Below are 44,989 nucleotides of genomic sequence, written 5' to 3'. Positions count from 1 at the left end.
TTTACACAAAGTCATGCAGTTGCCTGTGGACGAAGAGAAAGAAAGAAGTTATACTATTTTAGAAGAAATGGAATAGTATTTTTAACCGAATCAAGTAAGTCCCCTGCGGAGATTGCGAAAAGCAATAAGAGTGGGTGTGGACTTGCTATCATACAGTCAGGAGGAAAAGGTTATGGGGAAAAAAGTTTCTGATTTTTTAAAAAGCGAGATTTTATCATCGGTTTTTTATCTGGCATTTGGTCTGTGTCTGCTCCTGGTTCCGGACCAGACCGTAAACATTATCTGCAAGATTGTATTCGGACTGGTAATGATCGCTTCCGGTATTTATCATATTGTTATTTATACAGCTGAGAAGGAAAAGGCAACGATTCTTGATTTGTTTACAGGTGTGATCGTCATGGTGCTTGGAATTTTTCTTTTCTTTACACCGCAAATTGTGATCAAAATCCTGCCATATTTACTGGGAGCCTTGGTACTGGTTGACAGTATCTGGAAGATAAAGGGAAGTTACAGACTGAAAAAAGCCCAGAGAGGACACTGGAAGATTATTCTTATTGGCTGTCTGGTATTTATTGTGCTGGGTGTTTCCATGTTGCTCTATTCTTTTTTGAGTGTAACCCGGATGATCCTGTTTTCCGGAATTATTCTGACTGCTGATGGAGTGGCAGACATTGTATTTTTGATCATGATTCGTTTTGGAATGAAAAAATCCGAAAAACTCTGTGTTGAAAAAGAACAGGAAGAGAATGGCAAAGAGAAACCATGGGATGACCCGGAAGATGCAGGTCTGGACGAAAAAGTGCAGGATAAATCTTTAAATGAAGATGAAACAGAATGGAAGCAAGATACAGATTCTCAGGTTCGGGAAGCGGAGATGGAAATAGAAACCGGGAAGACTGCAGATGCAGCAGATGCAGACGCCATTCTGGATGCAGAGATGCAGACTCCGGATGAAGGCGTGGAAAGTCCCGGCAGAGAAATCCGGGAAATGCTGAAAAATCATGATGAACCGCTGGAAGAATGGAAGGACTGAGTGAAATATGCAGGAACAGAATCCCATTGTACTGATGAATTTCTCCGGAATTTACAGAGAAGAAGAATTCTGGAAAAACAGACAGGTATCCTGGATTGAGCTTCAGGATGTCTGTGGGACAAACTGCTATTGTGATGAGGAAGCAATCGCAGAGATTAATAAACGAACAGAAAATTATCCAACTGCTGGAATCCATTTTATTGATTCCGGCAATTATCACTATATGACAAGACTTTGGCTGACAAGAATGGATCAACCGTTCTGCCTGCTGGTATACGATAATCATACAGATATGCAGCCTCCGGCTTTTGGTGGGATTTTGTCGTGTGGAGGATGGATCGCGGCAGCGTTGGAGGAACTGGAGAATCTGAAATATGTGATCCTTGTGGGACCGGATGAAGCAGCCTATGAGCAAGTAGATGAGAATCTGAAGGACAGAGTGATATTTCTCTCCAGAGAGAAACTTCAGGTGATGAATGATGAAGAGAGAAACTGGTTTCTCAGGGAAACAGTCAGTGAAGTATGTAATTGGAGAAAATCGGAAGGTTTACAGGAAGATGCTGAAAAATTCCTTCCATTATATATATCTGTTGATAAAGATGTGCTTTGTACAGAGGATGCACAGACGACATGGAGCCAGGGGGATATGAGGCTGACAACTTTGGTGTCCGGTGTACAGACTGTATTGGAATGTGCAAAAGAAAGCAGTGGGAAGATTGCCGGTGTGGATATCTGCGGAGAAGCAGATGCGGAAGCGGTACATGAGAATGAGGCCAATGATTATGCAAATGAAAAATTGCTGGAGGTTTTTGAAGGTTTATTTGGGAAATCCGACTGTGAATAATAAATAAAATGAGAGAGTGACAGGAAGTATTTTAAGATTTGAGAGGATTTGAGACATGCATAATGAATTGTTACATATAGGACCGTTGACGGTATATGGTTATGGATTTATGATCGCCATGGGAGTATTGGCTGCCTGGTTTGTGGCTGAGCAGAGAGCGCGTAAACTGAAACTTGCATGTGAACATATTTTTTATCTGGTAGTGTGGTGCGCCATTGGTGGATTTACATCTGCGAAGATTTTGTTCTGGATCACCAACTGGAGGGAATTTCTGCAGAATCCAAGGCAGATCATAGGATCAGATGGATTTGTGGTATATGGAGGGATCATCGGAGGAATTCTGGTGGGCTGGCTGTACTGCAGGATAAAGAAGTTGAAATTTCTGGAGTATTTTGATCTGATGATGCCATCCATTGCACTGGCACAGGGATTTGGCAGGATTGGATGCTTTCTGGCAGGCTGCTGTTATGGGAAAGAAACTTCAGGGCCTCTGGCGGTTACGTTTACAAATTCAGATTTTGCACCCAACAATGTTGCTCTGATCCCGACACAGATTTATTCCGGTTTTTTGGATTTTGCCCATTTTCTGCTGCTGCTTTATGTGGCAAAGCATAAGAAAGCAGATGGACAGGTGGCTGCCTGCTATCTTATTTTCTACAGTATAGGAAGATTTGTGATCGAATTTTTCAGAGGAGATATTGAAAGAGGAAGCGTAGGAGTATTGTCGACTTCGCAGTTTATCAGTATTTTTACAACTGTGGCTGGAATTATATTATTACTGACTGTTGTGAAGAAACAAAAGCAGGAAGCGAATATCAGTCTGAACAGTAAAGGTTAGAATTGTCATAAAGATCATATATTGAGCATATCATGTATAAAAAATCCAGGGAGGACAGTAATGTTCAGACCTGACGATTTTGAAGTGCAGATACAGCAGGAAAACCCCCCGGGCATTCATGCTGAGCCGTCAATACCGCCGGCACAGGATGAAGAGTACGGGGATTTTATTGTAAAACATGGACAGAATATGGGTGGAAAATTTCTTCCTGTGAATGAATTGTTTGGAATTCTATATATTCCGCTGAATGAGATTGGTCCGCTGGAAATTAATTCCTATACGTATGCATCTTTGCCGAAGTGTTATACATTTATGGATGCGGACGCATTAAATTCATCCGGGATTACGCGGTTACATAATCATCCCTATCTGAAACTTCAGGGAGAGGGCACAGTGATCGCAGTGATTGATTCCGGGATTGATTATCTGAATCCAATCTTTCGAAACGGAGATGTAAGCCGTATTGCATATATCTGGGATCAGACAATTCCGGGAAATGAGGATGAACAGGTTCCTTATGGAAAGGTTTTTACCGGAGAGGAAATTAATCAGGCATTGCTGTCGGAGAATCCACAGGAGATTGTACCCTCATTGGATGAGAACGGACATGGTACAGCTATGGCAGGGCTGGCAGCAGGCAATTTTGTACCCACAGAAAATTTCTCAGGAGCAGCTCCGAAAGCAACGATCATTGTGGTGAAATTAAAGAAAGCAAAATCCTATCTGAGAAAATTTTACCAGTATCCGCCACAAGCACCGGTATTTCAGGAAGACGACATTATGCTGGGGATTTCTTTTGCAGTGAAGATGGCACAAGAGATGGGAATGCCGGTTTCCGTTTGTCTGGGACTTGGCACCAATCAGAGCGCACATGTTGGTGACAGTGAGCTGAGTCGATATGTAGATTATATTAATGAAGATTCTCAGGTATCAGTATCTGTGGCAGCAGGAAATGAGGGTGCAGCACAGCATCATTATACAGCAGAGTTGGACTATGTGAAAAATCAGGATACTGTTGAACTTCGTATTGCGGATAAAGAAGAAGGATTTTCCATGGAATTTTGGGGAGATCCGCCGGATGACTATGGGATATCGTTACAGTCACCGGCAGGAGAAAAGCTGTATGTGAGCAGTTCTCTTGGTGCAGGTACTCAGGAATTAAGTTTCATTTTTGTGGAGACGAAAGTGCTGGTCAATTACGTAAAGATGGAGAGGATGACCGGGAAACAGCTGATTTATTTTCGCTTCTTTCATCCGGCAGCAGGTATCTGGAAGGTAAATGTCAGTAAAAAAGGAATATCGGGAAGCAGGTTTCACATGTGGCTTCCGGTGCAAGGGCTGATTTCGCCGGATACTTATTTTCTGGAGTCTACACCTTATATAACTGTTACTGCACCTGGGGATTCAACCAGAGGTATTACGGCAACAGCTTATCAGTATCTGGATAACAGTCTGTATTTTCAGGCTGGGCGAGGGTTTACTCCAAATAACCAGGTGACACCTGATCTGGCAGCACCGGGAGTAGATCTGCTCATTCCATTGCCGGGAGGGGCGTTTGGAAAGGCTTCGGGGAGCAGTCTTTCTTCGGCTGTTGTTGCAGGAGCAGCAGCATTGGTGCAGGAATGGGCGATCGTGAGAGGAAATATTCCTTATGCATCGGGAAATACGGTGAAGTTTTATCTGCAGAAAGGGGCAGTGAGAGAAGAACAGATGGAATACCCCAATCCGGGATGGGGATATGGAAGACTGGATCTGTATCGGACATTTGAGATTATAAACTGAAAGGTTTATGAAATACTGGAAAATACATATAAAAGATAAAATAATAACCAAATTTTAAGAGTAAATATTGTATAGTTTTAGACCAAAAATAATTAGGCTGTCTAATTGTTTTTTTGGACAAAAAATGTTACAATCGTACAAAAGAAATTGGGAGGCAATTATGAAGAGAGGCAGTATTTTTGAAACTGACGGAATCCCCCGCATGAGTGAGGCTTTACCCCTTGCCATGCAGCATGTCGTAGCTATGATCGTTGGCTGTGTCACACCGGCGATCATCGTTTCCGGAGCAGTTCCAGGCGGACTCTCCAGAGAAGACCAGGTTATCCTGATCCAGTCGGCACTGGTCATTGCAGCATTGTCAACTTTGCTTCAGCTGTTTCCGATTGGCGGAAAGGCGAAATTTGCAATTGGCTCAGGCCTGCCTATTATCATGGGTGTCAGCTTTGCTTACGTGCCAAGTATGCAGGCGATAGCGGAATCGTATGGAATAGCAGCAATCATGGGTGCGGAGATTGTTGGTGGTATCGTAGCAGTTGTTATGGGTTTGCTGGTCAAGAAGATTCGGGTATTTTTCCCGCCGCTAATCACAGGAACAGTCGTATTTACCATCGGTCTTTCCCTGTATCCGACTGCCATTAATTATATGGCAGGCGGTACCAGCAGTCCGAATTACGGATCATGGCAGAACTGGGCAATTGCATTTTTCACGCTGATCGTTGTTACAGCTCTGAATCATTTTGGAAAGGGAATCTGGAAACTGGCATCTATTCTGATCGGTATTATAGTGGGATATCTGGTTTCTATTCCGTTTGGAATGGTAGATTTCTCAAGCATAGGGGAAGCAGGTGTCTGTCAGCTTCCATCTCTGATGCATTTTGGAGTACAGTTTGAGCCGTCTTCCTGTGTTGCACTGGGAATTTTATTTGCTATCAACTCTATTCAGGCAATCGGTGATTATTCAGCGACTACGATCGGAGCTATGGACAGAACACCTAAGGATGATGAACTGCAGCGCGGAATCGTTGGTTATGGTCTTTCTAACGTTGTAGGCGCATTGCTCGGCGGACTTCCCACAGCAACATACAGCCAGAACGTTGGTATTGTTACAACTACAAAGGTTATCAACCGTTGGGTACTGGGACTTGCAGCTGCAATTCTCGGTATAGCAGGTCTGGTTCCGAAATTCTCAGCTATCCTGACAACGATTCCTCAGTGTGTACTGGGTGGTGCAACTGTGTCTGTATTTGCATCGATCGCAATGACAGGTATGAAGCTGGTTGCTTCTGCTGAGATGGATTACCGTAATTCATCTATCGTAGGACTTGCAGCTGCACTGGGAATGGGTGTATCTCAGGCAACAGCTGCACTTGCAAGCTTTCCCACATGGGTAACAACAATTTTCGGTAAATCACCGGTTGTCCTTGCAACTATTATTGCAGTAATGCTTAATGTGATCCTTCCGAAAACACGGGATGAGCAGAAAGAAGAGGCAAAAAAAAAGATTAAAATAGAACAGAAACTGGAAGAAGACCACAGGGAATTCGGGGAATAAAAACAGAAACTGAATATGGGAAATATAAGGTGTGCTTTCACAGGGGGATGTGTGAACACACCTTTTTATTGAATTGCTATGGAAGGCAGTTGTATGATATAATGAAAAGCAATCACATTAAATCAAACGATACAGGAGGTTTCTTATGTCCAGAAAGAATCTGATCGTCGGTCAGTCCGGCGGTCCTACCGCAGTAATTAACAGCAGCCTTTACGGAGTTGTATCCGAGGGAATGCGTCATCCGGAAGCTATTGAGCATGTTTACGGAATGATAAACGGAATTGAAGGATTTTTAAATGGAACAGTTCTTGACTTTGCCGAAGCACTTCCGGGAGAGAAACTTGACGGTCTGAAAGTCACACCAGGTGCTTATCTTGGTTCCTGCCGCTATAAATTGCCGGAATCACTGGAAGATCCGGTTTATCCAAGACTTTTTAAAAAATTTGAAGAAATGAATATTGGCTGGTTTTTCTATATCGGTGGAAATGATTCCATGGATACGGTGAGCAAACTTTCCCGTTATGCTGCGCAGACAGGCAGTGATATCCGTATCCTCGGAGAACCAAAAACAATCGACAATGATCTGATCCACACAGACCATACTCCGGGATTTGGAAGTGCAGCCAGATATGTAGCTTCTACAGTCCGCGAGATTACCATAGATGCAAATGTTTATGAAAAGAAATCCGTAACTATTATAGAAATTATGGGCCGCCACGCAGGATGGCTCACTGCTGCATCTGCACTTGCCCGCAAATATACAGGAGACAACCCTCTTCTCATCTACCTTCCGGAAACAGCCTTTGACCAGGAAGAATTTCTTAAAGCAGTAGAGAAATCATTTGAGAAAAACTGCAATGTCATTGTCTGCGTATCAGAAGGAATCCATGACGACAAGGGCACATTTATCTGTGAATACGACAATTCCGTAGGCACTGATACCTTTGGACACAAAATGCTGGCAGGCTGTGGTAAATATCTCGAAAACCTTGTCAGAAACCGCCTCGGTGTAAAAGCCCGTTCTGTAGAACTCAACGTCAGCCAGCGTTGCTCTGCATCTATGATGTCCGCCACAGACCAGCAGGAAGCCATCAAAGCCGGAGAATTCGGCGTACAGGCAGCCCTCAACGGCGAAACAGGAAAAATGATCTCATTTATCCGCAAAGAAACCTCTGACGGAACCTATATCATGGAATGTGGTCTTGAAGACGTCAATGCCATCTGCAACGAAGAAAAAACAGTTCCACCAGAGTGGATCACAGAAGACGGATCTGACGTCACTGAAGCCTTCATAAACTACGCCCGCCCTCTAATCCAGGGAACAGTACAGATCCCCTGCGGCGAAGACGGCCTCCCGTCATTCGTATACCGAAAATAGTATAGATTGACGGACGCGCAGGAAAATTAATTGTCTGGCGTGCGGTTTCGGACACTAAGATATTCTAAGGCGATGAAAATCTGCTAAAAGCATGAGCCCGCAGGGTCAAACTCGCTGTCGCTCAGACAGTGACCCTGTGGGCTCATAACGCATATTTTTATCGTCTAAGAATATCTAAGTATCCTGCAAATGCACGCCAGACAATTAATTTTCCTGCGCTGTTATAATATATATCAGTAGATTGCAAATATAAAGATAACTGTTTCGCAGTTTATTATCGGATACTATAAACAAAATCACATATTATAATAAGCCGCATACACTCCATTCATATCCAACAGCTCTTCATGTGTCCCCCTCTCAGCAATCCCATCCTCAGTGATCACAATAATCTCATCCGCATCCCTGATAGTAGAAAGTCTGTGTGCGATAGTAATAGTAGTACGGTTCTGTGAAAGCTCTTCAAGACTTTTCTGGATCCATCGTTCACTCTCATTATCCAGAGCGCTCGTAGCTTCATCAAGGATCAGAATCGGCGGATTCTTCAGGAACACACGTGCAATGGAAATCCTCTGTTTCTGACCGCCCGAAAGTCTTGTTCCGCGTTCTCCGACATAGGTATCATACTGCTGTGGAAGTTCCATAATAAAATCATGAATGCTTGCCCGCTTTGCAGCTGCAATAATCTCTTCATCAGAAGCTCCCGGTTTTCCATATGCAATATTATCCCGGATCGTACCGTCAAACAGATAGACATCCTGCTGTACAGTTCCGATATTATTTCTGAGACTCTTCAGAGTCAGGCTGCGGATATCTTTTCCATCAACAGTGATCCGTCCCTCTGTTACATCATAAAAGCGTGGCAGAAGAGAACAGATAGTAGTTTTCCCGCCACCTGACGGACCCACAAGTGCCACAGACTTTCCGGCAGGGATATCAATAGAGATATCACTGAGAACAGGGGTATTATCGTCACTGTAATGAAAAGATACATGCTCATAGCTTACATGTCCCTTCACATCAGTAAGTTCTCTGGCATCCGGAGCGTCTGTGATCTCTGACTCTGTTTCCATAACATCAAGGAAACGGCGGAAGCCTGAAAGACCCTTTTGCATCATTTCTACCAACTCGACCAGAATCTGGATCGGACTGATAAAGATTCCGATATAAAGTGCATACATGGCAAGATCTGCAGTCTGCATTTCTCCGTTGGCAATAAGATAACCGCCATATACCAGAGTGACCAGATACATCATTCCCTGAAAGAACAGATTAGAACTCATAAAGCTTCCCATACAGCGATAATTATCACGCTTTGAAAGCAGAAAAGCTTCATTGCTCTTTTTGAATTTGGCATGTTCAATATCTTCATTTGCAAAGGACTGTACCACACGGATACCGGAAAGTGTGTCCTGGAGACTTGCATTGACATCCCCGATCTTACGTCTGTTTTCCATAAAAGTTGCCTGCATCCGGGCATTCTGCTTAAAGGAAAACCAAAACATAACAATAACAAGAATGATCAGTGGAAATGCCAGTTTCTTATTGATGAAGAAAAGGAAGACAAAAGCACCGATGATCTTTACCAGAGAGATAAAAAGGTTTTCAGGACCATGGTGTGCAAACTCGGAAATATCAAAAAGGTCACTGACCAGCTTGCTCATCATCTGACCGGAATTATTCTGACTGTAATAGGAAAATGAAAGCTGCTGGTAATGATCAAATAATTCCTGCCGCATATCCCGTTCCATATTTGCTCCCATCATGTGTCCCTGGCAGGTTACATAATATTTGCAGAGACACTGGATCACATACATAAGAAAGAGTCCTCCTGCGATTACAGGCAGTGCCTGAAGAATCCTTGACTGGTCCTGAGTGAACAGTGTCTTTGTCATGGTCCGCAGGATCTGAGGATATGCCAGGTCTATCAGACTGATCACGGCAGCACATATCAGATCAATAAAAAAGACCGTCTTATACGGACCATAGTAGTGGATGAATTTTTTGATGGTATTCATAAAATAAAATCCTTTCATTTGTGATAGAATATATGTGATTTTATAGTAACATAACAGAAAGGAAAGTCAATAGAGGGGCAGGAACAGGACTTTAAAAGGAAGCTTTTTTGTGTTATATTGTGGTTATGGTAATTTCACAGGAGAGGAAGATGATCTGATGCAGGACAGAAAGCTTGAACAGGCTCTGGAGATTTATTTCCGGGAAAATCCGGACAGAGAGTCCGATAAATATCAGGAGACGCAGAAATACCTGAAGCTCAGAATACGTTCTGTAATGGAGCTTCTGATAGAGAATGAGGACACAGAAAGAATGGAGCAGATTGAGAAATGCGGATGGTTTTCCGCAAATGAGCTGGAGAATTTTATAAAATGTGCACAGGAAAAAGCAAAGTTGCGTTCTCTGGTATGGCTGCTTCATCTGAAAGATAAAAAGTATGGATACCAAAAAAAAGACTTTTCACTGTAAAATAACAACAGAGCAGGAACTTACCGGAAAAAAAATCCTGCAAAACTGCAGAAATCAATTGTATTTGGACTTTCCCTATCTGGACGGGGCATTTGCAAGTCTGGAATACAAAGCAGACAGCAGCATTGATACAATTGGGACAGATGGGGAGCTGATTTATTTTAATCCTGTGTTTCTTATGAAAAAATATCTGGAAGATCCGGCAGCAGTAAGAAGAGGATACCTGCATATGCTGCTTCACTGTCTGTACCTTCATATTCTCATGGAACCTGACAGAGATTCCGGTGAATGGGACAGGGAATGCGACTGTTTTGTAGAGCAGCTGATCGACAAGGCTGTCGGAGAAGGCAAAATCAGCCTGAAGAAAAGAAAATCAGATGATACACAGGTGAACACAAATACTTTTGATGATCACATATTCTGGCAGAGAACTGCCGGACAGGCATCAGGAGGCAGGAGAACAAAGGAAAAATGGGAACATATCCTTGCTTATACCTCACAGAATAAGACCGGTATGCAAAGCAGGGCAGGGACTCAGACAAACGATCAGCAGGAAGAACTGGATGAGATCTACCGCAGTAAATATGATTACCGGAAATTTCTGAAGCAGTTCTGCAGACTGCGGGAGGAAGTGGAGCTGGATACGGAGAGCTTTGATTATATTTTTTACAGCTTTGGAATGGAACATTATGGAAATATTCCATTGATAGAACCGTTGGAGTATAAAGAAGTAAACCGTCTGGAGGAGCTGGTGATCGCCATTGACACATCCGGTTCATGTTCAGGAGAAACTGTACAGAGATTTCTGGGTGAAACCTATGGGATTTTAAGTGAAAAAGAGAATTTTTTCAGCAGGATGAAGGTATATATCGTCCAGTGCGACTGTTTTATCCAGAAAGTGGATGTGATCCATTCTGAGGAAGAGTGGAAGGAATACATCCGGAACGTTAAGATCCAGGGCAGGGGAGGTACAGATTTCCGCCCTGTATTTGAATTGATCCGTCAGGAAAAAGAGAGAAAAGAACTGAAGAATCTCAGAGCACTGATCTATTTTACAGATGGTGACGGGATTTATCCGGGACAAAAGCCGGATTATGAGACTGCATTTGTATTTCTGAAACGGACGGACAAGATGAAACTGGTGCCGCCATGGGCGAAATGTCTGATCACAGGAATGGGGCAAACTGCGGAGCAGATGTCAGTTTGAGTAAATAATGTTACTGTTCACTGGTAATATCCCGCGAGGTGTTTTTTGTGAGCGAAGGTCACAGAAAACCCGAGACATACTGCGCGAATTTATGCGATTAGCATAAATTCTGTGCATCGCGAAGCGTGTTGCTGGGAACGGAGTGAACAGTAACTAAATAATTAGCAGGAGTATGATAATAAAATGAACATACAGGAAGCAAAAACAGAAATCTGTAATACACTTCGCGCATATCTGGCGAAGGATGAGAATGGATATTATACTTATCCTCTGATCCGTCAGAGACCGCTGTTGCTGATCGGTCCGCCGGGAATCGGCAAAACTGCCATTATGGAACAGGCGGCAGCAGAGTGCGGTGTGGGACTTGTAGCCTACACCATTACCCATCACACCCGTCAGAGTGCCATCGGTCTTCCGGAGATCGTTAAACGGAATTACGGTGGAAAAGGAATGATGGTGACAGATTACACAATGAGTGAGATCGTGGCATCTGTCTATGATTGTATGGAGAATACAGGCAGGAAAGAGGGAATCCTGTTTATTGATGAGATCAACTGTGTGTCTGAAACCCTGGCACCGGCAATGCTGGCACTTCTCCAGAATAAAACCTTTGGAAGTCATAAGATTCCGGAAGGCTGGATTCTGGTAGCAGCGGGAAATCCACCGGAGTATAATAAATCTGTCAGGGAATTTGATATTGTCACACTCGACCGTGTCCGTAAGCTTACAATTGAGCCTGACTGCGATATCTGGCTGAAATATGCAGGACAGCAGAATGTGCACCAGGCGATCATTTCTTATCTGTCTGTGAAGAAAAACAATTTCTATGCGGTGGAGAATACAGTAGACGGTAAATTCTTTGTGACTGCCAGAGGCTGGGAGGATCTTTCAAGACTTCTGCAAAGCTATGAAAAGCTGGGGATCGGGATCAGTGAGGAACTGGTGGAGGAATTTCTCCAGAAAGAGGAAACAGCCAGAGATTTTGCAGGTTTTTATCAGTTATATACAAAGTATGGGGAAGATTATGAAATCCCGTTGATCCTGTCCGGAAATCTGAGCCGGGAGAATCTGGCGCTGAAGGAGAAGATGGCTGCAGATGGAGCTTTTGAGGAGCGTTTTGCAGTTGTAAATCTGATCCTGGGGGCATTGAGAGAAAAAGCGGAAGAATACGGACAGGCAGATCATCAGCTTGAGGTACTCTATGAGATGCTTCTGCATCTGAGAACTCAGGTGAGAAAGAATGCTGAGGAAGAGAAGCTGGGAATTTCATTGCTTGAAGAATTTGTGCAGGAACAGGAAAACAGTCTGCAGATCAAAGTAAAGATGGAACTGATCTCAGTAAGAGAACAGAAATATCAGGAGACGGCAATCCGCAGGCTGAGGGAATATATTCTGACAGCAAAGAAAGAACATGTGCGGTCAGCTGAAAATGGATTTAAGCGGATCAGTAAATGCTTTGAAAAAGAAGCAGTATGCAGAGAAGATATGATCCAGAAACTCCAGGGAGAACTGCAGAATGCCTTTTTATTTATTAAAGAGAGCTTTGGCGAAAATCAGGAAATGCTGCTTTTCGTGACAGGGATCACAGCGGATAAGTCAATGACTTCGTTTATTGCCGGAAATGGCTGTCCGGCATATTTTGAACACAGCGAGATGCTTTTATATAATAAAGAAGAAAATGAACTGCGAAAAGCGTGTCTGGAGGCAGTGCATGAAAGACTACAGGAAGAAAGCCGTGACCGGGTATAATATCTGTTACAGACAGTATCTGAAAACGGCAGTCAGTATATTATTGATAGAAGCAAATCAGACAGCAGCTGATACATAGCAGCAGAAATACGCTGCGGAAATGGAGGAAGAATGTCAGAAAAACAGCCTGAAAAAAAGAAGACAGCAGGGGATGTTGTGTTGACGGTTGTTCTGATCGCAGCAATCTGTGTATTCTGTTATGCAGGATATAATCTGTTTCATATTTATACAGAATATAAGAAAGGTACGGATGAGTACAATTCGATCACACAGATGGCGGTAACAGAACGAGATCCGGATGGAGAAGCGGCAGGACCGGAAGCCGGCAGTGAGCTGAAAGCGCCTATGGATATTGACTTTGCATCTCTTAAAAGTGTAAATGATGATGTAGTGGGATGGATTTATGTGGAAGCAGTGCCGGATATCAATTATCCCATTGTGCATGGCAAAGACAATGAAACTTATCTTCACAGAACTTATGAGAAGAATTACAATTTTGCAGGTACTATCTTTGTGGACTATGAAAACAAAGGGGATTTCAGTGACTGTAATACGATCGTGTATGGCCATAATATGAAAAATGGTTCCATGTTTGCACAGCTTAAGAAATTTACACAGGATGAGGAGACTTATAAGAAGAGCAAATATTTCTGGATCTTTACACCTGAGAAAAACTACAGGTATGAGATTATCTCCGCGTACACTACAGGTGTGAACAGTGATACCTATACTCTGTTTAAGGGACCGGGTGAGGAATTTGAAAAATATCTGGAGAAGATCAGAGGATATTCCGAGATCCGGACAGATGCAGAAGGAATGAACATAAAGGACAAGATCATTACTCTGTCTACCTGTACAGGAAACGAGGCAACCCGTTATGTTGTCCAGGGAAAACGTGTAGATACACTTGATGTTGAAAAGTAGAAGTTAAGAGGATAAGATCATCCGCTTTGCTACTTGATTCGGTTAAAGAACAGTTGTCTGAATCAGAAGAAAGGTGTATTGCTGTAAAAGCAGATGATAAAATTGCAGTAACAGTGTTTGGAAAAAATAAAGGAGGAATTCTAAATGGCAGGAGAAGTTGAGAGATTACAGGAATTTGTAGACAAATATGACAATATTGTCTTCTTCGGCGGCGCAGGTGTTTCCACAGAGAGCGGAATCCCGGATTTCAGAAGTCAGGACGGACTTTATCATCAGAAATATGACTATCCTCCGGAAACGATCTTAAGCCATACATTCTTTATGAGAAAGCCGGAAGAATTTTTCAAATTCTACAGAGACAAGATGCTTTGTGACACTGCAAAACCAAATGCAGCACATCTGAAGCTGGCAGAACTGGAGCAGGCAGGCAAACTGAAAGCAGTTATTACCCAGAATATCGACAATCTGCATCAGATGGCAGGCAGTAAGAAGGTGTTGGAGCTTCATGGAAGTGTATACCGCAATTACTGCATGAAGTGTCACAGATTTTATGATTTTGCCCACATGAAAGCATCCACAGGTGTTCCGAGATGCGAATGTGGTGGAATTATCAAGCCGGATGTGGTATTGTATGAAGAAGGTCTGGACAATCAGACGATCAATGAAGCAGTGAAGGCAATCTCAGAGGCACAGGTGCTGATTATAGGGGGAACTTCCCTGGCTGTTTACCCGGCAGCAGGACTGATCGATTACTTCCGGGGAGAGCACCTTGTAGTGATCAACAAATCCCCGACTCCGAGAGACAGATATGCAGACCTTCTGATCCAGGAGCCGATCGGACAGGTATTTTCACAGATTCATTGCTAGCGTGTCTGAAAAATCAAGGGTAACTGTTCAGCGGTTCGCTATTTGGCGAAGTACAGGACAGTTACTGTCAAAGTTATATAAGAGGAGTAAGAGATTATGGGACTTCCCTATGAAGTTGGTGATATTGTTACATTAAAGAAAGTCCATCCCTGTGGAAGCAGAGACTGGGAAATCTTAAGGGTAGGTGCTGATTTCCGCCTGAAATGTACAGGATGCGGACATCAGATCATGGTACCGCGCAAGATGGTTGAGAAAAATACTAAAAATTTGATAAAAAAAGAAAAATAGTACTTTACAGACACGAAAAACTATGTTAGAATCAACACTCGTGATATATTTTATATCCTTGCTCTTTGACAGGCAAAGGGCCAACAGACCATAAGGAGGTAAAGCAAGACATGAACAAGTACGAGTTAGCATTAGTTGTTAGTGCAAAAGTTGAAGACGAAGTACGTGATGCAGTTGTTGAGAAAGCAAAAGGATACATCACACGTTACAACGGCACTATCACAGAAGTAGAAGAATGGGGTAAGAAAAAATTAGCTTACGAAATTCAGAAAATGCATGAAGGCTTCTACTATTTCATTCAGTTTGAAGCAGACGCACAGTGCCCGGCGGAAGTTGAAAGACACGTTCGCATCATGGACAATGTATTAAGATACTTAGTCGTAAGAAAAGACGCATAATCTTATACAGGGTGGATTTTAGAAGGCACCATTAATTGATCCGTTCAACCATTCAAAGCAGAAACGAAGAGGTATTTATATGAACAAAGTAATTTTAATGGGACGCTTAACAAGAGATCCTGAGGTGAGATATTCCGCAGGAGAGAATGCATTGGCAATTGCCAGATATACACTGGCAGTAGACAGAAGATTCCGCCGTGACGGTGAAGCAACAGCAGACTTTATCAGTTGTGTATCCTTTGGACGTACAGCCGAGTTTGCTGAGAAGTATTTCCGTCAGGGACTTAAGATCATTGTTTCAGGACGCATTCAGACAGGCAGCTACACCAATCGTGATGGCCAGAAGGTTTATACCACAGAGGTAGTAGTTGAGGAACAGGAGTTTGCTGAGAGCAAGGCGGCCAGCGATAATTACGCAGCTTCCCATCCTCAGACATCATCCCCTGCACCTGCACCATCCATGCCGGCTCCGGGAGCAGCCAGTGCAGACGGTTTCATGAACATTCCGGATGGAATTGATGAAGAACTGCCGTTTATTTAATACAAACTGATAGAATAAAATAGGAGGAAAGCAATCATGGCTTACAATAGAGGCGAAAGACCAGACTCTCCAATGAAGAGAAGAGGCGGCCGCAGAAGAAAAAAAGTTTGTGTATTCTGTGGTAAAGAGAATAACGAGATCGACTACAAGGATGTAGCAAAATTAAGAAAATATGTTTCTGAAAGAGGAAAAATCCTTCCAAGAAGAATCACAGGAAACTGTGCAAAACATCAGAGAGCACTGACAGTTGCTATCAAGAGAGCACGTCATATGTCTATGATGCCATACATCCAGGACTAATTCTGAAGATGATAAATGCTGCTCCGCATTTGGCGGAGCAGCATTTTTGCATTATTTACGAGAATTGCTATAGAACAGAATGAACAGTAACACAATAACCATTATTTTTGTGCGTTCTTCTGTTGCTATGGTAAATTCTGTTCAAATCTGTTATAATATGATTCAAAGGGCGTTTTTCACAGAACCTGCCTATATGCAGCACATTTGCTGTGTACAGGCGAAACAAATAGAATGATGAAGAACGGAAAGAAAGATATGAGTGATAAACTGAAATTAAAAGGGCATATGAAAGCATTCATGCGGTGGCCTCTGATTCTCTCGGCTTTACTGATCGTACTTAATATCTGGGTATATTTTGTCAGCGTGAAGGCTGGTATTATTGTGTCAGGTGGAATCCTGATTTATGTGGGATGTGCAGTAATAATACTCCGATGTCACAGACCGTTCATTGTAAATGAACTGATAGCCTTTGCCAATCAGTATGATTCGCTTGAAAAGAGAATCCTTGAAGAACTGGCATTGCCCTATGCCATTATGGATATGAATGGCAGAATGATCTGGTCCAACAAAGTATTTGCGGAGCTTACAGGTAAAGATCAGTTTTATAAGAAAAATGTCAGCACTGTTTTTCCGGATGTAACAGCTGACAAATTACCGGTTGCAGATAAGAAAGAGACTGCTGAGATCAGTACTCGATTTGGAGAGAAGACTTATCGTATTTCCATGCAGAGGGTGTCTCTTGGTGAAGTGGTTGCCAAAAGTGAGTTTCTGGAGAATCCAAACAGGAATGTCAGCCTGATTGCCATGTATCTGTATGACGATACAGAACTGAAGTCTTACATTAAAAAGAATGAAGACAATAAGCTTGTTGTAGCGTTGGCTTATCTGGATAACTATGAGGAAGCACTTGAGAGTGTAGAGGATGTGAGACGTTCACTTCTGATTGCTCTGATTGACCGGAAGATTACGAAATATTTTTCCAATTTCGATGGTCTTGTAAAGAAACTTGAGAAGGACAAATATTTCCTGATCATGCGCCAGAGTTCGCTTGAGGCTCTGAAAGAACAGAGATTTCATATTCTGGACGAGGTTAAAACAGTTAATATCGGAAATGAGATGGCAATCACTTTGAGTATTGGTGTGGGACTGAATGCCTCCACGTATATTCAAAATTATGAGTATTCACGTATTGCTATAGAGATGGCACTTGGACGTGGCGGTGATCAGGTTGTTATTAAGAATGGAAATAATATTACCTATTACGGCGGAAAGACTCAGCAGATGGAGAAGAATACCCGCGTAAAAGCCAGGGTAAAAGCGCAGGCACTGAAAGAGTTTATGAGTACGAAAGACAGAGTCGTTGTCATGGGACATAAAATCACAGATGTGGATGCGTTGGGAGCAGCAATCGGTATTTTCCGTGCAGGTAAAACACTTGGAAAATCTGTCAGTATTGTAGTGAATGATCCGACAAAATCTATCAGACCGTTGATCGCAGGATATGTGAATAATCCAGACTACGAGCCATCTATGTTTGTGGACAGCGAGCAGGCTAAAGATATGGTAGATAACAATACAGTGGTGGTTGTAGTTGATACTAACAGACCAAGCTATACGGAATGCGAGGAGCTTCTGCACATGACAAAGACAATTGTTGTGCTGGATCATCACAGGCGGGGAAGCGAAGTGATAGAGAATGCGGTGCTTTCCTATGTGGAGCCTTATGCATCCTCAGCCTGTGAGATGGTAGCAGAGATCCTGCAGTATTTCTCGGATGACCTGCGTATCCGCAATATGGAGGCTGACTGTCTCTATGCGGGAATTATGATCGATACAAACAATTTTACTACAAGAGCAGGTGTACGTACCTTTGAGGCTGCTGCATTCTTAAGAAGGAGTGGAGCAGACGTGACCAGAGTACGTAAACTGTTAAGGGATGATCTGAAATCTTATCAGGCACGTGCAGAAGCAGTGAGAACTGCACAGATTTACAGAGAATGCTATGCCATTGCCAGATGTCCAAGTGAAAATCTGGACAGTCCTACAGTTATAGGAGCACAGGCAGCCAATGAGCTTCTGAATATTGCAGGGGTTAAGGCATCCTTTGTACTGACTCAGTACAATAATGAAGTTTATATCAGTGCCAGGGCTATTGACGAAGTCAATGTACAGGTAATGATGGAAAAGATGGGCGGAGGCGGTCATATGAATATTGCCGGTGCCCAGGTCAAGGCTTCTCCGGATGAGGTGGAGAGAATGCTTAAAGACATCATAGATCAGGAATATCAGGAGGAAAACACAAAATGAAAGTAATCTTACTTGAAGACGTAAAAGCACTTGGAAAAAAGGGACAGATCGTAAATGTAAGTGACGGATATGCAAGAAACATGATCCTTCCTAAGAAACTGGGGCTGGAGGCAACTCCTAAGAATTTAAATGATCTGAAACTTCAGAAAGCAAACGAAGAGAAGGTCGCAAAAGAAGTATATGAAGCAGCACAGGCATTTGCAAAGGATCTCGAGACAAAAGAAATCATCCTTACACTGAAAACAGGAGAAGGCGGAAGAACCTTTGGTTCCGTTTCTTCTAAAGAAATCTCTGAAGCAGCAAAGAAACAGTTGAATCTTGACATTGATAAAAAGAAACTGCAGCTTCCTGAGCCAATCCGTACACTTGGTGTTACCCAGGTGCCTGTCAGATTACATCCTAAGGTAACAGGAACTCTTAAAGTATGGGTAAAAGAAGCATAAGTCTTCCGGAGGGATAAAGAATGGAAGAAGCGCTGATTAAAAGAATACTCCCCCACAGTATAGAGGCAGAGCAGTCTGTAATCGGCTCAATGATCCTGGACAGAGATGCGATCCTTGTGGCATCTGAGATACTTACCAGCGATGATTTTTATCAGAAACAATATGGCATCATCTTTGATGCAATGGTGGAATTGTGTAATGAAGGGAAACCGGTAGATCTGGTGACCCTTCAGAATCGTTTAAAGGAGAAAGAACTCCCGCCGGATATCAGCAGTATGGAATATGTAAGAGATCTGATCTCAGCGGTTCCTACTTCTGCAAATGTGAAGTACTACGCAAAGATCGTCAGTGAGAAAGCAGTCCTTCGCAGACTTATCAAGGCAAATGAAGAGATTGCCAACACCTGCTATCTGGAGAAGGAGAATACAGAGATTATTCTGGAAGAAGCGGAAAAAAAACTGTTCAATATTCTCCAGAGACGCAACAATGAAGAATATGTTCCAATCCAGCAGGTAGTTCTGAATGCCATTAATAACATTGAGAAAGCGTCTAAGCTTAAAGGTTCTGTAACAGGTATTCCCACAGGCTTTATGGATCTGGATTATAAAACATCCGGAATGCATCCTTCTGATCTGGTGCTGATCGCAGCCCGTCCTTCCATGGGGAAAACAGCCTTTGTACTGAACATTGCACAGTATATGGCATTCCGAAAGGATGTCACAGTTGCTATATTCAGTCTGGAAATGTCAAAGGAACAGCTGGTGAACCGACTTCTGGCAATGGAATCTCATGTAGATTCCCAGAATATGAGAACAGGTAATCTGAAAGACGAGGACTGGACAAAACTGGTAGAAGGAGCAGATATTATCGGTAAATCTAATCTGATCATTGATGACACGCCGGGTATTTCTATTGCGGAAATGCGCTCCAAATGCAGGAAATATAAGCTGGAACATAATCTCGGGATTATCATGATCGACTATCTGCAGCTGATGAGCGGAAGTGGAAAAAGTGATTCCAGACAGCAGGAAATTTCAGATATTTCCCGTTCTCTGAAAGCTCTTGCCAGAGAGCTGAATGTGCCGGTGATCGCATTGTCTCAGCTCAGCCGTGCGGTGGAACAGCGTCCGGATCACAGACCAATGCTTTCGGATCTTCGAGAATCCGGAGCCATTGAACAGGATGCCGATGTGGTAATGTTTATCTACAGAGATGACTATTATCATAAGGATACAGAGAAGAAGGACATTGCAGAGATCATCATTGCCAAACAGAGAAACGGTCCCATCGGAACAGTAGAACTGGTATGGCTGCCGAGATATACACAGTTTGTGAATATGAAGAAATAATCTATCTCAGAGGAGTTTGATCTTTGACTTGAATAATATTATAGCAATCCTCTAAAATAATGCATCTTAATCCAGTCCATCAGAGTGTGAAATCCTGCTGAATTGTCTTAAATGTATTATTTACGAGGATTGCTATAGAAAAATTTTACAGGGAAACAGTATCAGGGGGAGAATCCGGTACTGTTTCCCTGTTTTTTGTGTCAAAATAAAGTTTTATAGGGAAGTTTGTCAATCGAAACTTCTTGCAATCTCGCTATGGCGTTTTATAATAAATATACATGATATCAGGATTATGACAGCTGTTTTTACAGTGCAGTGGTTCAATGATATCAGGTGATAGATTGAGTTGTTGATATGCATCAGTGGTTTCTGATGAAAAAATGGACTCAAAAGGAGGAGGGGCAGCATGGAGCAGCGGTATACTGTGACTCAGACCGCAGAAATCCTTGGCGTGAGGGCATCGGTCCTCCGGTACTGGGAGGAAGAGCTGGAACTGAGGATATGCAGGAATGAGCAGGGACATCGTTACTATACAGGAAATGATATTACGCTTCTGGCTAATATAAAGGAACTAAAGAAAAGAGGACTTGCCCTGAGAGCAATCAAAGAACTGGTTCCAAGAATTTCAAGGACTGCACCCGGGACTACTGCGAGCAAAGTGAAGCTTCTTGAAGATGAACAGCCTGAGAGGGAAAAAATACTTGAATTTCAGAAAATCATGGAACGTCTGATCGCTCAGGAGCTACATATGAAAAAAGAGGGAGAAGACCAGTGCCGGGATCTGGATGAAACGATCCGTAACAGACAGCTTGCGAGAAAAGAGGCTGCTGCAGCACTGGAAAAAAGAAGCAGGAGGATCAGAAGAAAACATTTGTAAAAGTTATCCATAAAGAAAACAGCTTCGTCTCTGCGGTAAACAGAGATGAAGCTGTTTTGAAATCATGAATTATTCTGCTGGATGAATAGCCTCTGTTGGACATGCATCTGCACATGTTCCGCAGTCTAAGCATGCATCAGCGTCGATTACATAATGCTCATCTCCCTGAGAGATAGCTTCTGCAGGACATTCGCTTTCGCATGTTCCACAGCTTACACATTCGTCTGAAATTACATATGCCATAATTAGAATCCTCCTTATCGTAATAACGTTTTAGGCCCCTTTCGGGGTTCTGCATACATTTTAATATATCTTTGTCTGAATTACAAGTATAAAATCAGATACATTATAAAATAATATTAAGTTAGTATTTGCTTACTTTACCTGCAGATTACAAATAGCTGACGGACATGTGAATGTCTGTCCGAGCAGAGAAATTATCCTGCCAAAATACAGGCATTTGTATGATGGAAAATAGTCTGTTAATATACAAAAAAAATAAGAGTATCAAAAAGAAAGTGCGTTTTTGCTGAATTTATTGACAATTCAGACATAAACGGTTATAGTAAAGATACTTGCAAGGAGGCATAACACAGAAAGTTGTGCCTCTTTTGTTCCGTAGCAGGAATCAGAAAACAAATAGAAAGAATGGAGGAATGAAGAATGAAGAAAGCATTGGCAATTGGACTTGCAGCAGTAATGGCGGTTTCCATGAGTGCACCGGTATTTGCAGAAGATGAAGGCAAAGGGATTGCAAAAGAGGACCTGAAAGTAGGAGTGATCTATATCGGTGATGAGAATGAAGGTTACACAGCAGCTCATATGAAAGGAATTGATGAGATGGAAGAGAAGCTTGGGCTTGACGATTCTCAGATTATTGAGAAAACTCTCATCGGTGAAGATGAAGGATGCTATGATGCGGCAGCAGACCTTGCAGATCAGGGATGTCAGATCATCTTTGCAAACAGCTTTGGACATGAGACTTATATACTGGAAGCGGCAGGGGAATATCCGGAGGTTCAGTTCTGTCATGCAACAGGAACACAGGCTGCATCCAGCGGACTTTCCAACATGCATAACTATTTTACAAATATTTATGAAGCACGTTACGTGTCAGGTGTAGTTGCAGGTCTGAAACTGAATGAAATGATCGAGGACGGCACAGTAAAAGAAGACGCATGCAAGATGGGTTATGTAGGTGCATTCCCATACGCAGAGGTTATCTCCGGTTATACAGCTTTCTATCTTGGCGCGAAGAGCGTATGCCCGTCTGTAACAATGGAAGTAAAATATACAAACAGCTGGGCAAGCTTTGACCTTGAGAAAGAGTGCGCAGATGCTCTGATCTCTGACGGCTGTGTACTGATCAGCCAGCATGCAGATACAACAGGTGCTCCTACAGCATGCGAAGCAGCAGGAGTTCCATGTGTAGGTTATAATATTGATATGACATCTGTTGCTCCGAACACAGCACTTACTTCTGCATCTATGGACTGGGGTGTATATTATACATACGCAGTACAGTGTATGCTTGACGGCACAGCAATTGATACTGACTGGTGTAAAGGATTTGCGGAAGGTGCAGATAAGATCACAGCTCTCAATGACAAAACTGTAGCAGAGGGTACAGAAGAAAAGGTCAAAGAAGTGGAAGATGCGCTCATTGATGGTTCCCTTCATGTATTTGATACATCTGCATTTACAGTAGACGGCAAGGAACTTGATACTTATAAGAAGGGTGATACAGAGTACATTTCTGACGGATACTTCCATGAATCTGAATATGGTTCCGCACCTGCATTTGATATTGCGATTGATGGAATTACCTCTATTACAGAATAAGAAAATTGCTGGAGCTGCAAAGCGCGGAGCAATTTACGACAGCAGGGCTGCCCGGGCGGCAGCTCTGCTGTTTTCATATCGTACGTGCAAAAGAAGTCTTGAAGTCTTCTGACAGAAGGTTTCTTTTGCTGTATTATGGAGTATACAGGAGAGCAATTCCATAATTCAGAAGTAGGATTAAATGATATCGGCAGTCAAAGAGACAGGACTTTTACTGTAGATTGGATATCATTAGATAAAAGGAGGAAACGATAGTGGGAGAAAACTATGCACTTGAACTTAGAGATATTTCCAAGAGTTTTGGTTCGGTCCAGGCGAATGATCATGTAGATCTCACACTGAGAAAATCGGAGATTCTTGCAATTCTGGGGGAAAACGGAAGCGGAAAGACAACTCTGATGAATATGATCTATGGAATTTATTATCCGGATGAGGGACATATTTTTGTAAATGGAAAAGAAGTAACGATCCGTTCACCGAAAGATTCCTATGAACTGGGAATCGGTATGGTACATCAGCATTTTAAACTGGTAGATGTACTGACAGCAGCAGAGAATATTGTTCTGGGACTTCCGGGAAAGGGAAAGCTGGACATGAAGAGAATCACAGAGGATATTCAGAAGCTGGCAGATAAATATGGCTTTGAATTGGATCTGTCACAGAAGATCTACGAAATGTCCGTTTCCCAGAAGCAGACAGTTGAGATCATAAAGATGCTCTACCGCGGTGCAAGGATTCTGATCTTGGATGAGCCGACCGCAGTTCTGACACCACAGGAGTCTGACCGGTTATTCGATATTTTGAGAAATATGAGAAAAGATGGATGTTCCATTATGATCATCACACACAAACTCCAGGAAGTTCTGGCGTTATCAGACCGTGTGGCAATCCTCAGAAAAGGAAAGTATATTGATACAGTAGAAACAGCTCAGGCAAATGCACAGAGTCTGTCAGAGATGATGGTAGGCGGCAGAGTAGATCTCAATATCGACCGTCCTGAACCGGAGAATGTAAAGAAACGATTAGTGGTCAAAGGTCTGAACTGTAAAAACAAAGAAGAGGTAAAAACTCTGGATGATGTTGATCTGACAGTAAATGCAGGAGAGATTCTGGGTATTGCCGGCATTTCCGGAAGCGGCCAGAAAGAATTTCTGGAGGCAATTGCAGGACTCCAGGCAATAGAGAGCGGTTCGATCACCCTGCTTGATGACAATGGAAAAGGAACAGAGCTTGCAGGAATGGATTCTATCTCCATTAATAAAGCAGGGATCAGCCTTGCTTTTGTTCCGGAAGACCGTATTGGTATGGGGCTTGTGGGCGATATGGATATGACCGATAATATGATGCTCAGAAGCTATCGCAATGGCAAAAGTCCATTCCTGGATCGAAAAGGTCCAAAGGCACTGGCATTAAAAATTAAAGAACAGCTTGAAGTCATGACTCCAAGTATTTCCGCACCTGTCCGTCAGATGTCAGGAGGAAATGTGCAGAAGGTTCTGGTAGGACGAGAAATTGCCCAGAATCCGAAAGTGCTTCTGGTAGCTTTCCCAACTCGAGGGGTGGATGTCAATACTTCCCATGTGATTTACCGCCTTCTGAATGAACAGAAGAAAAAAGGGGTTGCAGTAGTCTGTGTTATTGAGGATCTTGATGTAGTTCTTGAACTGTGTGACAGGATTGCAGTGTTCTGCGGAGGTAAAATCAGCGGAATTGAGGATGGAAGAACTGCAACGAAAGAAGGAATCGGGATTCTTATGACGAAGCATGAAAAAGGAGGGACACAGGCATGAAGAAAGAACCTTTCTTACAGGTAAGTAAAAGAAGAAACAAAGCCAGATGGCAGGAACGTCTTCTGATCCGTTTCATTGCATTGATCCTTGCACTGATCGTGTGCGGAGCGGTGATCGTTGCCCTGGTAAAGATGAATCCGGTGGATGTCTATAAGGCAATCTGGGATGGAGCAATGGGTTCGGATCGCCGTCTGTGGCAGACTATACGAGATACAATGGTACTGCTGTGTATTTCCATTGGTCTGGCACCTGCATTTAAAATGAAATTCTGGAACATCGGTGCAGAAGGTCAGATCCTGATCGGTGGTGCCTGCTCTGCTGCCGTCATGATCTATGCAGGAGATAAGATGCCTACAGGGTTACTCCTGATCGTAATGTTTGTGGCAAGTGCACTTGGCGGAATGATCTGGGGAATGATCCCGGCTGTATTTAAAGCAAACTGGAATACAAATGAGACACTGTTTACTCTGATGTTGAATTATGTTGCCATGCAGGTAGTAACTTATTGTATTGTATTCTGGGAAAATCCGAAAGGTTCCAATACAGTCGGTATCATCAATCAGGCTACAAAAGGCGGATGGCTTCCGGAATTGTTCGGACAGAAATATGGCTGGAATGTAGTCATTGTCCTGATTCTGACAGTGGGAATGTTTATTTATCTGAAATACTGTAAGCAGGGCTATGAGATCGCAGTAGTAGGTGAGAGCGAGAATACTGCCAGATATGCCGGTATCCAGGTGAAAAAGGTTATTATCCGTACAATGGCAATTTCCGGTGCAATCTGTGGTATCGCAGGTTTTGTTATTGTCAGCGGAGCCAGCCATACGATTTCCACTGCAACAGCAGGCGGTCGTGGATTTACTGCGATCATTGTCGCATGGCTTTCCAAGTTTAATACATTTATTATGGTTGCAGTTTCCTTTGGCATCGTATTTATGAACCAGGGTGCCGTACAGATCGCAACACAGTATGGACTGAATGAGAATGCTTCCAATGTTCTTCTGGGAATCATTCTGTTTTTCCTGATCGGTGCAGAATTCTTTATCAACTACAGAGTAAAGCGTGCAAAGAAATAGGAGGTAGCGGCAATGAGTGTACTGATAGTTTTTATTCAAAAAGCAATTGTCCAGGGCATCTGTATTCTGTATGGGGCGCTTGGTGAGATTATGACAGAGAAATCCGGTAATCTGAATCTTGGTATTCCGGGAATTATGTATATGGGCGGCATTTCAGGTTTGATGGGAGCTTTCCTCTATGAGAAGGATAATCCTGATCCCAATGCACTTGTGGGTGTACTGATATCGTTTTTGTGTGCATTTGCATGTGCTGCAATCGGTGGTCTGATCTACAGTATCCTGACTATCACACTTCGTGTAAATCAGAATGTAACAGGTCTTGCACTTACCATTTTTGGTACAGGTTTTGGTAACTTCTTTGGCGGTTCTATTTCCAAGCTTGCAGGCGGTGTAGGACAGATTTCCGTAAAAGTAACAGGAAGTGCCTATACGGCAAAAATCCCGGGATTGTCTAAGATTCCGGTTATCGGAGGTATTTTATTTAATTATGGTTTTCTTACATATCTCTGTATTATTATAGCAGTCCTGTTATCGTTTTTTCTGTTCAAGACAAGAGCGGGATTGAATCTCAGGGCAATCGGTGAAAATCCGGGAACTGCAGATGCAGCAGGTATCAATGTTATCAAATATAAATATCTGTCAACCTGTATCGGTGCAGGTCTGGCAGGTCTGGGCGGACTCTATTTCGTAATGGAATATTCAGGAGGAACCTGGACAGACAATGGTTTTGGAGATCGTGGCTGGCTTGCTGTTGCACTGGTAATCTTTGCATTATGGAAACCACTGAATGCAATCTGGGGAGCATTCCTGTTCGGAGCTCTTTATATTCTGTATCTTTATATCCCGGGACTTGGACGAAGCATGCAGGAAGTATTTAAAGCACTGCCTTATGTGGTAACGATTATCGTACTGGTATTCACAAGCTTCCGAAAGAAAAAGGAACACCAGCCGCCTGCTGCGCTGGGACTTCCGTATTTCAGGGAGGAACGATAAAATTAAAAGTTTGCAGTTGATTCCAGAGTAAAATAGTATTATAATATCAGAAGCTATAAAAGCTGAGTAGTATGAAGAAAAATTAAGGAGGAAATATACAATGGCTAAAGTATCAAAAGACATGCTGATCGGTCAGCTTCTTCAGATTGATGCAAATATCGCACCGATTCTTATGAGAGCAGGAATGCATTGCCTTGGATGCCCATCTTCCCAGATGGAATCTCTCGAAGAAGCAGCTATGGTTCATGGACTGGATGTTGATGTACTGGTTAACCAGATCAATGATTTTCTTGGAGAATAATCTTCCTGAAAGGTAATCATATGACGGACTATGACAATTGTTGAATTGTCATAGACTGACATGTAAAAAGGATGTTCTGAATAAGTTCAGGACATCCTTTTTTTAGAAATCTGTAATTTACTATGGTATAAGAAAAGAGCTTTCAGATGAAAACTGAATGCTCTTTTAATTATGAAAATTATTACAGTTGAATCAGCTGCTGAAGGGCAGAATCGGAAATCAGTTCTCCATGTTCTGTCAGATAAGCTTCTCCTGAAAGAGAGAAAGCCTTTCCCTGTCCATATTCCGTAAGAATATTACATACCCTGTTAAAATCCTCCGGAGAAAGTGATGACTGGTGAAGTACCAGTTTGTAAAGCTCATCGGCCGGATCTTTGTACAGGGTGTTTGTACCGGTAAAATAGCCGTTCAGTCCATGGGCGGCCGCAATCACATCGTCCAGTGTGTCGAACTCATAGAGACGGATAAGATTTACATCAGGAACTTGAGTATCGTCATTTTCCTTTGCTCCGGTATTCTGAGCAGATTTGCCATCTTTTGTCTGAGTACTCTTCATCTTTGCTTCGTAAAGCTTCTGGAAGATATCAATAATATTGTCTGCACCGTCAAGCTGAAGAGTATCTGTCTTATCATTCCCTCTGAATGGAGCAAATTTGGAGAAACGGGTATCCAGTTCTTCAGGATCCTCTACTTTGGTAATGATCAGGATGATGCTCTCGGTACTCACCGGGATGGCCTCGATCATTAATGGAATATTATCTGCCTCAAAACCAAACTGTATCTGTGCCTGCTGCATCATATCGCGGAAAAGTTTCTTGGCTTTCTCAGTGCCGTAAGCCAGTTCACTGATACGGATCTGATGGTTCTCCAGGTCTTCTCTTGTCAGTGTGCAGCGTATCTGGTTGTCGTTGATCTTTTCTATCTTCATGTTGTCACATCCTATTCTGAATAACATTGAATTATCTGGCAGCTTCATAATTGCCTGTGAAAATCCATTAAAAGTGTTTCTGATAATGAAAATTTAACTTTTGAAAGCTGCGGACAATTACGGATAAATTAAAAGTTACTATTGTTTTTTGAACAGCAATTTTAAAGGATTGCCATAGATGCGCTGTCTTTGGAAAATTGCTGCAAGTAACTTCAAAAATTCTATTGTCTGACTGTGAATTTATAAAATTTTATACACTATATTATATAACACAGAACTGCAAAATGTAAAGATAAGTAATCAACCAAAATATTAAATTTTTAGAAACAAAACAGAAAAAAATACATAAATGAAGAAAAACACTTGCATCTGTTTACAAGATGGATATAATGAAAACAGAAGAAGCAGTAAACCTGCGGTTCACATAAGCGAAGATCTGAAACATTAACCAAAGTGATCTTTTATTTCTAAACTTCATTGCCGTTTTTCATGCAGCGTTCCTGCTGTGGCAATGTACAGGTAAAATTTCCATGATAATAAGAAGTTGAAACGTTACTGTTCACTCCGTTCACAGTAACGATAAAACAGGTGCAGGGATATTGTTTTTTCAACAGCCGATAAGGTGCTTTCTAAAAAATCTTATGAAAGAAGGGAGGTAAGCTTACGGAAAATATATCACGGGCAACCAAAAAGAGCATGCGTAAACCACTGGAAAAAGAATTGAAGAGTTATCGTGAACAGGGAATTTCTCTGTATCTGAATGGTATACTCAGTAATCCGAAAACAATTGCAAAAGCCTGTCAGATTGCAGAAGGTGGTGGATACATGCGTGATTACGTTGAAGATGAAAAAGGACGGATCGCTCGTGTGGATTTTGATTTCGTCAAAGAAAAATAACAAAAGAGAAAGCTGCCCGAACAGATTCTGAATCAGTCCCCCCGATGTTCATAATGCCTTCGGGCAGCATAAGAATATAATTACGCATATCTTAAAAATTTGTGAAAAATACGATTTTGCAATACAATTGTAATATTTTATGGTATACTTAAGCCAGTATCATCAAGTTACCGATACAGTTGATAATACTGGTACATCATACTCAAAATAACTATATGAAATACCTTTCTGTGAGCTGATGTATCAATAGCGATCGTGTTACTGTCTGCTTTGTTTCCGGTAACACAATATTTACTGAAAGGAAAAATACTATGAATAAAAAGTATAAACCAGTTATCGCAGTTGCCGTTTTGGTCATTCTTGTTGCGATTCTTGGAATTGTCACTCATGTAGTAATGAAGTACATACCATCTTCTGAGAAAATGGATCTGAATGAATATTATGGAGAAATGGCAGATGGGGAGATTGCCCTGGTCATTGGAACTGAGAAACTGGAAGAACGTGGTCTGGTGGACGGAGACAGAGTCTATTTACCACTGGATGTGGTGAATACTTATCTGAACCAGAGATATTACTGGGATTCTGCCAATCAGCAGATACTTTATGCAACACCTTCGGAGCTGACTTCTGCGAGTGCATCATCTGAGGCAGGAGATAAGGTATGGGTGAAAGATGACAAAGTGTATCTGAATCTTACTTATGTGCAGGAATTTACAGATCTTGATGCATACATCACAAAAGATCCATACAGGATTGCCATACAGTATAAATTCAAAAATGTAAAAACAGTCACAGTTAAGAAGAATACAAGCATACGTTACCGCGGTGGAATTAAATCGGCTATTCTTACTTCTGTAAAGAAAGGTACAAAGCTTCGTCTTATTGAAGAAATGGAGAACTGGGATCAGGTAGCTACGGATGACGGATATATTGGTTATATAGATAAGAAGAAAGTGGGAGAAGCAGAGAAGACAAAATTTGAACGAAGCTTTAAGAGGGAACAGTACTCCTATCTTACTATGGACAGCAAGGTCAATATGGTGTGGCATCAGGTGACTTCCACAGATGCCAATGCTTATTTTGCGGATGCGACAGCAAATATGACAGGTGTGAATGTGATCTCGCCTACCTGGTTCTATCTGACAGATACTTCAGGAAACATTGCAAGCATTGCGAGTGCAGATTATGTATCACAGGCTCATGAAAAGGGGCTTCAGGTATGGGGACTGATCGACAACTTTACACAGGAAGTAAGTACAACGGAAACACTTTCCAGCACTGCGGCGAGACAGAATATTATCAGTCAGCTGATCCAGGCAGCCCAAGATGTGGGAATGGATGGCATTAATGTGGATTTTGAATCTCTCAGCGAGGATGTGGGAACTCATTTTCTGGAATTTCTGAGAGAACTTTCCATAGAGTGTCATAAGAATAATCTGGTTCTTTCAGTGGATAACCCGGTTCCTGAGGATTTTACAAGCCATTATGACCGGGCTGAGCAGGGAAGGGTTGTAGATTATGTGATCATCATGGGATATGACGAGCATTATGTAGGATCTGAAGCCGGTTCTGTGGCATCTCTTCCATGGGTGGAACAGGGAATCCAGGATACACTGGATGAGGTTCCGGCTGAACGTGTGATCAATGCCATTCCGTTTTATACCAGACTGTGGAGGACCACAGGGGGAAATGTAACCAGTGAAGCAATCGGTATGGATCAGGCGCAGCAGACAATTGCAGATAATAATGTGGAAACCTACTGGGATAAGACCACTTCCCAGAATTATGGAAAATATGATATAGATAATTCTACCTATCAGATCTGGCTTGAGGATGCTCAGTCAGTTGCAGAGAAAGTGAAGCTGGTATCCAAATATGACCTTGCAGGAGTTTCTGCATGGAAGCTTGGATTTGAAAACAACGGAATCTGGCAGGTAATCTCGGACAATCTGAATAATTAAAAGTTCTGCATCAGCAGGCTATAAAAACATCTTCTGAAACATATATTAATATAGAATTTTATGAAATACTGATTGCATTATTTTATGGAATTGCTATAGCCAGTCTACAGGAACAGTGAATTTTCCCGTAGACTGTAAAAGATGTCTCAGGAGGTGTTTTTAGTTTGAAAAAATATGGACTGGAATTAATGTTAGGGTGTCTGCTTCTTGTCAGTTTTCTCATTCTGTCAAAACAGGCAGCTGAAGTTTCAGAGACTATGAGTTCAACAGAAAATTCAAAAACCATTCTGGTAGATGCAGGACATGGTGGAGCGGATCCGGGAATGATCGGAGTGAACGGACTGGAAGAAAAGGGGATAAATCTTCAGATTGCCGTAAAATTAAAGGATTCTCTGGAAAAACAAGGATTTTCTGTAATCATGACAAGGGAAGAAGATAAGGGCCTTTATGAGGAGGACAGCAGAAATCAGAAAGCACAGGATATGCAGTGCAGGATTGCTATGATAAAGAAATACAGACCTGTGCTGTGCATAAGTGTTCATCAGAACAGCTATCAGGATTCGTCTGTATGCGGTCCCCAGGTGTTTTATTATGAAGATTCTGTCCGGGGAAAGAACCTGGCAGAGTTTATCCAGGAAGAACTGAATCTGGGACTGAAAGTAAAACGCCCTCGTGTGGCAAAAGGTAATAAAACCTATTATCTGTTAAAAAGAAGTGAAAGTGTTTTGAATATTGTAGAGTGTGGTTTTCTTACAAATCCGGAAGAGGCCGGACTTCTCTGCAAAGAAGAATATCAGAATAAAATAGTGGAAGCTATAGTGAAAGGGATTGAACAATATCTGAAGCAACAAAAAATTTAAAATGTTTAATTTATGTGAACTTGCTTTTAATAAGTAAGGATTTTTGTTATACTGATACTTGTTTGCTAAAATCCCCCGGAGGTAGGAGTATCTGCATGGCGGGGAAATGTACAGGGAGAAATTATGCTTGGAATTATTTATCTGCTTCTGGCAGGAATGCTGGGCTGTGAAGCATCGAAAATGCTGACAGGAGAGGGAAGGAGTGTGTCAGGTATTAATCGTATCTGGCTCATGCTTCCGGCTTCTTTTGGAGTCGGAACACTTTTACTGACCTGGACAGTATATATTATTTCCTGGTTTTTCAGTGTTGTGGGAAAAGCTGAAAATCCACTTTTGTATGGAAATATTATCGGGATGACAGGTGCTGCAGTTATTATTATACTGATCAGTGTATGGAAATACAAAAGACAGGGTGGATGCAGGAACTGGAATACTGATAAAATACAGGATAAGCGCAGATTAAAAAAGGAAATATTACTCTTTGGTCTGCTGACTGTATTTATTACATATATGATGTTCTATGTATTCTATATAAAAGACGGAATCCTGTATTCCGGCCTGACTGTGTATGGAGATTATGCACCACATACGGCGATGATGCGTTCTTTTTCTGCAGGAAATAATTTTCCCACACAGTATCCTCATTATGGAGGTGCAGATGTAAAGTATCATTTTATGTTTCAGTTTCTCACAGGAAATCTGGAATATCTTGGAATGCGTATGGATTTTGCCTATAATATCGTAAGTACCTTGTCGCTTGTGGGATTTCTTATGCTGTTATATCAGCTTGCACTTAGGATCACAGGCAAAATGTGCTGCGGTGTACTGGCATTGTTTCTGTTCTTTTTCAGAAGCGGAATGGCTTTTTTCAGATTTGTATGGGAGCATATCCAGGCAGGGAATCTTGTGGAAACCCTGGAAGAAAACACTTCCTTTATCGGATATACTGTCAATGAGAACTGGGGATTGTGGAACTTTAATGTTTATCTTAATCAGAGGCATCTGGCATTTGGACTTCTGATGGTGACTTTGGCACTATATCTGTTTATGGACTGGCTGGAAGCCGGGACGGCACATGAAGAGAAAGGAATACTCTGGATAAAAAACAGGATTTTCTCGAAGGAAGGATGGAAAAGTAGAAATCTGGATCAGGCACTGCTTATGGGAATGTTTCTGGGTCTGTGTGCGTTCTGGAATGGGGCAGCAGTGATCGGTGGTCTGCTGATTTTGTGCGGCTTTGCTATTTTCTCGGATGGAAAAGTGGATTACGCTGTCATGGCGGGGGTATCCATCTTCTTTTCCTGTCTTCAGTCAAAGATTTTTATTGTTGGAAGTGCTATGAGCCCTCAGATTTATCTGGGATTTCTGGCAGAGGATAAGACTGTCCCGGGAGTTGTGAAATATCTGTTCTGGATGAGCGGAGTTTTTTTCCTTGGGCTGGTACTAATGGTATGGTTTATGAGAAGACGGGAGAGAGCAATCCTTGTGAGTTTCCTGTTTCCGGTGATTTTTGCTTTTGTGCTTCTGATGACACCGGATATTAATGTAAACCATAAATATATCATGATATCATATGCGTTTCTGACGATTTTCTGGGCATGGGCAGTATGCAGTCTTTGGAATGGGAGAAATGGGCAGTCCGGGATACAGAAAACTATGGGAAAGATACTGGCAATAGTATTGGTGATATCTCTGAGTGCCACCGGAATCTATGACTTTATTGTAATCGTAAAAGGAAATGGTCCGGGCAGACGTGTGACTGTAAATATGAACAGCGAGCTGACCCAGTGGCTGGAGGAGAATCTGGAGAAAAACGATCTTTTACTTACTCCTGAGTACAGCATGAATGAAGTGACGATGTCCGGAGCTATGCTTTACTGTGGATGGCCATATTACGCATGGTCTGCAGGCTATGATACGAATTACAGGGCTGCACAGGCTGTAACGATATACACCACATCTGACAGTGAAACATTGAAAAAAACAGTACAACAGGAAAAAATAACATATATCCTGTTTGAAGAAGGTTCGGAATTTGAACAGCAGGAATGTCGTGAGGAGACAATTGCTGCAGCATATGAAAAGGTTTATGAGACTCAGGATGGACGGATACGGATCTATAAAACAACAGAATAATCCTCAAATGCATTATTACGGGGATTACTCCGGATTTATGATTATGAGCCGGGTGATCACAGATTTACAGAGATAAGAGAGAATGTGTAAGATTATAGTAACCACAATGATTTTATAAATGATTAAGGAGGACGTACGGATGAAGAAATGGGCACCGAGAGTGCTTCTTGCAGCAGCTCTTGCAGGGCTGTCTGCATTTCTGTTAAAGGGAGATGTATGGACATTCTGGACCTGGTGGCTGTTGGCATTTCTGATGGGAATGGTTGCCATGCCTGTGACAGGGAGACTGTTTGCCGGATTTGAGGACAAAGGCTGGATGTTTTCAAAAGTGCTGGCGATTACTGTGACAGGTTTTCTTACGTGGTTTCTGGTAACTGCGAAGATACTGCCATTTACTGCAGCGACATGTATCGGTGTGTCTGTTGTATGTGCTGTTGGCTGTGGGGTTTTATATCATTTTCAGGGAAAAAATGGAATTGACTGCTTTCCGTCTGGAAAGGGAAAACTGATTTACGGAGAGGAAATTCTGTTCTTTATATTTTTTCTGATATGGACTTATTTTGCAGGATTCCGTCCGCAGGCATACGGAACTGAGAAATTTATGGATTATGGTTTCATGGAAGCAATGATGAGAAGTACGACACTTCCTGCAAGAGATCTGTGGTATTCAGAAGGTACGATCAACTATTATTATGGCGGACAGTATTTTGCAGTATTTCTGACGAAGCTGACTGGCAGTAAAGTAGAACTCACTTACAATCTGATGCGTACTTTTGTGGCTGCATTTGCATTTGTGCTTCCGTTTTCACTGGTTCGTCAGATGTCTGTGGACAGGCTTAAAGGAAGCCTGACAGGAAAGAAACGTTGTGTGCCGGCAGTGGCCGGGATCATAGCAGGACTTTCTGTATCAATTGCGGGAAATATGCATTATGTGGTTTACAGTAAGATCATTCCATGGCTCCAGAAGCTGCAGGGAAAAGAAGCGGACAGCTACTGGTTCCCGGATGCGACCCGTTATATTGGATACAATCCGGATGTGCCGGACAAGACAATCCATGAATTTCCATGTTATTCCTTTGTGCTGGGAGATCTCCATGCCCATGTGGTAAATGTAATGTTTGTGCTGTTTCTGGTGGGACTTCTTTATGCGTGGATGCGAAGTGTGCGGATGAGAGAAGCAGTGATCATGAAGCCGGGCCGGAAACAGTTCTGGAAAAAACAGCTGTTGATTCCGCATATCCTGCTGGCTGCAGTGATGATCGGTATGTTCCGGTTTACGAATTTCTGGGATTTTATTATTTATTTCGTGGTGACCGGTGGAGTGGTGCTGTTTACCAATATCGTTCAGTTTGATGGTAAAGTGAAGAGGATTCTGGCAGTGACTGCGGTTCAGGCAGTGGAGATCATTGTGATCTCATACGTTGTTTCTCTGCCGTTTACTTTGCAGTTTGACAGTATGTTTAAAGGTGTGGGAATTGCGCAGAATCATTCTATGATCCATCAGCTGCTGATTTTGTGGGGACTGCCTGTGGTTCTGACAGTTCTGCTGATTATCTGTATCATCTGGGAGAAGCTTCGTGGTGGTGCGAACAGAAGTCTGTATAAACTGATGAAAGCAATCTCTGTGCCGGATCTGTTTGCGATTGTCATGGGACTCTGTGCAATCGGGCTGATCGTGATTCCGGAGTTGGTTTATGTAAGAGATATTTACGAAAATGGAAACGCCAGGGCGAATACTATGTTTAAGCTGACTTATCAGGCGTATATGCTGTTTGGGATGACCATGGGATATGGTATTTTCCGTATGCTGGTGGCTGCACGTAAGAAAGTGTTTAAGGTTGTGTCAGTGATCGGTCTGGTACTGCTTTGCTGGACCTTTGGTTATTTTGGAAACAGTGTGTATGCGTGGTTTGGAAAGGTATGGGAGCCTTCTGAATATAAAGGATTGAATGCGACATCTTTCCTGTCAAATGATTTCACAGAGGATGTGGCTGGTATTAAATGGCTGAAGAAGAATGTGAAAGGGTCACCGGTTGTGCTTGAGGCGAACGGGGACAGCTATAGTGGTTATGAGCGTGTTTCTGCTATGACCGGGCTTCCGACTGTGCTGGGATGGTATGTGCATGAGTGGCTGTGGAGAGATGATACTGCGGATCTGAATGAGAAGAGTGCGGATATTGAGAGTATTTATATTTCTTTGGATGTGGAGTATGTGAAGGAACTGCTGGAAGAGTATGATGTTTCTTATATTTTTGTCGGATCGAAAGAACGGGAGAAATATGGGGATGCACTGAATGAAGAGGTGCTGAATTCGCTTGGAGAAGTTGTGTTCCAGGATGAGGTGTATAGTACTTATATTCTTAAAGTTAATAAGTAAGAGGGCGAAAAATGGCGGCAGTTTGTGTCGCCATTTTTTGCGTTTTTGTAAAGAATATTGCGGGTAATCTTTGATGATCAAAAGGGACGCGTAAAAAAATATTTCATTTCCTGTGCGGTTTCGGGCTCTAAGATATTCTAAGCCGCCAAAAATCTGCTAAAGGCATGAGCCGCCCTCTCAAACTCGCTCCGTTGCAAACTTCGCTCAGACACGTGAGACGGTCGGCTCATAACACAGATTCTTGCCGGCTAAGAATATCTAAGAACCCTGCAAATGCACAGGAAATGAAATATTTTTTTACGCTGGTTATTGGCTGGAATGGTTGGGAGAGTAATTGTTAGGAGGTAAAGAGAAGAAAAGCAAAATTTACAGATATGGATTACGATTGTATTATGATAATGTATGTGCAATATATATAAGAAAAATATGTTGCTACAGTGGAAAAATGAAAAGATGACACTGTATAAGTAGTAGGAGAAAATGAGGATTGTGAATATTTACATGACAGGAAAGGAGTTTTAAAATGAGGAATCGAATAATTCAGGTTAGACATTATAGCAGGAAAATGATGATTATGATGTTGACAGGAGCAATTTGCTGTAGTTCATGTTTTTGTCAAACAGCTTTTGCGAAAACCAGCAAAGTAAGGGTTTACGATGCGGAAAAAGGAACCACAAGCTTCACATCTTTTACATATTCGGATAATAAAAAGGATGAATCACTGGCACCGTCGGAGGGAACAGGAGCGATTTCATCTGCTTCTCAGAAGGTGGTTATTTTCCATCAGGCAGATGGGTCTACGATAATAAGAAAAGCAGACAGTAATGGAAAAGTGACACTTCCTGCAATAAAGAACGAGACCGGATATACTTTTCTTGGATGGAGCACGAAGCCGGATCAGACTCAGAATCCGCAGTATCAGGCGGGACAGGTGATACAGGTAAGGAAGAAAACCCATTTATATGCAGTTATGTATAACTGGCAACAGGAGCCGGATATTCAGGTCAATAATCTGGCAGCTCAGCTGTCGGAGTATTCCGGAATTATTTTTGTGGGAGATTCCAGAACGTATTTTATGCAGAAAACTCTTCTTCAGGAATATGGAAAGGATGCAGTTGCAAAAGTATCATTTGTGTGTAAGACAGGGGAGGGACTGAGCTGGTTTGAAACAGCAGGAGAGAGAGTAATGAGAAGTGAAATTGCCCGTCTGCAGTCAGATTCAGATAAGCCCGTAGCAGTTATTTTTAATCTTGGTGTGAATGATCTTTCGAGTCATAATTCCGGGAATGGGGTTGATTATAAAGGCGAGGCAAATGCATATCTTGCGCGTATGAACACTCTTGCAGAGGAACTTGAAAGTGACTGCAGATTGTTTTATATGTCTGTGAATCCGGTAAATACAGCAATGAAACCAACTCGAAAAGAAGCGCAGTTACGTTACTTTAATGACAGATTGCAGAGCAGGTTAAATAAGAGATTTCAATGGATAGATACCTATAAATATCTGATGAAGAATGGTTACAGTACATACAATGAGTTTAAGGGAAATATAGATGACGGCGTTCACTATTCTACACGTACCTATAAAAGAATCTATAAATATTGTATGAATGCGATCAGATAATGCTTTTTGATTTATACACAAATTATAATCTTGTTTCAGGTAAGCAGTATAAGCAGAAGTTAAGGCCACAGAACTCACAAAAGAAAGGGTATATGTATTGCTTGATAAATTAAGAGATTGATGTACGAGCTGACAGGAGAAATATTTTCTGTCAGCTTGTTATTTGTTCGGTTGGATAATGGAGAATATCTGTTTGCCAAAGAAGAAACATTTGACGAATTTTTATCTCTGTTGTATCATGAACATACAAAACGAAAATAAAGTAAGAGGAATATTGTTATATAAAATACAGAACAGATAAGAAAGCAGGAATTTAATGAGAGCAGAAGTTGTATCCATGACAGCGGATAATCTTGATATGGAGGCTATCCGGCGTGGTGGAGATATTTTGAAACAGGGTGGTCTGGTTGCATTTCCTACGGAGACTGTGTATGGTCTTGGAGGGGATGCGTTGAATCCGCAGGCTTCTATGAAAATTTATGCGGCGAAAGGAAGACCTTCGGATAATCCGCTGATCGTGCATATTGCAGAGTTTGATAAGCTGGCTCCGATTGTAGCGGAGGTTCCGGAGAAGGCGAAGATCCTGGCAGAGAAGTACTGGCCGGGTCCGCTGACTATGATTCTTCCGAAGTCGGATCTTGTACCACAGGAGACTACGGGTGGTCTGGACAGTGTGGCGGTTCGGTTTCCGAGCGACAGGATTGCACAGGAGCTGATCAAGGCTGCCGGCGGCTATGTGGCAGCACCCAGTGCCAACACTTCAGGCAGACCCAGTCCGACCACTGCACAGCATGTAGAGGAGGATCTTGGTGAAGCGATTGAGATGATCATTGACGGAGGCCAGGTGGGAATCGGTCTTGAGTCTACGATCGTTGATTTTACTGAGGATGTGCCGGTGGTTTTACGTCCGGGTTATATTTCTCTGGAGATGCTTCAGGAGACTCTAGGGGATGTAAGGATGGACAAGGGGCTGATTGCGGCTGACAGCAAAGTGCGTCCGAAAGCACCGGGTATGAAATATCGCCATTATGCACCGAAGGCAGATCTGGCAATTGTTGAGGGACCGGAGGAAGCTGTTGTGAAGAAGATCAATGAGCTGGCTGCGGAGGCGAAAGCACACGGCGAGCAGGTTGGAATTATTGCAACGGACGAGACAAAGGACAGATATCCGGAAGGTCTGGTAGTCAGCATTGGAAGCCGGAAGGAAGAAGAGACGATAGCGCATCATCTGTATGAAGTGTTGCGGGACTTTGACCAGAGTGCAGTCAGGTCTATTTATTCAGAAGCGTTTTATACACCAAGAATGGGACAGGCCATTATGAACCGTCTGCTGAAAGCAGCGGGACATAAGATCATACAGGTGGTATGATATAATCAGGTAGTGAAGCAGATATATGCCTGACTATATAATCTTATCAGCAGTAATGGCCAGATGGATAATGAAGATTCATTTAAATAGTCTGCTGAAGAGGTAAAGAAAATAAATTAATTTCAGGAGGAAGATTAATGATAGCTCTAGGATGTGATCACGGTGGATATGAATTAAAACAGGAGATCAAGAAGTATCTGGATGAGAAAGGAATTGAATATAAAGATTATGGATGTGACAGTCTGGATTCCGTAGATTATCCGATATATGCAAAGAAGGTTGCACATGCAATTCTTGACGGCGAATGTGAGAAGGGAATCCTGATCTGCGGAACAGGTATCGGAATTTCCATTACAGCAAACAAGTTTAAAGGAATCAGAGCTGCAGTCTGCACAGATTGTTTTACAGCAGAGGCTACAAGACTTCACAATGATGCCAATATCCTTGCACTTGGCGGAAGAGTGGTAGGACCTGGGCTGGCATTGAAGATTGTGGATACATTTTTGAATACACCGTTTTCCAATGATGAGAGACATATCAGAAGAATTAATCAGATAGAGACTGAATAAGTCATAAAATAAGAAAAATGATAAAACAGCCAGAGCCTGCATGATTATAGTAATTCTCTCACATGTATGATGAATGGGAATTGCTGTAGAGTAAAGTGTTAAGTTCTGGCTGTGTCAGTTATAAGCAGATAATGGTTACTGTTCGTTCCGTTCACAGTAACAGACAATGTGCTGATTTTATGAAGCGGATGAATGGTGAAGTATGTGAAGGGGAGGTTGGGGAAATGGATGTAAATCATAAACGCACAGATTATTTATCATGGGATGAATATTTTATGGGAGTTGCCATGATGTCAGGGATGCGTTCCAAGGATCCGAATTCTCAGGTAGGTGCCTGTATTGTGAGTGAGGATAATAAAATCCTGTCCATGGGTTATAATGGTTTTCCAAAGGGCTGTTCAGATGATGAATTTCCATGGGCAAGAGAGGGTGACAGTCTTCATACGAAATATTTTTATGTGACCCACAGTGAATTGAATGCGATTCTTAATTACAGAGGAGGAAGTCTGGAAGGTGCAAAGCTTTATGTGTCTCTTTTTCCATGTAATGAATGTGCCAAGGCAATTATTCAGGCAGGTATTAAGACAATTGTCTATGACTGCGATAAATATGCAGACACGCCGGCAGTGATCGCTTCCAAGAGAATGCTGGATGCAGCCGGGGTCCGTTATTATAAATATAACCGGACAGGACGTAAGATTACAATAGAAGTGTGACTTTGGTTACGTTACTGAGAACAGAGTGAATAGTAAACAGATTTTACTCTTGACACATCAATTTATTTCAAATAGAATATAACCAAATGCGAAATATATATATAGCGATGAAGAGAATAGTACATAAGGAGCAATCCCAGAGAAGAGTCCCGGAGGAACAGCTGGTTGGCTGCGAAACAGTGGTGGAAGGATTCTGTGCGTGAATTATGGAACCGGCCTCGGAGCTCCGTACAATTGAAGTACGGCGTTTTTCCTGCGTTATCGGAAGAAGAGCGAGCAATGTGCAGGCATTTGGGCACAGTGCTAATTAGGGTGGTACCGCCGAAGCCTTTCGGTCCCTTGTGAGGGATGCTGGGCTTCTTTTTTTCGTTTTTTATAATATGACAGGTTTTGCAGGATTATAAAAAAGGCAGATTTTTGTACTGTGAAGCAGATAAGGAAATTTATTTATAGAAGAAAAATAAGAAGAATATGCATTCCGCCGCGACTATATCCTGATGCACTGTCAGGATCAACACAATCACATAAAAAGGAGAAGTAATTATGGCAAACAACAAGAAACTGGTAGAAGCCATCACATCCATGGAAGAGGATTTCGCCCAGTGGTATACCGACGTTGTAAAGAAAGCTGAACTCTGCGGTTATACCAGCGTAAAAGGCTGCATGGCAATCAAACCTGCAGGATATGCAATCTGGGAAAATATCCAGCACGAACTGGACAGAAGATTTAAAGAGACTGGCGTACAGAATGTGTACATGCCAATCTTTATTCCAGAATCTCTTCTTCAGAAAGAGAAAGATCATGTAGAAGGATTTGCACCTGAGGTTGCATGGGTAACTCATGGTGGTCTGGATCCGCTTCAGGAGCGTCTGTGCGTACGTCCAACATCAGAGACATTATTCTGTGATTTCTATGCAAAAGAAATCCAGTCCCACAGAGACCTGCCGAAGGTATACAATCAGTGGTGTTCTGTAGTGCGCTGGGAAAAGACAACACGTCCGTTCCTTCGTTCACGTGAGTTCTTATGGCAGGAAGGCCATACAGCTCATGCTACAGCCGAGGAAGCAGAAGAGCGTACTATCCAGATGCTGAACCTGTATGCAGATTTCTGCGAGGAAGTACTTGCAATCCCGGTTATCAAGGGACAGAAAACAGACAAGGAGAAATTCTCCGGTGCAGAAGCTACTTATACAATTGAATCCCTGATGCATGATGGAAAAGCTCTTCAGTCCGGTACAAGCCATAACTTTGGCGATGGATTTGCAAGAGCATTCGGCATCCAGTATACAGATAAAGAAAATAAACTTCAGTATGTACATCAGACATCCTGGGGCATGACAACACGTATGATCGGTGCAATCATCATGGTACATGGTGATAACAGCGGTCTGGTACTGCCTCCGAGAATCGCTCCTGTACAGGCAGTGATCATCCCGATCCAGCAGAGAAAAGAGGGCGTTCTTGAGAAAGCAGATGAGATGTTTGCAGCATTAAAGGCAGCAGGAGTCCGCGTAAAAGTAGACGACACAGACAAGAGCCCGGGATTCAAATTCGCAGAGCAGGAAATGCGTGGTATTCCGATCCGTATCGAGTGCGGCCCGAAGGATATCGAGAATGGTCAGGCTGTGATCTGCCGTCGTGATACAAGAGAGAAATATACTGTTACATTTGATGAGCTTGTGGAGAAAGTACAGGAAATCCTGGAAACAATCCAGAAAGATATGCTGGAGCGTGCACGTAAGCACAGAGATTCCCATACTTATGTTGCTACAAACTATGAAGAATTCAAAGATACTATTGTTAACAAACCAGGTTTCGTAAAAGCTATGTGGTGCGGTGACCGCGCATGTGAGGACAAGATTAAAGAGGATGTTCAGGCTACATCCAGATGTATGCCGTTTGAGCAGGAACACTTAAGTGATGTCTGCGTATGCTGTGGAAAACCTGCCAAGAAGATGGTTTACTGGGGAAGAGCATACTAATCAATAAGAAAATAAAGAAAACCGGCAGCAGAGATATCTGAGTGCCGGTTTTCGGGATTAAGAATAAATAGAAGAAGATAAGGATGGTCATATGATTCTGGAAATACCGAAAAACGCGGAAACAATTTTGCATATACTGGAAAAAGCAGGCTATGAAGCCTATGTGGTAGGCGGCTGTGTGCGTGATTCCATTCTGGGACGGAGCCCGGATGACTGGGACATCACCACATCCGCAAAGCCGGAGCAGGTCAAGGCTTTGTTTCACAGAACAGTGGATACAGGTCTGCAGCATGGAACAGTGACTGTTCTTATGGAAAAAGAAGGATATGAGGTCACGACTTATCGTGTAGATGGTGAGTACGAGGACGGCAGACATCCCAAAGAGGTCACCTTTACAGCAAGCCTTAAGGAAGACCTGAAACGCCGGGATTTCACCATCAATGCAATGGCATACAATCCTTCTTCAGGACTGGTGGATCTTTTCGGCGGACTGGAGGATATTGAGAGAAAAATCATCCGCTGTGTGGGAAATCCGCTGGAGCGTTTTACAGAGGATGCACTGCGGATCATGCGTGCAGTCCGTTTCAGTGCGCAGTTGGGCTTTGCCATTGAAGAAGAGACTCGTAAGGCACTGAAGGTTCTGGCACCGAATCTGAAGCATGTCAGCGCAGAGCGGATTCAGGTAGAGCTTGTGAAGCTTCTGATGTCTCCTCATCCGGATTATCTCAGGGTGGCTTATGAAGCCGGGATCACAGCTGAATTTCTTCCGGAGTTTGATGCATGTATGACAACATCCCAGAATACGCCGCACCACTGTTACACAGTAGGGGAGCATATCCTGCACAGTCTCTGTCATGTACGTGCAGATAAAGTTCTCAGGATTACCATGCTGCTTCATGATATTGGAAAGCCGGTTGTCCGGAAAACAGATGAGAATGGAAGAGATCATTTCAAGATGCATGGGATTGCGGGAGAAAAGATGGCTGCACAGATCCTGCGCAGGCTGAAATTCGATAATGATACGATCCGCAAGGTAACCCGTCTGGTAAAATGGCATGATGACAGACCGGATGGAACGATAAAGGCAGTGCGCAGGGCAGTGAACCGTATCGGTGAGGATCTCTTCCCATATTATCTGGAAGTGCAGCAGGCAGATATGCTGGCACAGAGTGATTACAGACGCGCAGAGAAGCAGGAACGTCTGGATAAGGTGAAAGAGGCTTATGAGACGATCATTAATGAACATCAGTGTGTATCTTTAAAAACTCTGGCAGTGACAGGGAAAGATCTGATTGAAGCCGGTTATAAGCCGGGGCGTGAAATAGGAGAAACGCTGAACCGTCTTCTGGAAGTAGTACTTGTCGATCCACAGAAGAATCAGAAAGAGATATTATTGGGTCTGCTTGATGAGAAATAGTGCAGTTTTATGGAATGGTCAGTATATCAGAATATTGGTTACTGTTCACACACCACTATCCCGCGAGGTGTTTTGGCATGAATATGCCAAAATCCCGAGACATACAAGCCAAAATTCCATTGCCGCAGGCAATCTGGAATGAATTTTGGCTACGTTACTGTGAACGGAGTGAACAGTAACGAATATAGTAAATAACAGTGGCTCTATGAAAATCCGGGGGTATATCCACCGGATTTTCTTCATATGTATAGAAAGAATTAAGATGATTAAGAGGGGGATATGTCATTGTATGATTACGGACTTGGCACTTTGGCTCAGTATGAGCTGACAGCAGACCGTTCTGCAAGGACAAGAGGAGCTTTACTCTGCTATACAGCTCAGGGACTTCTGATCCTGAGGGAATTTCACGGTTCTGAAAAAAAGCTGGAAAAACAGCAGGAGCTTTTGATGAAACTTCAGGAAAATGGTATAAATACCGATTATTTTCTGCGGAATAATCAGGAAAGTCTGGTCAGTAAAGATAAGACTGAACAAAGGTTTACACTCCAGCACTGGTATGAAGGAAAAGAGTGTGATACAAAATCCCGGGAAGATATTTTAAAAAGTGTCCGGACACTGGCAAGGTTACATATTTTAATGAAAATGGAACCTGTGGAGGAATACAGGGAAAGATCTCTCAGGGAGGAATATCTCCGGCACAATCAGGAGCTTCGTAAGATACGCAAATTTATACGGAACAAAGGAGCATCCAATGTATTTGAGAAAAATTATCTGGCAAGTGTGGAGCAGTTTCTTGAAAGGGCACAGTATGCAGTAAAGCTTCTGGACGAGACGGATTATGATGATCTCAGGGAAAGGGCATGGCGGGAAGGACAGGTATGTCATGGAGAATATAATCAGCATAATATTCTGATGCTGAAAGGTGATCATTTGGGGACGGCAGTCACAAATTTTGGTCACTGGAGTTTTGATATTCAGGTAGCAGATTT

At 42.5% G+C, this 44,989-nt stretch carries 40 protein-coding genes; 37 read left to right on the top strand and 3 right to left on the bottom strand.

Features of this window, described 5'->3' with window-relative positions; translation table 11 throughout:
- The 7 genes from AC075J_RS09290 to AC075J_RS09260 form a co-directional block, all read left to right on the top strand.
- The coding region (locus AC075J_RS09290) for a hypothetical protein (RefSeq protein WP_476390255.1) at window positions 1-192 on the top strand (192 nt) is incomplete at its 5' end.
- Window positions 173-1,033, top strand: a complete 861-nt coding sequence (locus AC075J_RS09285) for an HdeD family acid-resistance protein (RefSeq protein WP_118330704.1) — start codon at window positions 173-175, stop codon at window positions 1,031-1,033. The genes AC075J_RS09290 and AC075J_RS09285, both read left to right, overlap by 20 nt.
- Before the next feature lie 7 nt (window positions 1,034-1,040).
- Window positions 1,041-1,877 carry a hypothetical protein gene (locus AC075J_RS09280; RefSeq protein ID WP_022380551.1) on the top strand — a complete coding sequence of 279 codons (837 nt, stop codon included), beginning with the start codon at window positions 1,041-1,043 and terminating at the stop codon, window positions 1,875-1,877.
- A gap of 55 nt (window positions 1,878-1,932) precedes the next feature.
- Complete coding sequence (locus tag AC075J_RS09275) at window positions 1,933-2,715, top strand: prolipoprotein diacylglyceryl transferase (RefSeq protein WP_008707888.1); 783 nt, start codon at window positions 1,933-1,935, stop codon at window positions 2,713-2,715.
- A gap of 60 nt (window positions 2,716-2,775) precedes the next feature.
- Window positions 2,776-4,497 (top strand): S8 family peptidase, encoded by a 1,722-nt coding sequence (locus AC075J_RS09270; RefSeq protein WP_008707889.1) that lies wholly within the window; start codon window positions 2,776-2,778, stop codon window positions 4,495-4,497.
- Between the two features lie 160 nt (window positions 4,498-4,657).
- A complete protein-coding gene (locus tag AC075J_RS09265; protein WP_025579386.1) occupies window positions 4,658-6,049 on the top strand; it encodes a uracil-xanthine permease family protein in 1,392 nt (463 codons plus the stop codon).
- A 145-nt stretch (window positions 6,050-6,194) separates the two neighbouring features.
- Window positions 6,195-7,427 (top strand): 6-phosphofructokinase, encoded by a 1,233-nt coding sequence (locus AC075J_RS09260; RefSeq protein ID WP_119253281.1) that lies wholly within the window; start codon window positions 6,195-6,197, stop codon window positions 7,425-7,427.
- 296 nt (window positions 7,428-7,723) lie between these two features.
- Here the strand turns inward: AC075J_RS09260 and AC075J_RS09255 are convergent, their stop codons facing one another.
- A complete protein-coding gene (locus AC075J_RS09255) occupies window positions 7,724-9,445 on the bottom strand; it encodes an ABC transporter ATP-binding protein (RefSeq protein ID WP_119253280.1) in 1,722 nt (573 codons plus the stop codon).
- 109 nt (window positions 9,446-9,554) lie between these two features.
- Here AC075J_RS09255 and AC075J_RS09250 point away from each other — a divergent pair, with 109 nt between their 5' ends.
- From AC075J_RS09250 to AC075J_RS09190, 13 genes are all read left to right on the top strand, one after another.
- A complete protein-coding gene (locus AC075J_RS09250) occupies window positions 9,555-9,911 on the top strand; it encodes a hypothetical protein (protein ID WP_119253279.1) in 357 nt (118 codons plus the stop codon).
- Window positions 9,880-11,118 (top strand): vWA domain-containing protein, encoded by a 1,239-nt coding sequence (locus AC075J_RS09245; protein WP_119253278.1) that lies wholly within the window; start codon window positions 9,880-9,882, stop codon window positions 11,116-11,118. The genes AC075J_RS09250 and AC075J_RS09245 overlap by 32 nt, the downstream gene beginning before the upstream one ends.
- A 183-nt stretch (window positions 11,119-11,301) precedes the next feature.
- On the top strand, window positions 11,302-12,867 hold the full coding sequence (locus AC075J_RS09240) for an AAA family ATPase (protein WP_119253277.1): 1,566 nt from the start codon (window positions 11,302-11,304) through the stop codon (window positions 12,865-12,867).
- 111 nt (window positions 12,868-12,978) lie between these two features.
- A complete protein-coding gene (gene srtB / locus AC075J_RS09235) occupies window positions 12,979-13,791 on the top strand; it encodes a class B sortase (protein ID WP_119253276.1) in 813 nt (270 codons plus the stop codon).
- 144 nt (window positions 13,792-13,935) lie between these two features.
- On the top strand, window positions 13,936-14,658 hold the full coding sequence (locus AC075J_RS09230; RefSeq protein ID WP_119243342.1) for an NAD-dependent protein deacylase: 723 nt from the start codon (window positions 13,936-13,938) through the stop codon (window positions 14,656-14,658).
- A 96-nt stretch (window positions 14,659-14,754) separates the two neighbouring features.
- Window positions 14,755-14,946 (top strand): DUF951 domain-containing protein, encoded by a 192-nt coding sequence (locus AC075J_RS09225; protein ID WP_008707901.1) that lies wholly within the window; start codon window positions 14,755-14,757, stop codon window positions 14,944-14,946.
- 110 nt (window positions 14,947-15,056) lie between these two features.
- A complete protein-coding gene (gene rpsF, locus AC075J_RS09220; RefSeq protein ID WP_020993443.1) occupies window positions 15,057-15,344 on the top strand; it encodes a 30S ribosomal protein S6 in 288 nt (95 codons plus the stop codon).
- A gap of 79 nt (window positions 15,345-15,423) precedes the next feature.
- A complete protein-coding gene (locus AC075J_RS09215) occupies window positions 15,424-15,885 on the top strand; it encodes a single-stranded DNA-binding protein (RefSeq protein WP_022380542.1) in 462 nt (153 codons plus the stop codon).
- Window positions 15,886-15,921: 36 nt separating this feature from the next.
- Window positions 15,922-16,185 (top strand): 30S ribosomal protein S18, encoded by a 264-nt coding sequence (gene rpsR / locus AC075J_RS09210; RefSeq protein WP_008707906.1) that lies wholly within the window; start codon window positions 15,922-15,924, stop codon window positions 16,183-16,185.
- Between the two features lie 255 nt (window positions 16,186-16,440).
- The gene (locus AC075J_RS09205) at window positions 16,441-18,492 is read left to right on the top strand and encodes a DHH family phosphoesterase (RefSeq protein ID WP_118610580.1); all 2,052 of its coding nucleotides are present in this window, start codon (window positions 16,441-16,443) and stop codon (window positions 18,490-18,492) included.
- Window positions 18,489-18,935 (top strand): 50S ribosomal protein L9, encoded by a 447-nt coding sequence (gene rplI / locus AC075J_RS09200; RefSeq protein WP_008707912.1) that lies wholly within the window; start codon window positions 18,489-18,491, stop codon window positions 18,933-18,935. Before AC075J_RS09205 ends, rplI begins: the two co-directional genes overlap by 4 nt.
- A 20-nt stretch (window positions 18,936-18,955) precedes the next feature.
- Window positions 18,956-20,284, top strand: a complete 1,329-nt coding sequence (gene dnaB, locus AC075J_RS09195; protein WP_008707914.1) for a replicative DNA helicase — start codon at window positions 18,956-18,958, stop codon at window positions 20,282-20,284.
- 406 nt (window positions 20,285-20,690) lie between these two features.
- The gene (locus AC075J_RS09190) at window positions 20,691-21,161 is read left to right on the top strand and encodes a MerR family transcriptional regulator (RefSeq protein ID WP_008707916.1); all 471 of its coding nucleotides are present in this window, start codon (window positions 20,691-20,693) and stop codon (window positions 21,159-21,161) included.
- Window positions 21,162-21,230: 69 nt separating this feature from the next.
- Here AC075J_RS09190 and AC075J_RS09185 read toward each other — a convergent pair whose 3' ends face one another.
- Window positions 21,231-21,404 carry a DUF362 domain-containing protein gene (locus AC075J_RS09185; protein ID WP_008707918.1) on the bottom strand — a complete coding sequence of 58 codons (174 nt, stop codon included), beginning with the start codon at window positions 21,402-21,404 and terminating at the stop codon, window positions 21,231-21,233.
- A gap of 468 nt (window positions 21,405-21,872) precedes the next feature.
- Between AC075J_RS09185 and AC075J_RS09180 the strand changes: the two genes are divergently transcribed.
- From AC075J_RS09180 to AC075J_RS09160, 5 genes are all read left to right on the top strand, one after another.
- On the top strand, window positions 21,873-23,003 hold the full coding sequence (locus AC075J_RS09180) for a BMP family ABC transporter substrate-binding protein (RefSeq protein ID WP_370792857.1): 1,131 nt from the start codon (window positions 21,873-21,875) through the stop codon (window positions 23,001-23,003).
- A gap of 254 nt (window positions 23,004-23,257) precedes the next feature.
- The gene (locus AC075J_RS09175; RefSeq protein ID WP_055058393.1) at window positions 23,258-24,793 is read left to right on the top strand and encodes an ABC transporter ATP-binding protein; all 1,536 of its coding nucleotides are present in this window, start codon (window positions 23,258-23,260) and stop codon (window positions 24,791-24,793) included.
- Window positions 24,790-25,869 (top strand): ABC transporter permease, encoded by a 1,080-nt coding sequence (locus tag AC075J_RS09170; protein ID WP_008707921.1) that lies wholly within the window; start codon window positions 24,790-24,792, stop codon window positions 25,867-25,869. The genes AC075J_RS09175 and AC075J_RS09170 overlap by 4 nt, the downstream gene beginning before the upstream one ends.
- Before the next feature lie 12 nt (window positions 25,870-25,881).
- On the top strand, window positions 25,882-26,862 hold the full coding sequence (locus tag AC075J_RS09165; RefSeq protein ID WP_008707922.1) for an ABC transporter permease: 981 nt from the start codon (window positions 25,882-25,884) through the stop codon (window positions 26,860-26,862).
- 100 nt (window positions 26,863-26,962) lie between these two features.
- Window positions 26,963-27,163, top strand: coding sequence for a DUF1858 domain-containing protein (locus AC075J_RS09160; protein ID WP_008707923.1), 201 nt, complete (start codon window positions 26,963-26,965; stop codon window positions 27,161-27,163).
- Window positions 27,164-27,344: 181 nt separating this feature from the next.
- On the opposite strand, the gene AC075J_RS09155 is transcribed toward AC075J_RS09160, so the two are convergent.
- Window positions 27,345-28,091: an adaptor protein MecA gene (locus AC075J_RS09155; RefSeq protein WP_020993442.1), complete on the bottom strand. Its 747-nt coding sequence runs from the start codon at window positions 28,089-28,091 to the stop codon at window positions 27,345-27,347.
- A 696-nt stretch (window positions 28,092-28,787) separates the two neighbouring features.
- Here AC075J_RS09155 and AC075J_RS09150 point away from each other — a divergent pair.
- From AC075J_RS09150 to AC075J_RS09095, 12 genes are all read left to right on the top strand, one after another.
- On the top strand, window positions 28,788-28,988 hold the full coding sequence (locus AC075J_RS09150; RefSeq protein WP_008707925.1) for a hypothetical protein: 201 nt from the start codon (window positions 28,788-28,790) through the stop codon (window positions 28,986-28,988).
- 311 nt (window positions 28,989-29,299) lie between these two features.
- The gene (locus AC075J_RS09145) at window positions 29,300-30,949 is read left to right on the top strand and encodes a glycosyl hydrolase family 18 protein (protein WP_476390254.1); all 1,650 of its coding nucleotides are present in this window, start codon (window positions 29,300-29,302) and stop codon (window positions 30,947-30,949) included.
- Between the two features lie 164 nt (window positions 30,950-31,113).
- Complete coding sequence (locus AC075J_RS09140; RefSeq protein ID WP_055054061.1) at window positions 31,114-31,809, top strand: N-acetylmuramoyl-L-alanine amidase; 696 nt, start codon at window positions 31,114-31,116, stop codon at window positions 31,807-31,809.
- Window positions 31,810-31,932: 123 nt separating this feature from the next.
- On the top strand, window positions 31,933-33,945 hold the full coding sequence (locus tag AC075J_RS09135) for a hypothetical protein (protein WP_055060246.1): 2,013 nt from the start codon (window positions 31,933-31,935) through the stop codon (window positions 33,943-33,945).
- A 139-nt stretch (window positions 33,946-34,084) separates the two neighbouring features.
- Entirely contained in the window at window positions 34,085-36,322 is a 2,238-nt protein-coding gene (locus tag AC075J_RS09130; protein ID WP_182437899.1) for a DUF2298 domain-containing protein, read from the top strand.
- Between the two features lie 523 nt (window positions 36,323-36,845).
- Window positions 36,846-37,946 (top strand): DUF459 domain-containing protein, encoded by a 1,101-nt coding sequence (locus tag AC075J_RS09125; protein WP_118759355.1) that lies wholly within the window; start codon window positions 36,846-36,848, stop codon window positions 37,944-37,946.
- A 316-nt stretch (window positions 37,947-38,262) separates the two neighbouring features.
- Window positions 38,263-39,315 carry an L-threonylcarbamoyladenylate synthase gene (locus tag AC075J_RS09120; RefSeq protein ID WP_118759354.1) on the top strand — a complete coding sequence of 351 codons (1,053 nt, stop codon included), beginning with the start codon at window positions 38,263-38,265 and terminating at the stop codon, window positions 39,313-39,315.
- A 137-nt stretch (window positions 39,316-39,452) separates the two neighbouring features.
- Complete coding sequence (gene rpiB, locus AC075J_RS09115) at window positions 39,453-39,884, top strand: ribose 5-phosphate isomerase B (protein ID WP_055054065.1); 432 nt, start codon at window positions 39,453-39,455, stop codon at window positions 39,882-39,884.
- A 224-nt stretch (window positions 39,885-40,108) separates the two neighbouring features.
- On the top strand, window positions 40,109-40,600 hold the full coding sequence (locus AC075J_RS09110; RefSeq protein WP_008707937.1) for a deoxycytidylate deaminase: 492 nt from the start codon (window positions 40,109-40,111) through the stop codon (window positions 40,598-40,600).
- 543 nt (window positions 40,601-41,143) lie between these two features.
- Complete coding sequence (gene proS, locus AC075J_RS09105) at window positions 41,144-42,583, top strand: proline--tRNA ligase (RefSeq protein ID WP_008707939.1); 1,440 nt, start codon at window positions 41,144-41,146, stop codon at window positions 42,581-42,583.
- A gap of 91 nt (window positions 42,584-42,674) precedes the next feature.
- Entirely contained in the window at window positions 42,675-44,000 is a 1,326-nt protein-coding gene (locus tag AC075J_RS09100; RefSeq protein ID WP_118569551.1) for a CCA tRNA nucleotidyltransferase, read from the top strand.
- Between the two features lie 279 nt (window positions 44,001-44,279).
- On the top strand, window positions 44,280-44,989 hold a 710-nt coding region (locus AC075J_RS09095), incomplete at its 3' end, for a phosphotransferase (protein ID WP_476390253.1).

The organism is Blautia sp. ZXY-1-C6, assembly GCF_056339875.1.
Note: the sequence above shows the minus strand (reverse complement) of the source record. Positions and strands in the feature narration are given on the sequence as shown.

Excerpts from the sequence above, each read along its gene's own strand:
- AC075J_RS09150 (WP_008707925.1), top strand. The coding sequence starts at position 28,788 with ATGCGTAAACCACTGGAAAAAGAATTGAAGAGTTATCGTGAACAGGGA.
- AC075J_RS09215 (WP_022380542.1), top strand. The coding sequence starts at position 15,424 with ATGAACAAAGTAATTTTAATGGGACGCTTAACAAGAGATCCTGAGGTG.
- rplI (WP_008707912.1), top strand. The coding sequence starts at position 18,489 with ATGAAAGTAATCTTACTTGAAGACGTAAAAGCACTTGGAAAAAAGGGA.
- AC075J_RS09255 (WP_119253280.1), bottom strand. The coding sequence starts at position 9,445 with ATGAATACCATCAAAAAATTCATCCACTACTATGGTCCGTATAAGACG.
- AC075J_RS09135 (WP_055060246.1), top strand. The coding sequence starts at position 31,933 with ATGCTTGGAATTATTTATCTGCTTCTGGCAGGAATGCTGGGCTGTGAA.
- AC075J_RS09270 (WP_008707889.1), top strand. The coding sequence starts at position 2,776 with ATGTTCAGACCTGACGATTTTGAAGTGCAGATACAGCAGGAAAACCCC.
- AC075J_RS09260 (WP_119253281.1), top strand. The coding sequence starts at position 6,195 with ATGTCCAGAAAGAATCTGATCGTCGGTCAGTCCGGCGGTCCTACCGCA.
- dnaB (WP_008707914.1), top strand. The coding sequence starts at position 18,956 with ATGGAAGAAGCGCTGATTAAAAGAATACTCCCCCACAGTATAGAGGCA.
- AC075J_RS09170 (WP_008707921.1), top strand. The coding sequence starts at position 24,790 with ATGAAGAAAGAACCTTTCTTACAGGTAAGTAAAAGAAGAAACAAAGCC.
- AC075J_RS09130 (WP_182437899.1), top strand. The coding sequence starts at position 34,085 with ATGAAGAAATGGGCACCGAGAGTGCTTCTTGCAGCAGCTCTTGCAGGG.
- rpiB (WP_055054065.1), top strand. The coding sequence starts at position 39,453 with ATGATAGCTCTAGGATGTGATCACGGTGGATATGAATTAAAACAGGAG.
- AC075J_RS09145 (WP_476390254.1), top strand. The coding sequence starts at position 29,300 with ATGAATAAAAAGTATAAACCAGTTATCGCAGTTGCCGTTTTGGTCATT.
- AC075J_RS09280 (WP_022380551.1), top strand. The coding sequence starts at position 1,041 with ATGCAGGAACAGAATCCCATTGTACTGATGAATTTCTCCGGAATTTAC.
- AC075J_RS09275 (WP_008707888.1), top strand. The coding sequence starts at position 1,933 with ATGCATAATGAATTGTTACATATAGGACCGTTGACGGTATATGGTTAT.
- AC075J_RS09160 (WP_008707923.1), top strand. The coding sequence starts at position 26,963 with ATGGCTAAAGTATCAAAAGACATGCTGATCGGTCAGCTTCTTCAGATT.
- AC075J_RS09185 (WP_008707918.1), bottom strand. The coding sequence starts at position 21,404 with ATGGCATATGTAATTTCAGACGAATGTGTAAGCTGTGGAACATGCGAA.
- AC075J_RS09180 (WP_370792857.1), top strand. The coding sequence starts at position 21,873 with ATGAGTGCACCGGTATTTGCAGAAGATGAAGGCAAAGGGATTGCAAAA.
- AC075J_RS09285 (WP_118330704.1), top strand. The coding sequence starts at position 173 with ATGGGGAAAAAAGTTTCTGATTTTTTAAAAAGCGAGATTTTATCATCG.
- proS (WP_008707939.1), top strand. The coding sequence starts at position 41,144 with ATGGCAAACAACAAGAAACTGGTAGAAGCCATCACATCCATGGAAGAG.
- AC075J_RS09155 (WP_020993442.1), bottom strand. The coding sequence starts at position 28,091 with ATGAAGATAGAAAAGATCAACGACAACCAGATACGCTGCACACTGACA.
- AC075J_RS09205 (WP_118610580.1), top strand. The coding sequence starts at position 16,441 with ATGAGTGATAAACTGAAATTAAAAGGGCATATGAAAGCATTCATGCGG.
- AC075J_RS09230 (WP_119243342.1), top strand. The coding sequence starts at position 13,936 with ATGGCAGGAGAAGTTGAGAGATTACAGGAATTTGTAGACAAATATGAC.
- AC075J_RS09165 (WP_008707922.1), top strand. The coding sequence starts at position 25,882 with ATGAGTGTACTGATAGTTTTTATTCAAAAAGCAATTGTCCAGGGCATC.
- AC075J_RS09100 (WP_118569551.1), top strand. The coding sequence starts at position 42,675 with ATGATTCTGGAAATACCGAAAAACGCGGAAACAATTTTGCATATACTG.
- AC075J_RS09265 (WP_025579386.1), top strand. The coding sequence starts at position 4,658 with ATGAAGAGAGGCAGTATTTTTGAAACTGACGGAATCCCCCGCATGAGT.
- AC075J_RS09225 (WP_008707901.1), top strand. The coding sequence starts at position 14,755 with ATGGGACTTCCCTATGAAGTTGGTGATATTGTTACATTAAAGAAAGTC.
- AC075J_RS09120 (WP_118759354.1), top strand. The coding sequence starts at position 38,263 with ATGAGAGCAGAAGTTGTATCCATGACAGCGGATAATCTTGATATGGAG.
- srtB (WP_119253276.1), top strand. The coding sequence starts at position 12,979 with ATGTCAGAAAAACAGCCTGAAAAAAAGAAGACAGCAGGGGATGTTGTG.
- rpsF (WP_020993443.1), top strand. The coding sequence starts at position 15,057 with ATGAACAAGTACGAGTTAGCATTAGTTGTTAGTGCAAAAGTTGAAGAC.
- AC075J_RS09190 (WP_008707916.1), top strand. The coding sequence starts at position 20,691 with ATGGAGCAGCGGTATACTGTGACTCAGACCGCAGAAATCCTTGGCGTG.
- AC075J_RS09240 (WP_119253277.1), top strand. The coding sequence starts at position 11,302 with ATGAACATACAGGAAGCAAAAACAGAAATCTGTAATACACTTCGCGCA.
- rpsR (WP_008707906.1), top strand. The coding sequence starts at position 15,922 with ATGGCTTACAATAGAGGCGAAAGACCAGACTCTCCAATGAAGAGAAGA.
- AC075J_RS09110 (WP_008707937.1), top strand. The coding sequence starts at position 40,109 with ATGGATGTAAATCATAAACGCACAGATTATTTATCATGGGATGAATAT.
- AC075J_RS09125 (WP_118759355.1), top strand. The coding sequence starts at position 36,846 with ATGAGGAATCGAATAATTCAGGTTAGACATTATAGCAGGAAAATGATG.
- AC075J_RS09245 (WP_119253278.1), top strand. The coding sequence starts at position 9,880 with ATGGATACCAAAAAAAAGACTTTTCACTGTAAAATAACAACAGAGCAG.